The following is a 57,671-nucleotide window of genomic DNA, read 5'->3' as shown; positions in this document are numbered from 1 at the left end:
AAGTTCCGATACGTGTGACTGATTTTTTGGGAGAAGCTGTATCATTCATTCCGGATACTACTCCTGCAATTCCTGTTGGCAGTACATCTGTTTCATCAGCATCAGAGGAAAAAGTTTTCTCCCTATTTTCAGAAGCTGCATATACTTTGTTTTTTCCATTAAAATCTGCTATTCTGCCGCCTGCTGCAAACGCAATCGCCGTACAGGTACACACTGTAACCAGTATCAGACTCCGCGCCGGATTGCCGGACTGTTTTGACTCTTTTTTCTGAACTTTCATACTTATCATTCCTTGAGTTTTTTTAATTACAGGTTTTTATGGTTGTAACATTTCTGTAACTTATAAGAAAATTATATTTAATATAATTGATTTTGTCAAGCTTTTTTCATATTTTTGTAACATTTTAGCTTGCAAAAAAGAAAAAAGGAAGGCTCCATCAATGAAATCTCCCTTTAATATATGCTTCATTTTTCTCAATTATTACATTTATTTTTTTCGCCGCAGATCAGGAACATAGGGGTTGGATTATAAAACTCATCTTTCTTTGTATAAATTCTGCTGCTGATACCCAGATCAATGGAGAATCTGTTGATACCCAGTTTTCCCAGTGTCTCCAGATCCCAGGCAGGGCGTACGTAGGAACTGATAGGAAGCTGGCGTTTAATTTCCTCGCATTCCTGCATCATGGCATCGCCTACTGTAAAATGAGCATGATTGGCAGGCAGATCAGCAGTATCTGAGAAATCATCTGCACCATAATTGGCATCTGCGTTGATCAGGATTCCTCCCGTTTTCAGCACACGAATCCATTCTTTATATGCTCTTGCTGCATCCGGAAGTGTCCAGGTAAGATTTCTGGATACGATCACATCAAAGGTACCATCAGGAAAATCCGGATTTTCCGCATCCATTACTTCAAACGTACAGGAGGCATTCTCTTCTTTTGCCAGTTCCCTGGAATGAATGATCATATCCGGTGTCAGATCGATTCCTGTAACTTCATGTCCCAGTTTTGCTAAAAGAATGGAAAAGAAGCCTGCACCGCATCCCACATCCAGAATCCTTAATTTTCCATCAGGAAGAAAAGTCCCGATCTCTTTCAGCCATTTATCAGCCATATCACTGTGAAGCTCAGCTCTTCTCTGTTCCATAAAACTGTCGCTTCTTTTCGCCCAGTAATTTGTGATCTTTTCCTTGCGTTCATCCTTTCTTCTGCTGAAACTTCCATATGCGATCATCGGACCATCCTTAATAACCTGAAGACTTCCCGCCTGATATAGAATCACTCCATTTAAATCGGATAAACTTGTCTCCAGAATATTTCCCTCATAATCCTTAACACAGCCAAGATACTCTCCAACCTTAATGATATCTCCCGGTTTTTTGGCAGGATACCACAGCCCGGATACACTGGCAGACTGATAACGCACATCTTCAATTTCCATGGGATAATAATTACTGTAACTTCTCATGCCATCGTAAACACCCAGCGCACACAGAATATTACGCACATCTTTTCTTGTAGAATGAACCTCCTCCGGACTCCAGCCTCCCATCTGGCCACGTTCGATCAGAACACTGGGAATGCCACATGCGGCAGCATAATTGTAAGAACCACCGGATGCCACATTAGACTTTACCATATAGGGAACATCTGCCTGCTCTGCCATCTTCCTTGACATCTGAACCACATCTTCATCTGCACATCCGGCATAGTAAATATAAGGCGTAAGCTGCTCATAATCATCCCCGCTGTGAAGATCAATATAATAATCTGCTGCACTGTGAAGCTTCTGAACCACCTCATACGCCAGACGGTCCATCCTGGTTCCATTCGGATTTCCCGGAAATACACGATTCAGATTCTTCTCATCCTCCGGGCAGACACTGCCGCTCCTCTCCTCAAATTCCTTCCTGCACACAGTCTTGACCAAAATCACTCTTCCATGGATTTTCTCCGGTTTCAGCTTATCCGCAAGCTCAACAGCAGCCTGGATTCCCACATATTCTCCTCCATGGACCGCAGCGGTGATCAGAACTGTCTTTCCGGGATGAGAACCGCAGATTACTGTATAAGGAAGCGAAAACTCACCTCCGCCCAGTCTCAGAAATCCACTCTTTTTCATACCCGGAGCAGCACACAGCATGGCATCCTCCAAATCTCTTTTCCTGTCATATCCGCTATCAGAATCACCCATTCCATCATTCTCGGACCAGACGTTTTTCTCTTCCTTCACAGCGCTGATCATAAACATCGGCGTAGAATGATAATTCAGCTTCTCTTCCTGACTCCACACCCGCTGCCAGATTCCGGTATCCACTGCCACAGATTCAAACCCGTTCTCCTTCAGAAACTTCCTGTCCCAGGACGGTCTGTTAATAGAAGAAAGAGGCATCTGCAGTGCAATCTTCTCCATTCTGTCAATATCCGTACAGAGGTAATGATCATCCAGATGCTCACTCTCCACACTCTTTCGGTCTTCCTCATAAGACAGGCGTTTCTCCTCATCATAAAGATAACCGTACCAGTTTGCATCGAAATTAAGAAGCTTTCCGCCCGGTTTCAGTACACGACACCACTCTTCATAAGCTCTCTTAGGATCCTTCAGATTCCATGTCAGATTCCTGCTGATCACAACATCAAACACATCATCCTCAAATTCCAGATTCTGAGCATCCATCTTATAAAAAGAAATCCGCTCACAAAGATTACCGGCATTCCTCTTCGCGGTATCCAACATCTCCTGCGTATAATCAACAGCAGTCACCTTATATCCCGCCTCAGCCAGAATAACAGGAAAAAATCCAGGTCCTGTTCCGATATCCAAAATCTTAATCTCATCCTTCACTTTCTCCGGGAACTGCCCTTTCAACACCTCAAGCCATGCCCCCTTCTGCATCCCATTCAATTCCTTATGATTAACTTCAGAATACCCCTCAGCCCGGGTAGTCCAGTAACTCTCAATCTCCGATAATAAATCCTTCACCTTATGCCAACCTCCATGCATGCAATTTATAATCATATATGACCCAAATTATATCAAATCCCTCCCCTCTCCAACAAGCCCTCCCGGGGGATATATTTCACGTCTCAATTCATTTTTATATAAACAAAGTCCTTCTTATAATTCACACTCCACCTTGTATTATATCTTAACCAAAACCAGCGAAGCAGGCGTATAGTTGTACCGGATGCATTTGCAGGCATCTTAGAGATTCTTAGTCCTCGGAAATCTGCGTTATGAGACGAAAAGTCCCTTGTCTGAGCGACAGCGAGTAATTCCGGACTTTTCGTCTCATGCTTTTAGCGGATTTTCGAGGGCTTAGAATCTCTTAGATGCCGAAACCGTATCCGGTACAACTATACGCCTGCTTCGCGTCCCCTTTTTAAACCAAAAACAAAGCTGCCATACCCCCAAAAAGAGGATATGACAGCTATATATTTTTACTCAGATAGCTTCAAGAATCTTCCGGGCATTATCAATCCTTTCCTGCGTCGGAGGATTAACCCCCTCCAGTGGATAAGAAAGCCCCAGATTCTCCCATTTAAACTTACCAAGCGTATGATAAGGGAGCACCTCCACTCTCTCCACATTGGAAAGAGTATGGATAAAATCAGCTAACCGGTGCAGATATTCATCCTTATCACTTCCGCCCGGCACAAGCACATGACGGATCCATACAGGTTTTTTCATATCAGAAAGTTCCTGCGCCATCGCAAGAATATTCTTATTGGAATGACCGGTAAGCTTAATATGCTCCTGCTCGTCAATCTGCTTGATATCAAGCATTACAAGATCTGTATACTTCATAAGCTCCAGCCACCCGGAATGCCATGGTTCCTGATCAGTGAAGGGATTTCCACTGGTATCAAGAGTCGTATGCACACCCTCTGTCTTTGCCTTCTTAAAAAATTCTGTAAGAAAATCCATCTGAAGCAATGGCTCACCACCGCTTACAGTGATGCCGCCTTTGCTGCCCCAGTAGCCCTTATAACGTAAAGCTTTCTTAAGAAGCTCATCTGCCGTATAAAGCTCTCCCTGCTTCATCTTCCAGGTATCCGGATTATGACAGAACTGACATCTCATGGCACAGCCGCTTAAAAAAATCACATATCTTACTCCGGGTCCGTCAACGGACCCGAAACTTTCTAAAGAATGAACATAGCCTTTTACCTGTTTATTATCCATTATATCATCATCCATTAATTACATTCTGTCGTGGCAGGTTCTGGCAATAACGTCTAACTGCTGCTCTCTTGTAAGGTCGATGAACTTAACAGCATATCCGGATACACGGATTGTGAAGTTTGCATATTCTTCTTTTTCCGGATGTTCCATAGCGTCGATCAGTTTCTCTTTACCAAATACGTTTACATTGAGGTGATGAGCACCCTGATCAAAGTATCCGTCAAGTACATGTACCAGATTCTCTGAACGCTCGTCATCGCTGTGTCCCAGAGCATCAGGATTGATTGTCTGAGTATTTGAGATACCGTCGAGAGCATCTTCATAGTCAAGCTTGGCAACAGAGTTCAGGGAAGCAAGAAGACCGTTCTGCTCTGCACCGTAAGATGGATTTGCACCAGGTGCAAGAGGTTCACCTGCTTTTCTTCCATCTGGAAGAGATCCTGTAGCCTTACCATAAACAACGTTGGAAGTAATAGTAAGGATGGATGTGGTTGGCTTGGAATCACGGTAAGTATGGATGTGTTTCAGTTTTTCAAGGAATGTAGACAGAAGAGTCGTTGCGATTTCGTCTGCTCTGTCATCATCATTACCATAACGTGGGAAGTCACCCTCAACCTGGAAATCTGTTGTAATGCCGTCTTCATCGCGGATAGCTTTAACTTTTGCATATTTAATAGCGGACAGGGAGTCTACTACATGAGAGAATCCTGCGATACCTGTTGCGAAAGAACGCTCAACCTTTGTATCGATCAGAGCCATCTCTGCTGCTTCATAGTAGTATTTGTCATGCATGTAGTGGATCATGTTCAGTGTTCCGACATACAGATGAGCCAGCCAGTCCATCATTTTGTCATATTTTGCGATTACTTCATCATAGTCAAGATATTCAGAAGTGATCGGCTGATAGTTCGGTCCTACCTGCTGTTTTGTCTTCTCATCAACACCGCCGTTGATCGCGTAAAGAAGGCATTTTGCAAGGTTTGCACGAGCGCCGAAGAACTGCATCTCTTTACCTGTCTCTGTAGCAGATACACAGCAGCAGATGCTGTAGTCATCTCCCCATACCGGACGCATAACATCATCATTCTCATACTGAACAGAACTTGTTGTAACAGAAATATTTGCAGCATATTTCTTGAAGTTCTCAGGCAGTCTTGAAGAATAAAGTACTGTAAGGTTTGGTTCCGGAGCCGGTCCCATATCTTCCAGTGTGTGCAGGAAACGATAGTCGTTCTTTGTTACCATGGAACGTCCGTCCTGACCCATACCTGCTACTTCCAGAGTTGCCCATACCGGGTCACCGGAGAATAACTGATTGTAAGAAGGGATACGTGCAAATTTAACCATACGGAATTTCATTACCATGTGGTCAACAAGCTCCTGAGCTTCTTTCTCTGTAAGAGTTCCGTTCTGAAGATCTCTTTCAATATAAATATCAAGGAATGTGGAAATACGTCCGACACTCATTGCAGCACCGTTCTGAGTTTTGATGGCTGCAAGATATCCGAAGTACAGCCACTGGAAAGCTTCTCTTGCATCTTTGGCCGGTTTGGAGATATCATATCCATAAGATTCAGCCATAACTTTCATGCCTTTCAGAGCACGGATCTGATCAGCGATCTCTTCACGAAGCTGGAAGTCATAACGTCTCATACCCTGACGGTCGCATGCTGCGAAGTCTTTCTGTTTTCCTTCGATCAGAGCGTCAATTCCGTACAGAGCCACACGTCTGTAGTCGCCAACGATACGTCCACGTCCGTAAGTATCCGGAAGACCTGTAAGGATCTTGTTGTGACGTGCTACTTTCATCTCAGGTGTGTAGATATCAAATACACCCTGGTTGTGAGTTTTAAATTCATAGTTGTGGAAAACATCTTTGATCTTGTCACTTACTTTATATCCGTAAGTTTCACAAGCCTGCTCTGCCATTTTGATACCGCCGTATGGCATGAAAGCACGTTTCAGAGGTTTATCTGTCTGAAGACCAACAACTTTTTCAAGGTCTTTTGTTTCTTCATCAATATATCCGGGACCATATGCTGTCAGAGATGTAACTACCTCTGTCTCCATATCAAGAACTCCGCCTTTGGCACGTTCTTCTTTCTGAAGTGCCTGGAGCTTGCCCCACAGTTTGTTTGTAGCTTCTGTAGGTCCTTCCAGGAAAGAAGCATCACCGTCATATGGTGTATAGTTCATTCCAATAAAGTTACGTACATCGATTTTTTCTTTCCAACGGTTGCCCTTAAAGCCATTCCACTGTTCGAAATTTTTCATTCTTTTACCTCTTTCTCTAAAATATTTCCGCGCATCTCTCACTAGTCTGGAGTGAGATAATAAAATGTAAATTGTACTTATTTAGGACACTTTTCTGTCCACGCTGTCAGTATACGTAAACCTGAGTGTTATGTCAATTAATTTCCCTTATGATTTTAATTAAATACAATTCTGATAGCTTTTCGCCGGAGTTTGCTTCTTTATTGTACTTTATCGCGTACATTAAGACTTTTTTGTATTTTTATAAATACAAAAAGATACCGGTCAGGAAGTCCTCTGGACAATCTGACCGGTATCTGATTCTTGATATTTTATGTAAACTATATTATTCCCTGCCAAGCGGATATTAGCCTGACCTGCAGAAGCCAAAATACAGCAGGAAAAAATCGGGCGTGTCGGAACAATCTAACGGTTATTGATTGCTGTTACAAGTGCATCAATAGATGCGCGAATGATATCCGCGTCTACGCCTGCACCCCAGGCAAGGGTTCCATCCGGCTTTTTGATACCGACATAAGCAATAGCTTTGGAACTTGAACTGCGCTCCAGCGCATGCTCCTGATATGTTTCCAGGGAATATTTCAGCTCATATGCCTTCTTCAGTGCATTGCTGACTGCATCAAGACGTCCGTTACCGGATGCCTCTGTAGTGATTGTCTTTCCGCGGAAAGTAGAGGTAACTTTTGTTACAATACCACCATCTTTCTGCTGGAAATGTACTTCATTGATACTGTACGGTTCTGTGATATTCTCAAAGGTCTGTTTAAACAGATTGAAAATTTCGTCAGGATGAAGTTCTTTATGTTTGTGGTCTGAAACAGCTTTTGTGGCATATCCCATTGCCTCACGCATTTTCGGAGGAAGGTTAAGACCGAATTTGGTCTCAAGAATATATCCTACGCCGCCTTTGCCGGACTGGCTGTTGATGCGGATAACATCTGCGTCATAATTTCTTCCCACATCTGTCGGATCGATCGGAAGATACGGAACATTCCAGTGATCCGGGTCCTTGTCATCTCTCCAGTGCATACCCTTGGCAATTGCATCCTGATGAGAGCCGGAAAATGCGGCAAATACAAGTGCACCACTGTACGGACTTCTTTCGCCTACTTTCATTCCGGTACATTCTTCATATATTTCACAGATATGCGGCATATCAGAGAAGTCAAGTTTTGGATCTACACCCTGAGAATACATATTCATACCAAGTGTAACAATATCTACATTTCCGGTACGCTCACCGTTTCCAAACAGAGTACCCTCGATTCTGTCTGCACCTGCAAGTAATCCCATTTCAGAATCTGCAACACCGCATCCTCTGTCATTGTGCGGATGGAGAGATACGATTACATTCTCGCGGTATTTCAGATTTTCACACATATATTCTACCTGGCTTGCATATACATGCGGCATGGAATGCTGTACAGTTACAGGCAGATTGATGATGCATTTGTTATCTGCTGTAGGCTGCCATACATCAAGAACTGCATTGCATACTTCCAGAGCGTATTCCGGTTCTGTGCCTGTAAAGCTTTCAGGGCTGTACTCAAACTGGAAATTTCCTTCTGTTTCATCAGCCAGTTTCTTTAATAATGCGGCACCATCCACTGCAATCTTTAAGATTTCTTCTTTGGATTTCTTAAATACCTGTTCTCTCTGAGCTACAGAGGTGGAATTGTACACATGTACAATTGCCTTCGGTGCGCCTTTGACAGCTTCAAAAGTTTTGCGGATGATATGCTCTCTGGCCTGAGTCAGAACCTGAATAGTTACATCCTGTGGGATCAGATTCTGCTCGATCAGGGTACGCAGAAATTCATATTCTGTTTCAGAAGCAGCCGGGAAACCTACTTCAATTTCTTTAAAACCGATTTTTACAAGAAGTTTAAAGAATTCAATTTTCTGTTCCAGACTCATCGGAATCACCAGTGCCTGATTACCGTCACGAAGGTCTACAGAACACCAGATAGGTGCTTTGTCCACATATTCTTTTTCTGCCCATTTCATGCATTTAACAGGCGGCATAAAATACTGTCTCTGATATTTGCTTGGATTCATCATTTTTTCTTCCTCCGTTATGTAAATATTATGTTTGGACTGTGGGGATTGACTGTAAAAAGACATAAAAAAATCTTCCATCTCCACAGACTTATCTGCAAGAGACGAAAGATATTATCATCTTACGCGGTACCACTCTTATTTATGAACAATGTCATACACTCATGGGATACGGAATCTCCGGATATCCGGTATTCTTATATCCTCTCCATATAACGGTGGAAACCGTCTGCACCTACTCTTGTATAATTTCAGGCAGCTGCTCAAAGGCGAGTTCCACAATTTCCTTCCACTGCTTCTCAGCAACCAGCAGTTCTCTGTGCTCCGGTCCGGGTGTACTATTCCTTATCATTGCATTTTACTTATAACTTTATTTGGCTTTTTTGAAATGAAATGAACATACGTCTGAATCATTCATTGTAAATATACTACAAACGATTTAACCATATGTCAGTCGGGGCAACAGGATTTGAACCTGCGACCTCACGGCCCCTTAACGATTGAGCAAATGAACTTATTATTGCATTTATGAAACCTTAGAATAAAGTGTAACAAAAAATGTAACAAAATTTATAGAAAGGATTTTTGCACTTGCTTAAAACAGATATTAACACTAAAACTGATATTCTGTCAAGGTTTTTTTCGTATTTTAAAACTACATTAATACATACGTATTTAAGAAAATATTTATGTATTAGCATTGAATAACTGTCAAGGACTGACAAAATTTTGCTTTCCTTCGCCAGATGAATTAACTGATCTCTTTCTGATGGTTGGTGGTAACCCAGTGCTTGAACTCTTTTGCTGATGGGAGCTTACTACTGAGGATGAGGGCGTATAGCCCGGATTCGTTGATTATTGTCATTCCTCTTGGCGTATCAAAACTGTCGTTTTGGCAGTTTTGCTTATCTGCTGCATCTACGTGCTTTTTCAAAGCCCCAAAAGTATCTAAATACCCCAACGCAGTAGCCACATCTTTTCCTACAAACCATGGTTCCCCTGAGATTTCAACAGTTCTCAACTCACCGAATTGTGAGTGAGTGAATACTGTTGGGGCTTCTGTTGGCGTAGATGCTTCTGGGAGATGGAGGGACATTTTAGACCCTCATCTATATTTTTGTCTTGTCCCATGTTCATTTGTGACACACCCTCATTCGTCACAAAGGAAGAATGCTTATTACATTCACCCGCCGGGCGAGAGGGATAGAATCAACTTTGTAAAATACTGCTGGCTTTATTCGAGTATATCTCTCAGAAATCAATCTTTGTTTCCAGAGGAACACTTTCCCAGCCATGCCAGAAAAATAAATCCTCTGGCTGTATACTCAATCAGACCTACTATTTCGCCTGTAACATCACCTTTATACCTTTATATAGTAGGTTTTTTCTGCTTTGCTATTGTAATCATTCCTTTCTTTTTTAACGTAGATAACGGTTTCAAAAGTTCTTCGCTTCGCTCAGTCCTTTTTCAAGAAAACCATTTTTTTCTACTTGAGATATAGTAATTAAATAAAAACATATTAATTATATTATGTTCGATGGAAAACTTTTCACCAACAAAAACAATCAACGTCTGAACGCAAAATTTTTTCAGAAGCAGCTGCTTTAGGCGAGGCGCTTAACCGCCGAGTGTAGAAAGTAGCGCTGAAAAAACTTTCATGTGTTCAGACCTCAGGCTTCGCCTTTCGCTCTATTGCAACCTGATAGGTAGAAATTTTCCGTTGACAGGTTCCTAAATATATGAGAACATATCTTCATAAAATATATCTCTAGCAAGGAAACATCCCTACACTCGTTTTTGAGATGTCGTTAGTATATCCGACAATGTTAAGCATCGCAAAACTAGCAATAGCCAAGGATGTATACCTACTAGGGACAATAAACCTATCAACTGAGCCATTTTTTGAAAACAAGGCATAAGCCAAGGGGATAGTTTACTCTTTTTTATTTGTTTCGGAATCACTTGCATATTGATTTCATGATCTGCATATGCTATAATGCCAGTAGGCAAAGAAATAATAATTTGTCTGGCAAGGACAAAAATGAAGCCCCCGGTATTCCCAGTACCGAGGGCTTCTCTTATTTTTTAGAGCAGATAAGAAACTGCTAGGCTAGTGTTGCCCTACTTGTCGCCGTCTAACCATTTGATGATATAGTGGCAAGCTATACCAGCCGCGCAGGAGACAAGAAAAGAAATAATAATTTCTGACAAGGAACTCACCTCCTCCCGTTGCCGGGTATCGGTTGGACAACACTGTAAGTATATCATATCTCTTATTATTCTGGAAGCACAAACAGTTCTTAAAAGTTTATAAAATAATACTGGGTTTATTCGAGTATATCATCACAGAATCCATCATCAAATTACAGCTTAATATTTCTCAAGCACACTATTTTTGTAATTTCTTTCCTTCCAATGTTGAGATGAACGATCATTTACGATTATACGCCGGAGTTGCTGGAAGCAACGACAAGTATCAATTGTAAATGGCGTTTATCGAAACCCCTGCGGAGCTTTAATTTCAATGAGTGTCGTTATGCCAAAGGCATAATGTACCGAATTGAACATTAAAGCGGAGCAGTTCCCCTGTCCTCCCCCCTTTTTCTTTTCATATCTTACAGATTAATTGGCTATAAAAATTTGTCGGTTTATATATCTTATATACAATATAATTCTCTTTTATAAGATAATTAAACCGACAATTTTTTAAAGTTTTATCAAAGCATCTACAGCTTTCATTCTATTTGGTAAGCCAACTGTTTCTGCCAGTAAATGACCGTCTCTGTATGCTTTCGTCATATGCGGCTGTGGACGACCTATTTTCATTTGCATATGTGATAACTCCTGTTGAATATCCTGCTGCCATTTCTCATAAGATTGAGCATATCTCTTCTCTGTCGCAGAGCTTAAATATTCATAAATTCTCTTATTTTTTAATACATTCCGATACTCTGCATATTCCTTTTTAGTTATCTGACAATAAGATGCTGATACATTATCTAAATTTGGCACAACTGTAATAGATGAATACAATCTTCTCAAACTTTTACGACGCAGTAATGCTTTATATGCTTCTTCTCTTCCTTTAACTGTTTTAAGATTATAATTAAATTCTTCTGCCAGTTCTCTCATTAGCTTAGAGTATTCTTCTTCACTGTAATGACTAATCGTAAGATCAGTGCTTTCTTCATCATACGGTTGACGTGAGAGATATTCTTCAAAGGTCATAAAATATTTTTCTTTTAGTTTAATAACAGCGGATTCTCCACCTTCTTTATACAACTTCACTTCTTCTTCGATTGTAAGCGGAACCACTTTTCTACACTCTTCTTCATACTTCGTAAGTAATTCATCAAGTTCCTGTTCATTAAATCTGGAAACACCTATATATTTTACTGACACTGATGCTAAGTTGTTTTTTCCAAGATAATTCAGCGCACTTCTCAGATAAATTTTTACAGCTGCACCAGCACCGTAATAATAGAAATCATCAAGTGTCGGTTTTAGTACATCACAACTGCTTAATTCAGAAATATCTTTACGAGCACCGTAGTTTTCGTTAGCTAGCCCTACAATCTTTATCCATTTAGTTCTTGTATTTGTGCAATCTTCTAGCTGCGAACATACAGCACGCAATATATTATCTGCAATATCCTTTGTAAAGAACGAGTGATTTCCTTGTGATCTTCCGTCAATTTTTTCTTTAGGTACATCAAAAATTTCTTCTATTAAAGAAAGAGGGTACTCATATGAAGAAACTTACAAACTATCAGAGAACGGCACAGTACTTAAACAAAGTATTCAAACTTATCAATGAAGAATACTTTAACAATGAACTGGAAGTACCAACAATAACTATACAGAGTACTGTAGGTGCTTACGGTCATGTATCAGTCAACAAAGTATGGCACAATGATACAATAGCAACACACGAACTTAATCTATCTGCTGATTATCTCAACAGACCAATTGAAAATATAGTTGCTACACTGATACATGAAGGTTGTCACTTGTGCGCATTACAGAACAACATTAAAGACACTTCTAACAGGGGCATCTACCATAACAAGAGATTTAAAGCGTTAGCTGAAGAAAGAGGTTTACAGATCAGCAGGCACGAAACTTATGGCTGGACAATCACAGAGCCTACAGAAAAGACATTAGACTTCTGCATTATAAATCAGTTGGAAGATATACAGATTGTCAGGCAGACAGCTTACAGCATAGGAATCTCTGGCGGCAAAGCTGGCTCAGGTTCAACTCCTGTTGCAAGACCAAAGAAGCCCAGCAGCACAAGAAAATACATTTGCCCCTGTTGCGGAAACTCTTTCAGAGCTACAAAAACATTAAGGGTACTCTGTATGGATTGCAATGTTCAGTTTGAGGAGGTACGGTAGTATGTTTTTAACAGCAGTTATTCTTATATTATTTTTCAGTCTGTCAGATTTAGCAAAATGGATGAATCAGAACGGGGATACTTATGCCCTGAGAGAGTTTATAAATCTGGAAAAACTGTGTATGCTGATCTGCTTCGATACCGAGTCCAAAAATAAGTCGATAAAACTATATTATATTTCTATGCTTTTCTACTCTAAATTCATTTTTTCTTTTATACTCTACGTTTCCAGATTCTCGGTTCCGTCTTCAAAAAAGTTAGATGTATTAAACTTATATAAATTTCTTTATATACAGTCTTTCTACTGCGACGACAACTCAATCTATTTCTCATGTAATAGTTTTTAAAAAAATTTACTTCCCGGAAACGCAACTATATAGCTATTTCTCACGATTCGTTAAATCCTCTATTTATCAAAGAGAGGGGGCTTCAGTGAAAATGTAACGCTATCAAAATAGACCTCAGTCTCCGCAAATGCGCTCTACAAGCGCGTTTGCGAGATTTCGTTGGTTGAGTATATATGAAAGGGAGAGTATTTCAGGATAAAATGACGCTATCAAATCAAACCAATATCTCTGCAAACAAGCCTGTATAACTGCGTTTCCACGATTTATTAAATTCTGTATCTATGAAAGGGAATGTGTATTTGAGGGTGTTTGAGGGTGTTTGTGGATCGCACAAAAAAAGTTCAGTTTCCGCAAATGCTGTTGTAGAGAGCGATTCCGCGATTTATTAGATTCTGCATATTATGAAAGAGAGATAGTATCTCTCACAAAAAAATGAAAGGAAGATACAAAAATGAATGTAAACAAAAGAAACAACTATCAACTCACAGGGAGCATTCACACGCTGTCACTTGTCAGTCTGCCAGTAACAGACATAGATGAAAGTATAGCCCCCTGTTTTGACACTCTGTCCAGCAGAGAAAACTTATCCTACAGCAAAATAAACGCCAACAAGCTAGTAGGTGACTTATTCTCCTACGATGAGTTTAAAACAGCTTTTGACACGATTCTGGGCGGTGCTGGCATAGAATCATACAGTCTTAGCCGCTTCGATATGAGATTCGATTCGTTTGACCTGGAACACTACAGGGATTATGCCAAACTTAACAGATACCTCATCTCTGCCCTTGCAGTAACCTATAATGTTCAAAACTGCTACGACAGCAGGAATCTGTTCTCTCAGAAGCAAGTATCTGTAGCAATCAAGAATAAACGCTTCGAGTGCGAGAACTACGACAAGGCAGCAGAAAGCGGCGGCAGAGACCCGGCATATGCAAGGTTGGAGCTGAGAAGCAAGTGCCTGACAAGTAATGACATTGAAAAGCAGTTTCATGGTTGGTACACACGTCTGGACAAGGCACTAAAGAACCTTGATAAAGTGCATCAAAGATACAATGATGAGCTGGAAAAGATATACAAGGAAGAAAAAGACGCTTTTCCAGTGAAGTTCAGAAGTCTTACTGATTTCCTTATACAGTATCAGAACTGCATCTTCTGTAAAGCCCAGATGGTTGACCTGCTGTCAAGGTTTGATGAAGTAAAGAATCCTGAAACCAGAGCCAAGAATCATAAGAAAAGATACGGCATTGAGTATTTCAGCAAGAGGGATGTAGAGTACGCTGTTGCAGAGATTAAAAGAGCATCAGAAAAGTTCTTTAAGGGTACAGAAATGAACCTTTTTGAAAAAAGTTGAACCTCCACTTTTAATAAATATAGCTTCAAAAACTAATGATTAAGATGTCGTCCTGATGTCTTAATATGTTAGACATTATACTTACTATACTAATACTAAGAAAGGAATGATTCTTATTATGAAAAAGAATGATTTTATCTATACTGGTAGTGCATTGTACAGAATCTCTAAGATAGAGAACAACCTAGTCAAAGTAGTACCTACTTCCAGAAAGATGACCTGTTCTCTTGCTTCCAGAACCTATCATCAGTCACAGCTTGAAGATTTAGGCTACAAGATAAGAGGTGATCTGCTATGATGAAGAAGCCTACTACTAAAAAACTCCCGGAGAAGCAGGTTGCGAGAACAGTTACAGCTAAAGGCAAGCCGTTTATGAAACTCTTCTCTGATGAAAAATTCTACCAATATCCAAGATACACCAACGTCTTTGTTTCTCAATACGGAAACGTCATTTCTACTACAGGAACAGTTCCGCATCTGTTAACACCTCAGCTTGCACCCAACAACTACTTATACGTATCTCCTTGTAAAAAAGGAAAGAAGAAAAAATTTTACATTCACAGACTGGTAGCAGAGGTTTGGTGTCAGAAACCAGACTTTGAAATTCCAAACTGTCCTCTCCAAGTTCATCACAAATTAAAAGTACTCAGGAACTCAACGATAGACGTTAACTTTGCTATGAACTTAGAGTATTTGTACAGGCCGCATCACAAGGCTATAGAACACATAAAGAGTTATCAAGTGCAAAGACCAACAGGAAAATGGTTTTATCTCCCAGATGTTCACGCAATAGCAGAATACTATAATACTTCTACTTATTCCATCTATCAACTTCTCACTCGTTCCCCTAAAGAAATCAAAGACAACTATGAAATTTATGAATCAGACAATATCAAAATCAAAGTAGGAAAGGAAAAATAACTATGACAGTTTATACAATAACAGAATTACAGGAACTATTAAAACTCAATCCGAAACAGGCAAAGGCATTAATGCGTACAGATGGCTTTCCAAGCATCAAAATCGGCAGAGAATACCGAGTAGAAGAAGATATGCTACGCCAGTGGTTTGCTGATAACAAAGAGTTTCCTCTTGACTATACCAAGTGTTAAGGAGGTTTCTATGGATTATGAATTACATTTAGCAGGCTTAGAAATAGAAATCACAAGAGACTGCAATCTTAACTGCCCTCATTGTATGCGCTACGAGCCAAATGAGCCAATGGATGCCTACAGGGGTACAGTTATAGCCCCTGAGGTTATAGATGCCTTATTTGACCGCTACAGACACATAGAACTCCTATTATTGACAGGTGGCGAGCCTATGTTACATCCAGAGATGATTACTTATATAGTCGATAAGATTATAGAAAAGCAAGTCTACGTGGAACAGATACAGGTTATCACTAACGGTACAATAGCAAGCAAAGAAGCTGTTACAGCATTAAATAAAGCATACAAATATATCACTGAGAACTGTGTTGACTGGGAGTACCCGGTTCATATAGGAATCAGCACAGACTACCATGATAACCAAAGTTCAATACAGACTGTATACAACTTCTACAAACAACAATGTAAGTTTGATGTCAGATTACATCAAGTCGATTTATCTGATGCAAAGCAATTATCACTTACGTACTCTGGCAGGGCTAAAACTTTAACCAATATAAATGAACATCTTGACCCTATCAATCATAAAATCTGTACAACCGCAGACGGAAAAGTTCTGTGTATGCTAGACTTGACTCTCACTGGAAATTTTGTTCTGGCTACTCAGCATTCATTCCAAGATGCAGACAATCCAGAAAATATCCTCTGTCCTGTAGACGGAAATCTCTTACTTGCTATCATGCAATGGAACTATAAACATCCTCTGAACTGTGAAGAAGTTAAAGTAAAAGCATGGACGCAACATACTCTTGATACAGGAAATTATTTTGGCAAAAAAGCCACAGCGCACGATTATGAAATCTGCAAACAATCCCTTGAATACTACAATGACACAGAAATATACAGAAAAGAAGTCCATGAACAGTTTCCTGCACTGTACCCGGATGATATAGAAAATATCTCTAATATGTCAGAAGAACAATCTTATCTCTGCTGTCAAATTCAAGCTACACTTCTACAGAGGACACGTTCCTCTACACCTATTGATACATCTTGTTGGTGTACCTGTCCTAAGAAAGAATCACAAAATTAAAACTACACTTTTAAAACTACAGGCGAGGGCTGGCAGCAGTCCTTACCTTTTTTCTTGAGGAGAAAATTAAAATTTATGAATATTAATGCTAATGAAACCTTACAATATTTGTCTAATGCTGGTATAATAAATATTGAGCAAGTGCAAAAAGATGTTGAGATTATGAAGAAAAATGAATGTCTTAAAATGCACAAAAACCCTATATGGCAGGGGCAAGGAAAAGATACCCGCTGGAAAACCCGTCTACCTAACGGAAAAATGATTGCAAAGAAAAGGAAGGAAGATTTAGAGAAGGTAATAATTCAATACTACAGTGCTCCTCTTACTTTTGATGATTTGTACCGTCATTGGCGTAAGTTCCAAGATCAGATGGTTTCAGACAATACAACATATAAGTATGACACAGATTACAAAAGATACTATCAAGATACAGCATTCTCTAAGATGGACATTACTAAAATCACAGAGGAAAATGTCAAAGTTTTTATCAGGACTACTGTTGGAAGATTGAACTTGTGTAAGAGTGCCTGCAAGACTCTTTTTGGATATACAAACAATGTGTTCAAAAGTGCTATGATAAATCACTATATATCTGAAAATCCAATGCAGTATCTGAGTCCTAAGTTCTTTTATCAATACTGTACCGAAAAGAAAAAATCAAAGGATAAAATTCTTGTCTTAGATAAAGATATGGTTCTTTTATGTGAGCAACTTCAAGAGGACTACAAAAATCAACCTGAGTATATTCCTTCTTATGCTGTTGAGCTTGCTATCCTTACAGGTATGCGTGTAGGCGAGATTGCAGCTTTAACATGGGATTCTATTTCTAAGGACGGTATTTTGATAAATAAGTCAGAAAAGTATAATCGTAAGACAAATACTTATTTTATTGATGCTACAAAGAACAAAAAAGAGCGTCTGTTTCCAATGTGTAATGAAATTTCAAATTTACTGGATAAAGTAAAAAAAGCAGAATTACAGAACGGCTACATTTGTGAATGGGTATTTGCTAATGAAGATGGACGTGTTCATGCGCCTGTTATTTCTTCCTGCATAAAAAACAAATGCAGACAGCTAGGTATTGAAGAAAGAGGCATACATGCCCTGAGAAAGACTTTCAACTCTAAGATCAGAAATATAGGTGTAGCGCCTACAGTAGCGGCTACACTACTGGGGCATTCCGTAGAAGTCAATCAGAAGTATTACACTTTTGATGTAACCAGCAATGACGAAAAGAAAGAAATTGTTTCTTTAATCAATGAAAACCTGCCGCTGGCAAAATAAAAGTGTAACAAAAAATGTAACAAAAAGTAACTCAAAATAGGATAAAAAAAGAGCTTCCGCAAACTCGGAAACTCTTGATTTTATTGCATTTAGTCGGGGCAACAGGATTTGAACCTGCGACCTCACGGCCCCCAGCCGTGCGCGCTACCAAGCTACGCCATACCCCGTAACGCAAGTTAGTATAACAAATTATTTCTGTGATTTCAACTGTTTTTTGAAAAATTTACAAAAATTATACAAATTTAGCAGGAAGAAATTTCATGTACTTTTTTATGTTATAAAATTTCTTCCTGTTTATCCTATGTACAAGCCTTACAATCATCTGTTACAGTTACGCTGGCATGATGGCTTTTTCCAAATTGTCTACACGCATATCCAGTTCAAAAACTTTCTCTCGAGTTTCCTTATTCTCCTTTCTATAGCGAAGCTCATCCATACGTGCATCAAATAGGGCAGATATTTTTCTGTCAATTTCATTTTCCAGTTTAAGTTCTATAGTTTTTACGCTTCCCTTGAGTTGCACAATATCTGATTTCATGTTCGTGATATCTGCCTTCATGTTCGTGATATCCGTCTTCATGTTTGCAATATCTGTCCTCATATCTGCGATATCGTTCTTTACATCGGACATATCATTTTGAAAACCGGCAATGCTTCCCTGTATAGAAAAAAGGATATTTCTCAATTCCGCATCTTCCACATTCTTCCCTCCTTTCGTTATAGTACGTCTCGTTCTCTTTTGTATAGAACCAATTGTACCATTGAAGGAAGAAAAAGTCTACAGCGAAATTATTATAATATTTTTATAAGACATCTTCGGCAAATTATAACTTATGTATAAACAGCCCACTCCGAAGCTTTGGCTCAAACCAGGTGGATTTTGGAGGCATTAATTTGTTCTCGTCTGCAATCTTCATCAGGTCTTCCATAGATGTCGGGTACATGACAAAGGCTACACCGCCGGTTCTGTCCGCAATCTCTGCCAGCTCTGCTGCCTTATGGCTTCCGCCCACAAAGGAGATTCTCTGGTCTGTGCGCGGATCTTCGATTCCCATGACTGGTCTGAGGACTTTTTCTTGAAGAATGGATACATCCAACTGTCCGACCACGTCCTTCTTCTCATAGATATCCGGCCATGCTTTCAGGTGATACCACTGTCCGTCCACATACATTCCCATACAATGCTTCTCTACAGGCTTGCATGGAAATCCCGGCATCAGCATCAGTTCAAAGTTGAACTTCAGGGCGCCCAGAAATGCCTTTACAGTCAGGCCGTTCAAATCTTTTACAATCCTGTTATAAGGAAGAATGCAGAGCTGGTCATAGGGAAATACAACAGACAGGAAATAATTAAACTCTTCCTCCCCTGTATATCCCGGATTCTGTTCTCTTCTCTTTAAACCTACTTTTACAGCGGAAGCTGCGCGGTGATGTCCATCTGCGATGTACAGAGAATCAATCCCTGCAAATTCCTTATTTATTTCAGAAATGACCTCATCTTCATCAATCACCCATACTCTGTGTGTGATCTGATCCTCTTCTGTAAAATCATATGCTGCTTCATGATGATCTTTCCAGTTATTCATCAGTGTAAGCAGAGAATCCGGATATCTGCATGCCAGAAAAATAGGACCGGTATTTGCATTACAGGAATCTACATGGTGGATTCTGTCCTGTTCCTTATCTTCTCTGGTAAGCTCATGTTTCTTCACTACACTATTCATATAATCATCAATGGAACTGCATCCTACGATACCGGTCTGTGTCTTTCCTTTTCTTACAAGTTCATATATATAGTAACAGGCCTTCTGATCCTGAACAAGAATTCCCTTTTCTTCCATATTGTCAAGATTTTCTTTTGCTTTTTCATAAACCCGATCATCATACAGATCTGTCTCAGGTTCCAGATCCATTTCCGGTCTGTCAATATGAAGAAAGGACAGGGGATTCTCATCTCCGATTGATTTTGCTTCTTCCCGGTTTACCACATCATATGGAAGTGCTGCCACATCAGCAGCCTTTTCCGGTGTAGGTCGAAGTGCCCGGAATGCATGAAATACTGCCATAATATTTTCTCCTCTTCTGTATCTTTTGTATTGCTCTTTTATACCCACTTTACTGTCTATCCTGTAAAAATAAAACGAACATTACTCATTATTTTATCATATCCAAATCCTTATATCAATGTACAAATTATGAAACCTAATTTTTTTTTGAAAAACCTAAAAATTTTTGTATTTTTCTATTGCAATTTTTAAAATATATGGTATGATAGAATCACAAGTTAAGGAAACCAAATGATAATTTTTAAGGGAGGTCATTTTATGACAGAAGGATTAAAATGGACTGTAAACGAGGTTCCGAAATCAGATGATAAACACCTGGAACTGATGTCCGAAGAAAATGTAAAGAAAGCAAATGAGTTCCACAGAAGTTTCCCACAGTACAGTGTGACGCCTCTTCAGAACCTTTCATCCCTTGCGAAATATTTAGGAGTAAAAAATATTTTCTGTAAGGATGAATCCTATCGCTTTGGCTTAAATGCTTTCAAAGTACTTGGAGGTTCTTATGCAATGGGCCGCTATATCGCAAAAGAACTTGGACGTGATATCAGCGAGCTGCCATACAATGTTCTCTCTTCTGATAAATTAAGAGAAGAATTCGGACAGGCTACATTCTTTACTGCAACAGACGGTAATCATGGACGTGGAGTTGCATGGGCAGCTAACCGCCTTGGACAGAAAGCAGTTGTAAGAATGCCTAAGGGAACAACAAAGACTCGTTTCGATAACATTGCCAAAGAAGGTGCTACTGTTACGATCGAAGAAGTAAACTACGATGACTGCGTAAGAATGGCTGCAGCAGAAGCTGCCAAAACAGAACATGGTATCATCGTTCAGGATACCGCATGGGACGGATATGAAGAAATTCCATCCTGGATCATGCAGGGATACGGAACACTGGTTCTTGAGGCTGACCAGCAGTTAAAAGAAATGGGTGTTGAACGTCCGACACATGTATTTGTTCAGGCCGGTGTTGGTTCTTTAGCAGGTGCCGTAGTCGGTTATTTCGCTCATAAATATAAAGATAACCCGCCGGTTATGGCTGTCTGTGAAGCAAGTGCTGCTGACTGCCTGTACCGCTCCGCTGTTGCAAAGACAGGAAATCTGGTAAATGTTACAGGTGATCTTCAGACAATTATGGCCGGTCTTGCATGCGGTGAGGGAAATACGATCGGATGGGATATCCTGAAAAATCACGTAGATGTATTTGCATCCTGTCCTGACTGGATGAGCGCAAAGGCAACACGTATCTACGCTAATCCACTGGGAGATGATCCACACGTTGTCTCCGGTGAATCCGGTTCCGTTCCGCTTGGTTTCTGCTTCACTGCTCTTCACGATGAAGATGCAAAAGACTTAAAAGAAGCGCTGAAACTGGATGAGAATTCCGTAGTACTTCTTATTTCCACAGAAGGTGACACTGATCCTGTTCGCTACCGCGAGATCGTATGGGACGGATTATACGGAACAGACGAATCTTTAAGCAAATGATGTTTTTGGTGAACACAGACAGGTAAGTAGTATGGTTATCTCGAAAATGATATACCAGTAACTAATAATATGATATCAGATTAGGGGCAAAATACCTTTTGACCCTAACATCATAATATTTTATACATATTGGGAGGGTAAAAAAATGGATTACGCAAAAATTAACGAAGCTGCAATGGGTTATAAGGATGATATGACTAAGTTCCTTCGCGATCTGGTTCGCATTCCTGGCGAAAGCTGCGGAGAAAAAGGACATATCATGAGAATCAAAGAGGAAATGGAAAAAGTCGGATTCGACAAAGTTCAGATCGATCCGATGGGCAATATCCTCGGCTACATAGGAACAGGTAAAACTCTCATTGGTTTTGACGCTCACATTGATACAGTCGGTATCGGTAATATCAAGAACTGGGAATTTGATCCATACGAAGGTTTCGAATCTGATGAAGAAATCGGCGGACGTGGAACATCTGACCAGATGGGCGGTATTGTTTCTGCAGTATACGGTGCTAAGATCATGAAAGATCTTGGTCTTTTAAACGATAAATATCAGGTACTTGTGACAGGTACTGTACAGGAAGAAGACTGTGACGGTCTCTGCTGGCAGTACATCATCCATGAAGATGGTGTTCGTCCTGAATTCGTTGTTTCCACAGAACCAACAGACGGCGGTATCTACAGAGGACAGCGTGGACGTATGGAAATCCGCGTAGATGTAAAGGGTGTTTCCTGCCATGGTTCCGCTCCGGAACGTGGTGACAATGCAATCTACAAAATGGCTGATATTCTCCAGGATATCCGCGCATTAAACGAAAACGATGCTGCTGATACCACAGAGATCAAAGGTCTTGTAAAAATGCTTGATGAGAAATACAACCCTGAATGGGAAGAAGCACGTTTCCTTGGACGTGGCACTGTTACTACTTCCGAAATCTTCTTCACATCCCCAAGCCGCTGTGCAGTAGCTGACTCCTGCTCTGTATCTCTTGACCGTCGTATGACAGCAGGCGAAACATGGGAAAGCTGCCTGGATGAGATCCGTGCTCTTCCGGCAGTACAGAAATATGGCGACGACGTAACAGTATCCATGTATGAATACAACCGTCCGTCCTATACAGACCTTGTATATCCGATCGAGTGCTACTTCCCGACATGGGTAATCCCGAAAGATCACAAAGTAACACAGGCTCTGGAAGAAGCATATAAAGGACTGTACGGCGAAGAGCGTCTCGGAAATGCTGAGACAGAAGGCATGAGAAAAGCTCGTCCGCTTACAGACAAATGGACATTCTCTACTAACGGTGTAACAATCATGGGACGTAACAGCATTCCTTGTATCGGATTCGGACCTGGTGCAGAAGCACAGGCTCATGCTCCGAACGAAAAAACATGGAAGATCGACCTTGTAAGATGCGCTGCTGTATACGCTGCTCTTCCAACTGCATACTGCAAATAATAAATAAATTTTCAAATTTTTTAGGCGACGGATTTCCTATCATCCTAAAGGCTTAATATGTGTCCGGACAGAATCCCTGCTGTAACAGGCAGGGACACAAGATAAACAGATACAGCCGGATAACCGGTGTTCTGCCAAACGCAGAGATTCAATTATTTCATATCAGGAAAGGATAAGCTATCAAAGCATAGCAGGTATTGATTTTATGAAAACATTACAGGATTACATTGATAAATTAAACAGCTTAAACTTCAAAGAAATGTACAACAACGATTTCTTCTGGACATGGGACAAAACAGATGATGAACTGGAAGCTGTTTTCACAGTTGCTGATGCTCTCCGTTTCATGAGAGAGAACAATATCTCCACAAAAGTATTCGAGAGTGGTCTTGGAATCTCTATCTTCCGCGATAACTCCACACGTACACGTTTCTCTTTTGCTTCCGCATGTAACCTTCTTGGTCTGGAAGTACAGGATCTTGATGAAAAGAAATCTCAGATCGCTCATGGTGAAACTGTTCGTGAAACAGCAAACATGGTGTCTTTCATGGCTGATGTGATCGGTATCCGTGATGATATGTACATCGGAAAAGGACATGCTTACCAGAAAGAATTCATGGAAGCTGTTACAGAAGGAAACAAAGACGGTATCCTTGAGCAGAGACCTACTCTTGTAAACCTTCAGTGCGACGTTGACCATCCGACACAGTGTATGGCAGATATGCTGCACATCATCCATGAATTCGGCGGTGTTGAGAATCTGAAAGGCAAAAAGATTGCTATGACATGGGCTTACTCTCCATCCTATGGTAAACCACTCTCCGTTCCGCAGGGCGTTATCGGTCTGATGACACGTTTTGGCATGGACGTTGTTCTTGCTCATCCGGAAGGATATGATGTAATGCCGGAAGTTGAAGAGATTGCCAAGAAGAATGCTGAGAAAAACGGCGGATCCTTCACAAAGACAAACGATATGGCTGAAGCTTTCAAAGATGCTGATATCGTATATCCAAAGAGCTGGGCTCCATTTGCAGCTATGGAAAAACGTACAGACCTTTATGCAGAAGGCGACTTCGACGGAATCGATAAATTAGAGAAAGAACTTCTTGCACAGAATGCACAGCACAAAGACTGGGCCTGCACAGAAGAACTTATGAAAACAACAAAAGACGGAAAAGCTCTTTACCTGCACTGCCTGCCGGCTGATATTACAGGTGTAAGCTGCGAAACAGGTGAGGTTGACGCTTCTGTATTCGATCGTTACAGAATCCCGTTATACAAAGAAGCAAGCTTCAAACCATACATCATCGCTGCTATGATCATGCTTTCCAAATTTGAAAATCCACAGGATATCCTGAAGAAACTTGAAGTCAAAGCAGCTCCAAGAATCCTGAAATAATCAGGCGCAGATTAACAGTTGGATTGCAGTAATATTCCAGCTACTTTCAAACAGATATTTAATTTTGAAATCAGTTTCAGAATTTAAATATATTGAAAAATAACACTCATCATATTGTATAGCAGGCGGGGCTGTCGCAGAAAGCACACAATCTTTATTGCGGCGGCCCTCTTTGCCTTTAAAATCAGGAGGTTTTTACAAATGTTTACAAGAAAAAGAATCGTTATTGCGCTCGGTGGGAACGCTCTGGGAAATACTCTCCCGGAACAGATGGTAGCTGTAAAAACTACTGCAAAAGCATTATGCGATCTGATCGAAGAAGGTCATCAGGTTGTTGTTGTACATGGAAACGGGCCACAGGTTGGCATGATCAACAATGCCATGTCTGCTCTCTCCAGAGAAGATGAGAATCAGCCAAACACTCCTCTCTCTGTCTGTGTTGCCATGAGTCAGGCTTACATCGGATATGATCTGCAGAATGCTTTGAGAGAGGAACTTCGAATCAGAGGATTTGTCCGCACACCTGTCGTCACTGTTGTCACTCAGGTTCGTGTAGATCCCAATGATCCTGCTTTTGAAAATCCATCCAAGCCGATCGGCAAATTCCTGACAAAAGAGGAAGCAGACCATCAGGCCAAGGCATATGGACATATCATGAAAGAAGACGCAGGGCGTGGTTATCGTCGTGTAGTTGCATCTCCAAAGCCTGTTGAAATCGTTGAACAGGATGCGATCAACAGTCTTGTGGATGCAAATAAAATCGTTATCTGCTGCGGTGGCGGCGGAATTCCCGTTGTTCTTAACGGACATCATCTCAAAGGTGCATCAGCAGTTATTGATAAGGATTATGCAAGCTGTCTTCTGGCCAAAGAGCTGGATGCAGATATGCTTATCATTCTTACAGCAGTGGAGAAGGTTGCTGTAAACTTCGGCAAGGAAAACGAAGAATGGCTGGATGACATTACTGTAGATGACGCTAGGAAATATATTAATGAGGGACAGTTTGCCCCAGGTTCCATGCTCCCGAAAGTTCAGGCTGCCGTTGATTTTGCAAGCTCCAAAGAAGGAAGAACTGCCATGATCACTTTACTTCAGAAAGCCAAAGACGGTATCCAGGGAAAAACCGGAACCAAAATCCATCTTTAATCTGTTCAGCAGATATATATATCAGCTGTTTAATACTGATATATATAACTGCCACATATTCAGGATATCTGCTATATAGCGAAATAATTGCGCAAAAAAAGTTCCAGTGACCTCGCCCGGAACTTTTTTTGTGATGAGTGGACCAGAGTGTCTGGAAAATCATTCCTGCAATCTGCACGCCCCACTTTTCGGTATATTTTGACATACATCTTGCGGAAAGCATTTTTCAGACACGCTCTAGTACATCGTTTTCGAAATAACTATACCACTCACTTGTCTGCGAATCCGATTGCACAGGTCTAAAAGCCTCAGCGTAGCCCGCTACGCCTGCGTTTTTATACCAGCACACTCGAATCCGCATCCTACGCAATTGGTATAGTTATTTACGAAACGATGTACTAGTGGACTGCTATAGATTCATAATAATCAATATCTTCCAGTTCCCTGCCTTCTTCTATCTCATAAATCTGCGTATCATCCAGATGTTTCATGATCACTTTTTTACCGCCTTTATCCCCTTCCAGAGAAAGCAGCTCATTGTAATATTTCCTGTCAAAAATACATGGATTTCCCATTTTCCCCTGACAGGAAACACAGGCGATTCCTTTGGAAGTGTTTAAAAACACATGGATCAGTTCACAGATTGTCTCACTGGTAAGCCAGGGCTGATCAGACACAGTAAAAAGCACTGCATCTGCATCCAGGCTGGCATTCAGACCGATTTTTACAGAGGAAGAAATTCCATCTTCCGGATGGGGATTATACAAAACCTGTATTTCCTTTGTTTTCACTGCTTCTGCAATGGCGTCATATTGAGTGATAACAATAATATTACAGATTATTTTTGCTGTAATATTATTTCTGTACAGGTTATTTAACTGAACAATATCTGAATTATTATCATTATTATTATCCTCTGTAATATCTGAATATTCCGAATAGATATTTTCTATTTTCTTCTTTGTATCATCCAGTTGTTCCAGCACATGTCGATACATAGGTATTCCGTCTATTTCATATAACAGTTTATTTGCCCCAAAACGGCGGCTGTTTCCAGCCGCCAGCATGATCATTGCAATTTTCAAAATAATTTATTCCTCCAAAAGGCTTCCGTAAGCCGCTACTGTATTCTTCCTTTCCAGTTCCTCAACAATGTGCTCTGCAGGTTCTTTCTCTCTGAGTATATCTGACTTGTTCAGATACACTCTGTATACTCTTTCTTCCACATCCTTAAAAAGTCCGCAGATAGAAGTTGCAATCTTTACAATATCTTCTTCAGTGATCGGAGCTTCCAGACTTTTCCTGAGAAATTCTGAGGTACGTTCCATACGGTAAGCACTCTGACTGATTGGCTGTCCCAGACAGTCCAGCCCGATCACACTGATCACAATGTCCGCACATCTTGGGATTACAGGCTCCCATTTCTCCGGAACCTTTACCGGATGATGCTTTGCTCCGTCCGCTTCCACAAGCATTACATCGCACAATTCTCTCAGTTCTTCCAGTTTTTCTTCTGTCAGAGACACATATTTACCGGTGTCCTCCTCATATTCCGCAGCAATCACATATCTTTCTTTGTCCAGAAGTTCTTTTACCCTGACTGCATCTCCGCCCCTGGCAAACGGAAGTTCAGACTCTCCTGCCATATGGGTGGTCGTGGTAATGATCACTCTCTTTCCCTTATCGATCAGTTCATCTGTAAGACGGTAGATCAGGCTGGTCTTGCCGCCGCCGCCAACTACAGCAATCACAGGGTATTTTTCATAATCAATCTGCAGCAGTTCCAGAAAATCGACCTGGTGCTTCATATGGCATCACTCCTTCTGAAAGCAGGATTTCCAATACACTGCCGGCAATACAGCGGGCTTTGTCGGAAATCGTGAAACAGTTTTTCTTTTGTTCTTTACGCGGATCAATATCTGCAATTTTCATCCCCTTCGGCACTGTAAATCCATCTCTGATCATGCCACGCAAAACTCCTGTAAGAGAAGCCCTGACAGGTGTATCTCCGATCCAGGCAAGAACCTGATCCTTCTCCACGATGTCTGCAATCTTTGAGATACAATGGATTTCCCCCGCAGCAGGAGCATGGAGCACACGCTCTTTTCCGAATCCTCCAATGATACCCGGAACTCCTGTGTTTGGCATAGCAGCACCTTTTGTGATGATTCTGGCAAGATTGTGGCCTCTCATAGTCTCCACTACATAATCCACATCCTCACCTGCCACAAATCCCGGTCCAAGGCCAACGGTTAAGCCTGCCATCTCTCTGGTGGTTCCAAGATTCTTTTTTGCAAGAATTGCATCTATCAGTGCTGCAGGTCTGTATTTCTTAAGGACAGCTCCTTCTGTGTCTACCATAAGAGGAATTTCCCCTGCTTTCCAGACTGCCTCACACTCCTCTATACTGTCAACTTTTCTGCAGAGAACTCCTTCCACAGAAGACTGCCCGTCATAAACAGCCTCGCAAAAAGAAACCATACGCCTGATCGCAGTGGGCTTCTCACATTCCAGTACCAGAAGACGATAGCCGCAGCGGTATAATCTGTGAATCGTACCGCTGGCCAAATCACCGCCACCTCTTATTATTACAACATTTTCCGGTTTATTGTCAGATTTTTGGACATTTGTGTCTCTGTTTATCATCTTACTGTCTTTCCTCTTCTTGTCTCGTTTTCATCCATTACTTTTTCCACTGCATTTACAATGTTCTCATAACCTGTGCAGCGGCAGAGATTTCCTGCCATATGTTTCCGGATCGCATCTCTTGATAATTTCTCTCCATGTTCCAGTAAAACAGTGGCAGACATGATAAATCCGGGAGTGCAGAAACCGCACTGTATGGCACCTTCTTCGATAAATGCCTCCTGAATCCTGGTAAGTTCTCCGTTTTTCTCCAGACCTTCCAGTGTACGGATATTTTTACCCTCCGCCCAGACTGCCAGATAAATACAGGAGTCAATAGTCTCTCCGTCTATGATTACTGTACAGGCACCACATTCTCCTACTTCACAGCCCTTTTTTACAGAAGTCAGTCCAAGGCGGTTGCGAAGCATATCAAGCAGTGACTCCCTTACATCTACATATTCTTCAACTTCTCTTCCGTTTACGGTACATCGTACAAGCTGCATCTGCTTTTTCATATGCGGTCACCTCCTGCAAGTTCTACGGTACGTCTCAATGCCCGTGCCGCAATTTCTCCGCCGATCTGAAGACGAAATGCCCTGGATGCTCTCCAGGAATCTCTCGGATTGATTTCCTCCCGAATCAGCTGTGCTGTCTTTTCATACAGGCTTTCTTCTATCTTCATGCCCTTCAAAGCCTCTTCTGCCTTTGTGCAGCGGTACGGAACCGGAGCTGCAACTCCAAAGGTAATGCGCACATCTTCTATCACTCCTGCCTGTTGATCTACCTTGCTCACCACACTACAGCTGATCGTTGCGATATCCATGGCATTTCGCATGGAATACTTAATATAATGACCATGATACCCTTCATATTCTTTTGCAGGAATGATCACATAGGTCAGGATCTCTCCCTGCCGCAGATCCACCCTGCCGGGTCCAAGATAGAAATCTTTTACAGGTACAAGACGGCCTTCCTTTCCATCTTCCAGCCTCAGCAGTGCGTTCAGGGAAAATACGGTCGGTGCACTGTCCGCACTGACTGCTCCGTTGCAGATGTTTCCACCGATAGTACCAATATTTCGTACCTGTGGTCCTCCTACCTGATCTACAGCCTCGCCAAGAACCGGAATATATTTCCTGATAATTGCATCATTTGTTATATGTGAGAAGACAGTTCCGGCACCAATATAAATATCTCCGTTATCCGCCATTTTTACACCCTGGATTTCTTTGATCCCATGGATGCTCACCAGAGAAGTTCCGGCAAATTTTCCCTCCCGGATTTTGATCAGCACATCACTTCCTCCGGAAATGATCCTGGCATCCGGATGTTCATTCAGTAATCTCACAGCATCTTTTACACTTTCAGCCTGATAATAGTTCTCAATATCGTACATAAAATCCCCTCCCCTCTAAATAAGTCCGGCCCTTATAAAGCCATCGATCAGTCTCTGTGGTGTCAGAGGATTTTCATTAAAGGCTACACCTGTTGCATGAAGTACTGCATTACGGATTGCCGGTGCACCCGGAATTGCCGGCGGTTCACCCAGTGCTTTGTTTCCGAAAGGTCCAATCGGATCATCAAGTTCCACAAAATCCGCCTTGATATCAGGAGTATCCATCATTGTCATCAGTTTATAGTCCAGCAGGGTTCCGTTCAGTGGTCTTCCTGTTTTCTCATCCAGAATGAGTTGCTCCGACAGACCGTATCCCATTCCCATAGACATACCGCCCTGTACCTGCATTTCAGCCAGTTTCGGATTAATAAGCTTACCGCTGTCATGCACATTAATGATATGAAGGATTTTGATCTTGCCAAGCTTTATATCGACTTCCACTTCAGCAAAGCAGCATCCTGTGGCAATCGTATTTTTCTTTACCTGCTCGGAAACCTCTGCTGTAATAACAGAAGAATTGCCAAGACTGTAATAACTCTCCAATGCAAGATTTCCAAGAGATATTGCCGGATCCTTTCCTGCCATGATCCATCCATGATCAAGCCTCAGTTTCCTTGTCTCTTCAGGCAGCAGCTCTTTTGCATAAGCCAGAATTTTTTCCTTCAGAAGATTTGCGCAGTCTTTAACAACTGTTCCTGTTACAAACGACTGTCTGGATGCATAGGCACCGGTATCAAATGGTGTTACATCAGTATCCTGGACCGTCTGGATATGAATATCACTGATATCCATATTTAAAACCTCAGCCGTCATCTGGGAAAATACCGTATCAGCGCCCTGACCGATTTCAGTAGCTCCCAGCATCAGTCCAACACTTCCGTCCTGATTCAGAGTCATTCTTGCACCTGCAATTTCCAGTGAAATCGGCCATACACCTGTCTTATAGGAGAAAAGTGACATTCCGACGCCTCTGCGGATATTACCTGTCTGGTTTGTATATTCTTTTCGTTTTTCTTCCCAGTGGATATAATCTGCACCTTTTTCCAGACATTCAAAAATCCCGTTGGTGTTTGCTGCGATCGGCTTCAGGTAAGCATCCTCATAATATCCTTTGATAAGATTTTTCTTTCTGAACTCCAGAGGATCCATCCCGATCTCTTTTGCAATATCATCCATAAAGCACTCAATTGCAAAACATACCTGCGGGATCCCGTATCCACGCATCGCTCCGCCTACCGGTGTATTCGTATAGACAGTATATGCCTCTCCTTTGATATTCGGACATGCATACTGCAGCCTCCAGGCAGTCAGGCCATTGGCTGCTATGGCGTGTCCATGGGAGGCATATGCTCCCTGATTGGAAATAGCCAGCATATCCTTTGCCAGAAGATGCCCCTCACTGTCAACACCTGCCGTCAGATCATACTCAATAGAATGACGGGTTCTGGTGTTGCAGAAAGTTTCCTCTCTGGTTATATCGAGTTTGACCGGTCTGCCGCCAACCTGCGTGGTAAGAAACGCATTTAACGGTTCATACAGCACATCCTGCTTATTTCCGAATCCTCCACCTATGTATGGCTTAATGACTCTGATCTTTCCCCATGGGATTCCAAGAGCCTGCCCGATCACACGCCGGACAATATGCGGAATCTGAGTGGAAGTCACAACTATGATCCTGCCATTTTCCATGTATGCACAGGAAATCGGATTCTCAATGTGGCAGTGCTGCACGATCGGGGTTTTATAACTGCGTTTTATAACTGTTTCGGATTCCTTCAGCCCTTCTTCCACATTTCCGATAAAGTAATTGGAACGGACAAGTACATTGTCTTTCTTGTCGAGATGGATTGGCGGTTTGCTTCCATACATGGATTTACGCGGATGGATTTCTACCGGATATTCTTCATATTCAACTGCAATCAGGCGCAATGCCCTCTGGGCTGTGATTTCATCTTCTGCCACTACAGCAGCAATATCATCTCCGTAATAACGGACTCTTCCGGTAAGGATATTGCGGTCTGCAACATCCTGATGAGCCAGCTCCACAGACCAGGGATGTCCCGGCGTAGGATAACAATGATTCGGTACGTCTTTAAAAGTAACCACTTTTACTACGCCGTCCAGAGCCTCTGCTTTACTGGTATCGATTGATTTTACGATACCGTTTCCGATCTTTGCGTGATAGATTTTTGCCACCAGACAGTTGGCAGGAACCAGGTCATCAGTAAATTTTGCACGTCCTGTAACTTTGTCATAGGCATCTACTCTTGGAACACTCTTTCCAATCATGTTTTCACCTTCTCTGTATTTATTTTTGGTTATTATATAGAAGGAGCCGGACACACCCCAAGGTATCTGTCTGTTCCCCTCAGGACTTATGTCCGGCTCCGAACCATGCTACTTTCCTTCACCTTTTTTCTGACATCAGGCGAATTTACTTTTTATTTGCATAATTGTTATCTGTTTTCTGATTTGAGTATAGCATATTTGGATATGAAATTGCAATCTTTTATTCAATTTTTACGTATTATTTTCCTATTAACGAAGTTGTCTGATTGGGTTACTGTTCACTGAGAATATCCTTTGTAATGTATTACTAAGAACAAAGTGAACAGTAACCTGATTTACTTAACGTATTTCTGTCAATATTCCATGCAGGTCATGGATAACGTGTCTTGGGCATTTCACTGCGCACATACCACAGCTCAGACATATGGATTCCTCGATCACTGCACAGTTGTCTTTTACTTTTATCGCACCGGCTGTGCAGGTCTTCTCGCAGATTCCGCAGCCGATACAGCTGACGTTACATTGCTTCTTTGCTTCTGCACCTTTTTTCTTATTGGAACATTTTACCACAATGTAGTTTGCACACTCATGGACATGGATCACTTTCTGTGGGCAGACTTTTGCGCAGGCACCACAGCCAATGCATTTCTCCTCATCCACTTCCGCCACACCATACTCATTGATGGAAATGGCTCCGAATTTACATTTATCTATACAGGCTTTACATCCGATACATCCATCTGCACAGCCGGCCTCACCTTCGGCTGATCTGCATCCCCCATTACATGCAACTACAGCCGCGCGATATGGAAATTTCTTCTTTACTGCCATATTCAGCACTTCCTTTCATATGGTGTTCCGGTCAGAGGAAGACTATACTGTCTTTCACCATTCCATCTGAAATATGCATCTGCAATTGCAGGTGCAGTTGGGATAGAGGTGATCTCACCGATTCCAATGGCACCGCAGGCTACATTCAGTCCCGGTTTGTCAACAACGATGGCATCGATTTTCGGAATCTCATGAGAGCGGAACAGACCAAGCGATCCATACTTGTCAATTGGTTTACAGTTCTCATCGATTGGATAATGCTCTCTCAGTGCAAAACCTATGGACATCACTACGCCGCCCTCTATCTGACCTTCACAGGACAGTGGATTGACTGCCTTGCCCACATCATGTGCAGCAACCATTTCCTCAATCTTACCTGTTTTCTTATCCAGGATACACACCTGCGTCGCATAGCCGTAAGCTACATGGGAAACAGGATTCGGCACATTGGCGCCAAGAGGATCTGTCTTTGCAAGATATTCCCCGTAATAAATTTTACCGATCACTTCATCAATGGTCTTACCTGCATTGCGGTCCTCCATAACCTTATCGCAGGCTCTGCGGCAGGCTTCTCCTGTTACCAGAGTCTGTCTGGAACCGGAAGTTGTTCCTGAATCCGGAGCAAACCAGGTATTACTTCTCTCATATACAATATCTTCATGCTTCAGATCTGTATTGGTGACTACCATCTGTGTCAGGACTGTGCCAAGTCCCTGGCCGATACAGGAAGCACCTGAATAGATATGCAGTTTTTTATCTTCCTCAAATACAAGTTTCACGCGGCCTGTATCCGGGATACCGACACCGACACCGGCATTCTTCATGGCGCAGCCGATTCCCACCGGTTTTCCTTCTTCCAGGGCAGCATCATATTTTTCCTTCACAGCTTCCAGTGTCTCCACAAGACCTGTGGAATTATCTACGATCTGACCATTCGGAAGCGTCTCACCGGGACGGATCGCATTGCGGTAACGGATTTCCCATGGAGTGATACCTACTTTGTCTGCCATCATATTCAGCAGGGTTTCTGTTGCAAAACAGGTCTGGGTTACACCAAACCCGCGAAACGCTCCGGCAGGCGGATTGTTGGTATAATAAGCAGTTCCTTCAATCTCGAAATTCTCATAATGATAGGGACCTGCCGCATGAGTACATGCACGTTCCAGCACAGGACCGCCAAGTGAGGCAAATGCACCTGTATCTGATACTACTTTCGCTTTTACCCCCATGATATTGCCGTTCTCATCGCAGCCCATGGTCATATCCATATAAAACGGATGACGCTTCGGATGAACCAGCAGGGATTCTGCTCTGGCCAGTTTCATCTTCACCGGTTTCTTGGTAGCATAAGTGAGCAGCGCAGCCAGATGCTGTACTGTCATATCTTCCTTTCCGCCGAATCCGCCGCCTACAAGTGCATTCTGTACCTTTACTCTGTCCGTTCCAAGTAACAGGGAACACTCATGTAATGTCTGGTGTGCAGACTGATCTGTGGAATATACGAAAATATCTCCGTCCTCATCATACAAAGCCACTGCGCACTCAGGCTCAAGAAATGCATGTTCTGTCCATGGGGTTTCAAAATGATGACTGATCACATATTTGGAATTACGGATTGCTTCATCTGCATTTCCTCTGCTGATATGTTTATGTGCACAGATATTATTTTCTTCTTCATCAAATACCTTCGGTGCATCCTCTGCCGCTGCTTCCTCAATTGTACGAATATGAGGCAGCACTTCATATTTTACTTTGATCAGTTTCTTAGCTTTCTCAGCTGTTTCTCTGTCTTTTGCAGCAATAACGGCAATGGCATCTCCAAGATAATGTGTCAGACCCCCTACAGGTATCAGTGAATACTGATCATGTTTCAGATGTCCGATCTTATTCTCTCCCGGAATGTCCTCTGCTGTTAATACCGCTTCTACCCCGGAAAGTGCCTTTGCTGCTGCTGTATCGATCTCAAGTACACGTGCACGTGGATATTTACTTCTGAGTGCCACCCCATACAGCATTCCGTCAAAGTAAAAATCATCCGGATATTTGCCGGTTCCCAGTACTTTCTCCTCCACATCCACTCTGGATACTCTGTGTCCTATATTCCAGTCCGGATCCAGATCATCCGGGATCACACCCGTCTTTAAAACCTTCGCAGCCAGCCTTACTGCGTCCATAATTTTTACATAGCCCGTGCAGCGGCAATAATTATTGCGCAGTGCATATTTAATCTCATCATCTGTGGGCTCTTTGTTCACGTCCAGAAGAGCCTTTGTACACATTACCATACCCGGAATACAGAATCCACACTGAACAGCACCTGCTTTTCCATAAGCGTAGGTATAGACTTCCCTCTCCCATTCAGTCAGTCCTTCTACTGTGATCACTGTTCTGCCATCCAGTAAATCTGTGTCCGGCACACATGCCTTGCATGTTTTTCCGTCAATTATAACTGTACAGGCTCCGCAGGCTCCTTCACTGCAGCCGTCCTTCACTGAAGTCAGATGAAGTTCATCCCTCAAAAAGCGCAGCAGTTTCTGATTTCCGGTCGGTTCGACCTTTTGTCCATTGACTGTAAATACTGCCATATCGGACTCTCCTTTCTTTTTCGCACGTCTGCCAATTAGGGCAGTCAGCCAGAGTTTACCTCTTTCTGTTTTTTATCTGCCTGTGATACCGCATGAATTTATTACAAAAATAACATGCGGCCGCGATTCAGCCTGATATGCAACACTGTCCACAGCCTTTTTCTGCTGTGGACAGCGTTAAATATTTCTTTATAAGTTATCTGATATTACAAATTTAAAATTATTTTACAGCTCTAGGATCATCATTTCATGATCAGATAGCTGTAATCATCAATCACTGCACAGATCAGTCTGCGAAGACCTTCGTACAACTTATCATTTGCATCATCTGCCTTGCAGTCGGAAATCTGACCAAGGAGACGAACCTTGCACTCTTTTGTCTCCGGATTGATCACTGCAAATCCATCATTTGTGCTGTCTGCCATATCTGCCTCAGAAGCAAATAATGTGAATTTATCCTTGTACGGTGCACTTGCATATGGACAGAAGCTCTTGCAGTTACCGCATTCGTTACACATGTAATCCACATGGATCACCTGATTCATTGCCATTCCCGGAACTTTGATGGAGATGTTTGCTCTGTTTGGACATACATCTACACAATTCTCACAGACTTTATTACAGGTCAGGCAGCGCTCACTTTCGTTCGCAGCATCCTTGCTTTCTTTGAGTATTGCTTTTTTGGAGTAACAGTCTTTTTCTGTTCCCGGTACAGGCTGTCCTTTTACAATATCATGTCCAAGGATTGCTTTTGCAGCAACCTGTGCGTCGCGGATCGCTTCTACGATCGTAGCAGCTCCCCTTGCACCGTCACCGACAACGTAAACGCCTTCTGCACTTGTCTCCATTGTCTTATCATTAATGCGGGCTTTTCCACGCTCATTGACCGCAATACCATTTGCTTCATAGAACTCAGTCGGAACTTTCTCGCCAACTGCAACGATCACTGTATCAGCCGGAACTTCTTCTGTTTCGCCTGTTTCTGTTACACCTGCACGTCCGGAAGCATCCATGCTGCCAAGTTCCATCTTCTTGCAGAGCAGTTTGCCGTTTTCCAGAGATACAGGAGAAAGAAGTTCTTTGAACTCTACGCCCTCTTCCAGTACTTCCAGTAACTCATCTTCTGCTGCAGGCATATAGCGTTTGGTTCTTCTGTATACCAGGTAAACATGTTCTACACCTTCTGTACGTTTCGCAGCTCTTGCAGTATCCATGGCAGTGTTACCGCCACCGATCACAACTACGTTTTTACCCAGCGCAACCTTACCGTCAGTTGCTTTGAAATCTCTTAAGAACTTCAGAGCGTTGATGGTTTCACCCTTTTCAAGCTTCAGAGTACCCGGTTTATTTGCACCTGTTGCAACGATCACTGCGTCATAACCCTGTGCTTTTAATTCCTGTACAGATTTCACTTCTGTACCTGTTTTAATCTCCACACCCATCTTCTGGATGAAGGAAATATCTTTATCGATTGCATCATCAGAGATACGGAATCCCGGGATCACATAACGGATCACGCCGCCGGCTTTCTCTTCTTTCTCAAATACTGTTACAGAAGCGCCTGCTCTTGCAAGGAAGTATGCAGAAGCAATACCTGCAGGACCTGCACCTACAACAGCTACTTTCTTACCGTCTGCTGTGCCTGCTTTGATCTCACCAATCACTGTATCATATCCGTTCTGTGCTGCGATGAGCTTAGTGTTGCGGATATTTACAGGTTCTTCATAGAAGTTACGTGTACATTTGTACATACAGTTGTGCGCACAGAGAGTACCTGTGATAAATGGAAGTGCATTCTTCTCAAGGATAACTCTTAATGCCTGTGCATAATCGCCTTCTCCTGCCAGCTTCACATAGGTTGTGATATCCTGGTGGATCGGACATCCCTCTTCACATGGAGCAAAGAAACAGTCAAGAAGCGGAACCTCTGAATCTGTTTTTCTCTTAGGAAGTGGTTTGATGCTCTTTACATGGTGAGCGTCTTTTTTCGAATCCTCGGCCAACTGCTCAAGTGCAGCTACATCAATGCCTTTCCATTCTTTCACACCGCCAGCCATTACTTTCTCTGCCATCTGGGTAAATCTCTGATATCCGCCCGGTTTCAGAAGTGTAGTTGCCACTGTTACAGGCCATACACCACATCCGACGATACGGTCGATATTATAGTAATCAGCACCGCCTGAATAAGCGATGCGGAGTTTTCCGTCAAATTCCCGGGAAAGTCTGGCAGCAAGAGAAATAGATAACGGGAAAAGAGATTTTCCAGACATATACATTTCTTCGCTTGGAAGTTCATTTCTTGTAACATCTACAGGGAATGTATTGGTGATCTTCACACCAAACGCAAGGTTCAGCTCATCTGCAAGTGCCTGCAGTCTCTTAAACATCGGGATCGCATCTTCGTACTGTAAGTCATCTTTGAAATGGAAATCACCGAATACCATATAATCATATCCCATGTCATCCATGGTCTTTCTGGCAAATTCATATCCCAGAAGAGTCGGGTTACATTTGATAAATGTATTCAGATGTTTCTCTTTAAACAGATGATTTGCAATACTCTCAATCTCATTTGGAGGACATCCATGGAGAGTAGAGATTGTTGCGGAATTACAGATATCAGACGGAATCGCCTCAATATCCTCTTTTGTAACTTTTTCAAATTTATCTACATTGTCCAATAACCACTGTTTACATTCTTTAAAGATTTCAGTATCTTTTGCTTCCATCATACTGTCAATGAAAGTATTAACCTTTGGCTCTTTGATCCCTGCAAGATCATATCCAACGGAAATATTGAACTGGAATCCGTCCTGTGCACCCAGATCAAATTCTTTGGCGATCACATGCAGGATAAACCATGCTTTAATATATTCTCCCATTGCCTGAGGAACATAAAGCTCTGTAGACCATTCACAGTTATATCCTTCATCATCTGCAAGGATACATGGTCTGTTGATACAGGCTGCAAGCTCTGCACCGTCCATCTTCTGAACTGTTTTCAGCTCAAAGAAACGTGCGCCTGCATAGTAAGAAGCAACAATGTTCTGTGTTAACTGTGTATGCGGTCCTGCAGCAGGTCCGATCGGTGTTTCCAGATTTCTCTCAAATATATTCAGCTTCCTGTCAGTTTCCGCTGCATAAGCTCTGTGCTGTCCGAAAACTGTTCCTTTTGTTTTCTTTTCTTCTAATACCCAGTTCATTAACTGTTCAAAGGGCATACAGGTCATGACTTCACTCATAATCCGATCCTCCATTATTTCATACGGTATGGCTTCTCTCCATCCGTTCTATATTTTGTTTACATTTATTTTTGCCAGGCAGAAAACTTATCTTCTTTACAATTCTTTACAGATTAACCATTAATATCATCTGCAAGTTCTTTTGCAGCCTGACGGCAGTCTGCCATAACTTTTGCTTCGTCACATACGAGGACTTCGCGGTCTTTCATCAGGACTTTACCGTTACATACAGTAGTCTGAACCATGCTTCCGTTTACACCGAACATCAGATGTCCGTTAATGTTGCTCTCATTCATTGGTGTCAGCGGATCATAATCGATTACGATCACATCTGCTGCCGCACCCTCTTTCAGGACACCAAGCTGTTTCTTAAAGTATCTGTTTGCAATCTTTGCATTTCCTTCAAAAAGCATCTGCGGAACTTCTCCCCAGGCTGCGTTCGGGTCGCAGAGGCTGTGTTTGTGTAAAACATTTGCAACCTTCCAGGATTCCATCATATCGTGGGTATATCCGTCTGTACCAAGACCTGTGAGGATTCCCTTCTGTACCATTCTCATGGTTGGAGGACATCCGCAGGCATTACCCATGTTAGATTCCGGGTTATGTACAACCATGGTATCTGTATCTTTGATCAGATCCATTTCATGTTCATTCACATAGATACAATGACCGAGTAAAGTCTTTGGTCCAAGGATGTTCCAGTCATGAAGGCGGTCAACAATACGTTTGCCATGCTCTTTCAGACACTGATGGAGATCATAAATGCCTTCTGCTACATGGATGTGATATCCAACACCTTCCGGTTTCAGTTCATTGCAGAGAGCCATTGTCTCATCAGAGATTGTAAAGGATGCATGCATACCCATCATTCCGGCGATCATATCACTGTCGTCTGCAAGTGCATGCTTGATAAAATTCACGTTCTCCATTACAGATTCTCTGGATTTCTCCATTCCGTCACGGTCAGAAATCTCATAGCAGAGGCAGGTACGCACACCTAAATCCTTCGCAGCTTCCTCGATCGCATTGAGGGAACCTGTAATATGGCCAAAGCTTGCATGGTGGTCAAACACTGTGGTTACACCATTCTTGATAGAATCAATGTATGTAGCATATGCAGAAAGCTTTGTCTGCTCCAGTGTCAGATGACGGTCAACTGTCCACCATAAGCCATCCAGAATATCCAGAAATCCCTGAGGATTGTATCCGTTAATGCTTAAGCCTCTTGCGAAGGAACTGTAGATATGCTCATGGGCATTAATAAATGCCGGCATGATAACCCCACCCTTCGCATCAACAAATTCAGCATCCGGATAAACTTTCTTTACCTCTTCAGTTACCCCCACCATTACTATGGTGTTACCATCCATTGCTACAGCACCATTCTCCAGGAATGGGTTGGATGCGTCCTGTGTGATCATTCTTCCATTACCAATTACCAGCATATAGTTCCTCCTTTTACTTGTTAAAAACTACCAATTCGCTACTGCTTTTTACCTTTTGTTTAGGAATTATGTACTAATACTGTAACATACTTCTCCGGATAATGCAAGTAGAATTTACAAAAACTTTTTGGTTTTTCAAATTTTTTTTAGGCTTTATACTATCTCCGGTGAACAGATAAAAAAAGAACGGGGCAGTCATTGATGACAATGAACAACCTCGTTCTTTTTTTGATTTTCCTGTTTTCTGATGAAGCTGATTTTATGACAAATTTTCAGGTTTGTCAACAATTTTTGTAAGATAGGAGAGTTATCCTTCCATAATCGCAGAATTAACCCTGAGCTGTTTTCGTCCATTCTTCCAGAGATTCTCATCCAGCTCCACCTCATAGCCGCCGCCATTTCTCACATGCCACTCATAAAATGGTTTCTGTATATCTGCATACTCTTCCATGATATTCATGATCGTACCGCCATGGATGACAAGTGCCGCCTCTGCCACATGGCTGCGGATACATCCGGACACAACCCTGTCAAATCCTCTCAGGTTTCTGCTTTTAAACCCTTCCCTGCTTTCTCCTCCCGGAAAAGGCAGAGTACCGTTGCTGTCAATCCATTCCTGATAGTGCGGATTACCTTCCAGCTCTTTATAGTTCTTATTTTCAAATTCTCCGAAATCGCATTCTGCCAGTTCTTCAATAATATGTACCGGCTCTCCCGGAAAAAGAATCTCTGCTGTCTGCACGCATCGTTTCAGAGGACTTACATAAACCGCCTGAACCTTTGGATAATCCATCTTATGCAGAAACTCTGTTCCCTCCTGACATAACGGCTCATCCGTTGTGCCGATATATCTGGAAAGTTTATTCCCTTCTGTTTTTCCATGTCTGATCAGCCATAATTTAATCATCTTTGATCACCGTTCCAATCCCGCAGATCACGCGCGTCACCTTATGACTGTATGCTGCCAGCTTCGTACATACACGCCCTACAGCCTCTCTGTATTTTCTGTCAAAAGCATCCACAGGTACAACCCCGTACCCTACTTCCTGAGAGACAAGGACAATATCCGGATTCTTACAGATGATTTTTTCCGCAAGATCTGACACATCCTTTCCATTCTCCAGTTCACTGCGGATATACTGCTGAAAACCAATCACACCCTGAGCATTCATCAGTTCCTCCTCTGTGACAGAACCGCCGTCACTCCACCTTAACTGTGGATACTGTTTCCTGGCATATTCAGTCTTTCCCTGATATGCACCGCCAATTATCATTTCCATACTCTTCTCCTCAAAAATTAGAAAACACCGCCAGGATCAATGCCATCCCAACTTCACAGATACAAAGAAAGAATCCCGAAATATCCCCGGTTGTCCCGCCAAAGTACTTCATCGCAATATGATGATAATACCAGAAAATCAGCAAAGCTCCCACAAAAGCCAGACTTCCCCATACAGGCCGGATCAAGATCATTCCCGCAGCCAGAAGCACCAGATAGACGATCAGCACATTTCTCGAAAGCACATCTGAAGAATTTCTGGAAAACTCAGCAACTGTACCGTCTGCTTTTGCTTTCGGAAAGGTAATAACTCCGATCCCTGACAGACATCTGGAAACCATAAAGCCAAGGCTCAGAATTCCGATCGCCCTCATATTCTCTGCACTGTTAAACAACTGGCTGTAAGCGCCGTACCAGGCAATGAAATATACCGCCGCAGTAATAACGGCAAAAGCACCTGCATGGGAATCCTTAAGAATCTCCAGCCTTCTGCTTCTCTCCTGCCAGGAACTCAGGGCATCCGAAGTATCCAAAAGACCATCCACATGGATCCCGCCTGTCACAAATACAGGTACCAGCACCAGCACTGCTGTCACGAATCCCGGCTGATACCCAAACCGAAGTCCCAGATACGCCACCAGCATAGTCAGCCCGCCGATCACAGTTCCGATAAACGGAAAAAAACAGAACATATACTTCATATTTTCCTTTGTCCAGTCAGCGCGGGGCATGGGAATCTTAGAAAACATGGCAAATGCCACCTTAAAATTATTCCATAAAGATTTCATTGATCAATTCCTCTTTTTCATAGTATGTCAATCCTGTCAAATGTATTATTTGCAAAGATTGCTGCAGGTATCTGTGGATTTGTGAAAGACTGGTATCCCATATACAACTTCCACCACTTCATCAGCTCTCTGTGCAGCAGTCTGATTGATTTTTCCCAGATATTCCAGATAAGAATCCATATCTCCGTCAAACACAACCGCATCTGAAAAAATCTCATTTGTCACGATCACCACATGAGCAGCCTGTTCCAGCAGATTCTCAATCCCTTTTGTAACTTCCGAAACTGTCCGGTCATGGGCTCCCTGCTCTTCAAACATTTCATTTGCCACCAGATTCGACATACATTCCAGAAGCACCACACATCCGGCAGGCAGTTTCACATTTTTGAGCCCTGTATAGCACTCAACTGTCTCGAAACCTTTTCCTGCACGCATCTTTTGGTGTCTCTCGATCCTTTTATGGCTCTCTTCATCAAAAGGGTGCATGGTCGCTATATAAATCCTCTGTGCATCCCCGAAAGAAAGCACCCTGTCTTCCGCAAAAGCGGATTTTCCGCTCCCGCTTCCCCCTGTCACAAGCGTCAGCATTATTTCAGCTCCTCATACTGTTCCACGTGGATATCGTTAAAAGTACTCATAGAATGATAAACCGCTGCTGCCAGATCAAGGATTGGGAATAAAGCTACTGCTCCGGTTCCCTCGCCCAGACACATATCCGCATGAATGATTGCCTCTTTCCCCATATTCTCAAGGATCAGATGGGCAGCAGGCTCTTTTGATACATGGGATGCAAGAATATAATCCCTCGCAGCCGGGCAGATACGCATGGCGATCAGCGCAGAAACACAGGAAATAAATCCGTCCATGACTACAGGAATACCATAAACCGCACCTCCCAGAAAGACACCTGCCATTCCAGCGATATCAAGACCGCCTACCTTTGCCAGAACATCAATGGCATCCTCAGGATCCGGTTCATTTAATGCAATGGCTTTTTTGATCGCATTAATCTTGCGCACAAGTCCCTCGCTGGTCAGACCTGCGCCGCGCCCTGTCATCTCTTCCACCGGTTGTTTCAGCAACACAGAAGCAACTGCACTGCTGGTGGTTGTATTTCCGATTCCCATTTCCCCTGTTGCCAGAATCCGGTAGCCCTTATCATTCAGTTCCCTTACCATGTCAATGCCTGCTTCAAGCCCCTTTACAGCCTGTTCTCTTGTCATGGCAGGACCCTTGGTCATATTCTGTGTACCATAGGCAATTTTATGGTCTGTGCGGACTTTTGTGTCCGTCACCATCCCCATATCCACCGGAAAAATCTCCGCATGGTTCTGCTTACACATCACACCGACAGATGTGTCATATTTCAGAAAATTCTCGGCAACGATGGCAGTAACTTCCTGTCCGGTCTGTGTCACACCCTCTTCTACCACGCCATTATCCGCGCACATGACGATCAGACCTCTCCTGGAAAGATTCACCTCTGCGTTTCCTGTAATTCCCGCGATCTGGATCAAAAGAGTCTCCAGTTTTCCAAGAGAATGCAGTGGTTTCGCAATACTGTCCCATCTTTTCTGTGCAATCTCCATGGCATTGTGATCTAATGGCTTAATCTTTGCAATAGCTTCTTCCAGAGTCATGAGTTTTCCCTCTCTTTTCCTTCATTATTTTGATTTCCCTGTTGTAAACACAAAAAATTTACTGAATACATAATTCAGTATCAACACAATAAACTGTGTCAGGAATTTCCCGATCATATCATTAAGCCCCATCACTGACACAAGCAGCCATACACCGCCAACCTCGATCACCATAGTGACCAGTCTGGCACTGACAAATTTGCAGAATGGCTGAACATGATCCTTCAATGTCTCGCATTTATCCTGAAAAACATACTTCGAATTTACCACATAGGCAAACAGGATCGCCAGGATGATTGAAATAATATTGGCGATATTCAGCTCCACCTTCAGCTTTCTGAGAATGAAAAAGCTGACCAGATTTACCATAGTGGTACATCCGCCAAAGAAAATATAGCGGATAACGGAACTTTCATACATTTTTCTGATCCATTGCTTCATAAAATATATCCTCTCAGTCCTGTATATTTCCATTCTTAATTACTTTTGAAATAATATATCTCGGTCTGCGCTTTACTTCTTCATAAATCTTGGAAATATAATATCCAATGATCCCAAGACTGATCATCATGGCACTTCCCACCAGAAGCAGCACCATCAGCAGGGTGGTATAACCTTCCACTGCAGAACCTGTAAAATACTGCACAAGCGAATAGACCATAAGTACCAGCGAACAGATAAAACATATCGCTCCTGTGATCGTAACAAACTGCAGCGGAAAAGTAGTAAATGCCACTATATTTGTGAACGCATATTTCACCAAAGACCACGGAGACCACTTGGAAACGCCGGCCTCTCTCTCCTGCACCTCAAATTCCACACTGGTAGTCTTATATCCCACCCAGGAAGAGGTAGCCCGAAAGAACATATTCCTCTCAGGCATAGACAGAATACTGTCCACAGCCTTCCTGTCCATCATCTTAAAATCCGAGGCATCCTTCATATTTACCTTAGTTGCCTTAGACATGATATCATAGAAAAATCCGGCACATTCTTTATGTAAAAAGCCCTCTTTTCCTCTGTCTGCCTTCACACCCTCGATCACTTCATAGCCTTCCTGCCACAGCCTGTACATCTCAATAAGCGTCTGCGGCGGATGCTGCAGGTCACAGTCCATGACAGCCACCACATCTCCACAGGCCTGCGCCAGTCCTGCAAAAATCGCTGCTTCCTTTCCGAAATTTCTGGAAAAAAGAACGCCTGTCACATTCGCATCCCTCTCTCCTGCCTTCTGAATTTCTTCCCATGTCCGGTCGACGGAACCATCGTTTACAACCACCAGCTCATAGGGAATCTTCGCTTCTGTAAGAACTTCCGCCAGCACCCGACAGGTTTTCCCAACCATCAGCTCCTCATTATATGCCGGAAGTACCACTGATAATTTACTCATGATGTCATTCCTCATTTTGTTTCATTCATTTACAACAGACCAATTTCTCATTCACTGTCTGTTATTCCTATAAATATTTTCTATAATGTCAGGGGCAAAAGGTATTTTGCTCCTAAGCACTTTACAGCTCCTGCAATTCTTATTTCTACTTTATTATACACAAATTTACAGAAATGTCCATTCCAACAATCTGCATACTCCAGTGTGTCAAACACTTCACAGGATAGTAGCACGTATATTACTGTTCTCTTCGTTCTCAGTAACGAGACTCAAATTCATTCCAGACTTTCCTGAAGCAATGGAATTTGGATTACTTTTTCTTCTTAAACACTAGCATTACATATATAACCAGCCCCAGAACAGAAAGAAGCATTCCCGCTTTCAGATAAGGTGTGCAATATGTAAGGCGTATCTCATGTGAACCAGGTTCCAGTTCCAGAGCCATAAACATGGTATTCGCCTTCTGAAGCTTCGTTTCTTTCCCGTCCACATAAGCCGTAAATCCCTTACTGTACGGAACAGACAACACAAGAGCTTTCTTTTCGGAAACACTGATATCCCCTGTAATCTCATTCGTTCCCATTTTTACATTCTCGAGAGCTTCTTCACCCAGCTTCACAGTTTTTTCCTCAATCCCCTGCACCGGCTGACTCACAACCCTTAATTTATCATAGGTATAAACACCCGTATTGGCAAAGGTGATTGTCATAGTACGAACTCCTGATCTGGAATATCCCATATTGCAGAGAAAATCATGCCGTCCACTGTAGGCATTATACTTATCCGTAAAAATCTTTATGGTCTTGGTCACATCATTGGAGCTGACTGTCATAGCCGCTTCCTTTGATTCCTTCCAGTATCGCCACCGGCTGTCCTCATCAAGAACCTTATTTTGGTCATACTCAGACATCTTCTTCCACTGACTGTTACCAATCAGTTCTCTCGGTGAAAGACTGTCATAATCCAGATTATCTGCGATCAGGTAATTCTCACTGTCCGTAAGACCATGGAACACAAGCTTCAGCTGCGCCCCTTCCTTCGTCACCCTGATTGCTCCCTTAGACAGAGCACAACCATCCCCTGTCTCCATACGATACTGGATATTCTCATTATCAGCATCAACAGATGCCTCAGGCAGTGTACTCTCCTCAAGCACCACACCGTCCATCAAAGCCTGCTGCTTTTTTACCACATCCATTTTCTCATATTCCGATTCAGGAATATAACTGTCATAAGTATAACCCAGAGGCAGTGCATTCTCATTCTCATAAGCCCTGCACTCACTTTTTCCCTTTCCTGCAGAGCCCTTCTCTTTATTATATCCATAGGAAAGATAGCGGAAATTATCACCACTTATCACAAAATATTTCACAGAAGCCAGCCTGTCCAGAATCGTCCTTCCGTCCAGGTTCTCATAATGCTGCTCCCATGGCGTATTCAGATACATTTCACTGAAAAAATCACTGATACTGCTGTTTGCAAGACTGAAATAATAAGCAGTACTGTTCGTACCCATATACATAGAAGTATTATCATAGGGCAATGCCCCATACTGGTCATAACGATAGACACTTGAATCCCCGGCAGCAAGAACCGCCTTATCCGTATTCGACTCCAGCTTATCCAGCGACTCCTCTTCGGCTGCAAACTCTGACAGATAATCCTTCTCATAAGAATACTGATAAGAAACATTCAACATAATGCTCACCACAAGCAAAGCACTGAGAAGCCCGCACATATACTTCCCCTGCAGAAAAATATTTCTAAAAGAAGTAACCGTAAACACAGCCAATACCAGAACCAGCACACCTGCCATATTTCTCTGCGTTCTGGCAGCTTTCGCAAACAGAGCCAGCACACAATACGCCACCGTCATGACAAAAATCTTCTTCTTTTCCCTCACAGTCAGAGTAAACAGCTCAGGATATGCCTTCACGAAAATATACGCGATCATCATCCCATAAGCCCAGATCCACCTGTTGGACACATAAGAGAAACCATTGAGCACATGCCCTGCAAAAGGCACCAGCAAAAACAGATTCAACAGCCCAAATCCTAATTTCAGATCCAGATACTTCTTCTTCCTGGAGAAAAGCACAAACACACCCGCCATAGCAACAGCAGAATACCCGGCAACCCCCCACTGGATCATATTCTCCCCGATCAGATCACCCAGATACTTCTCATAATAAATTTTATCATATAAAAGCGGCACATAATTCTCAGCCTGAAACCTGTCCGTACCAAAAATCGTCATGATCACCGGAAGAAAAATAACCGCCGCGATCATCAAAGCCACCGCATAATAGCCGATAAACTTCACCAGCCATCCCAGAACATCCTTCACACTTCTCTCACTGAAAATCGCAAAATACCGGAAAGCCGCATAAATAAACATAAAAATACAGATCATATAAAAGAAATAGAAATTCGACATAGCCGAAACCGCAGTCGCCCAGATAAACAGCCATGGCTTCTCCCTCTTATAAATCTTATCAATCCCCATCAGAACCAGCGGCAGATAAATCATAGGATTGGAAAAATACGGATGCTTCATAGCCGCATAAATCGTCCATCCCGCAAAAATATAGATCAACGTCCCCATAAACGTCGCCTGCTTCGGATTCTTATGATAAAAACAAAAAATACTAAACGAAATCCCCGCCAGATAAATCCTCAGAAAAATCAGAACCTCATACAAAACCTCCGTCTTATCCGCCGGCACAAACACAGACAACAAAGTCAGCGGATCCCCGATCACATAATAATGCAGAGTCGTAAGAATATCCGAACCATACCCAATATTCATATCCCACATAGGCAATTCCAGCTTATGCTCTACAAAAATCGTATGCAGAACCTCCCTCAGATATCGCCCATAATACGCCAGAGAATTCAAATGCTGCGGAATCCCATCGTGACTCCACACCAAAGACTTCCCATTCCCCGCAAACTGATAATAAATAAACCCCGCAATAACCCCAAAAACCAGCGTATATAATATATAGAAATCCCTCTTACTATCCTTACTCACAAATCTCCTCATAACCGCTCCTTTATATTCTATCATTCTAAACCGAGTTATAAAGTTCTCACTGATTATAGACAAATATCCAATACTTGTCAAATTTATGGTCAACATTATTTTATTGTTTAAAAACAACGAAAGTATTTAAATCAGCCAGCATCCAGTCAGGAAATGAAATAACTTCTGGGGCGAATTTTGAGGGTTCATTGAATTTCTTAGTATTTGGAAAGCCGCGTTATTCAGAAATCGCTCACTGTCTGAGCCGCAGGCGAGTTTGAGCTATTTCTGAATGCTTTTAGTGGCTTTTCAAATGCTTAGAAATTCAATGGTTCCGAGACTGAGCCCCAGAAGTTATTTCATTTTCTGACGTCCCTTATAAAAAGGACCGCGATACAAAAAGTACCGCGGCCCATATATCGTCTGGACACTATAAATAGCTCTATCTATTTATTTTATATTATTGTTTATCAATCGTTCAAAAACCGAAAAGATTATTCAGCACTATGAAGAGCGATCAGCTTCTGCAGATATTCAAATCTAGCCTTAGCCTCAGCCTCATTCTTAGCAAACAGTCTTGCAGCCTTCTCAGGATTCTGACGTTTCAGAGAGTTGTAACGAACCTCACCGTCAAGGAATGCCTGATAATCTTCCATGCTCGGAGCCTTGGAATCAAGAGAGAACTTGTTTCCTTCAGCTGCAGGATTGAATCTGAAGTTATGCCAGTATCCAACCTTAACTGCTAATTCTTCCTCTGTCTGAGCTTTTGCCATACCTTTCTTAATACCATGGTTGATACATGGAGCATAAGCGATGATCAGAGATGGTCCCGGATAAGCCTCAGCCTCTGCAATAGCTTTTACAGTCTGGTTGAAGTCAGCACCCATGGAAATCTGAGCAACGTATACATAGCCATAGCTCATAGCGATGGAAGCCATATCTTTCTTCTTAGTCTCTTTACCGCCTGCAGCGAACTGAGCGATAGCACCTGTAGGTGTAGACTTGGAAGACTGTCCACCTGTGTTAGAATAAACCTCTGTATCGAATACCATAACGTTGATGTCACGTCCACTAGCGAGAACATGGTCAACACCACCGAATCCGATATCGTAAGCCCATCCGTCACCACCGAAGATCCACTGGGATTTCTTAGCCAGGAAATCTTTCTGAGCAAGGATTTCTTTTGCTTTGTCACATCCGCAAGCTTCAAGAGCAGCAACAAGTTTGTCTGTAGCAGCGCCGTTTGTAGCACCTACAGCAAATGTATCCAGCCATTCCTGACCAGCTGCCTTAACGTCTTCGTTTGTTCCGTTAGCAACAACGTCTTCAACTTTTGCTTTTAAGCCATCGCGGATAGCTCTCTGAGCAAGAAGCATACCATAACCAAACTCAGCGTTATCTTCGAACAGAGAGTTGGACCATGCAGGACCCTGTCCCTTAGCGTTTACTGTGTATGGTGTAGATGGTGAGGAGTTACCCCAGATAGAAGAACATCCTGTTGCGTTTGCGATGTACATTCTGTCACCGAACAGCTGAGTGATCAGTTTAGCGTATGGTGTTTCACCACATCCTGCACAAGCTCCAGAGAACTCAAGCAGAGGCTGTTTGAACTGGCTGCCTTTAACAGTTGCTTCTTTAAATTTAGCGATAACATCTTCTTTAACCGGCAGTTTAACTGTGTAGTCAAAGTATTTCTGCTCGTCTGCGCTTGCTTCAAGGTTTTCCATAGCAAGTGCTTTCGCACCCTTCTTACCTGGGCAAACGTTTACACAAGAACCACATCCTGTACAGTCAAGTGCGGATACGGACATTGTGAATTTATATTCTTTCATACCTGTAAGGTCTAATGTCTTCATGCCTTCAGGAGCATTAGCTGCTTCTTCAGCTGTCAGAGCTACAGGACGGATAACTGCGTGCGGGCAGACATAAGCACATCTGTTACACTGGATACAGTTTTCCGGATTCCATACAGGAACGTTAACTGCGATACCACGTTTCTCATATGCAGCTGCACCTGATGGTGTAGTACCGTCTACATAATCCTTGAATGCAGATACAGGTAAGGAGTTACCTTCCTGAGCATTAACTTTAGCCTGGATATTGTTAACGAAATCAACAACGTCCTGACGTCCTTCTGTTGCATGAGTCATATGAAGACCTTCGTCCTCAGCATCTTTCCAGCTTTCCGGAACCTGGATCTCAACAACCTGTTTAGCACCGGCATCGATAGCTGCCCAGTTCTTCTGTACTACATCATCACCCTTACGTCCGTATGTTGCCTTAGCAGCAGCTTTCATAAGGTCGATTGCCTGCTCTTCCGGAATGATTCCTGTAAGTTTGAAGAATGCAGACTGAAGGATTGTGTTGATACGTGTTGGTCCCATGCCAGTTTCAATACCAATCTTAACACCGTCGATTGTGTAGAATTTGATATTGTGGTTAGCGATGAAAGCTTTTACCTGTCCTGGTAAATGTTTCTCAAGACCTTCCATATCCCATGCACAGTTAAGGAGGAATGTACCACCGTCAACAAGTTCCTGAACCATATTGTATTTGTTTACGTAGGATGGATTATGGCATGCTACGAAGTTTGCTTTGTGGATCAGGTATGTGGATTTGATCGGTTTTTTACCGAAACGTAAGTGGGACATTGTAACACCACCGGACTTCTTGGAGTCATAATCAAAGTAAGCCTGTGCGTACATGTCTGTGTTGTCACCGATGATCTTGATGGAGTTCTTGTTGGCACCTACTGTACCATCAGCTCCCAGACCCCAGAATTTACAGTTTGTTGTTCCTTCAGGAGTTGTTACGATCGGAGCACCTGTCTCAAGGGAAAGGTTAGTAACATCATCAACGATACCGATTGTGAATTTCTCTTTAGCAGTGTTCTCATAAACAGCTACGATCTGTGCAGGTGTAGTATCTTTGGAACCTAAACCATAACGTCCGGAGAATACTTTTACGCCGCCAAATTTGCTGTCTTTTAATGCTGCTACAACGTCAAGGTACAGTGGCTCGCCAAGTGCACCCGGCTCTTTAGTTCTGTCAAGAACTGTGATCTGTTTTACAGAATCCGGAATTGCATCGATGAGTGCCTGTGCACAGAATGGTCTGTAAAGACGAACTTTAACAACACCGACTTTCTTTCCTGCTGCTGCAAGATAATCGATTGTTTCTTCGATTGTATCGTTTACAGATCCCATAGCAACGATTACATGTTCTGCATCAGCAGCTCCGTAGTAGTTGAATAATTTGTAATCTGTACCGATCTTAGCGTTAACTTTATCCATGTATTCCTGTACTACTGCCGGAAGAGCATCGTAATATGGGTTACATGCTTCTCTTGCCTGGAAGAAGATATCAGGGTTCTGAGCAGAACCTCTCTGACATGGGTGATTCGGATTAAGAGCATGGTTACGGAATGCAGCGATTGCATCCATATCTGCCATATCCTTCAGATCTTCATAATCCCATGTTTCAATCTTCTGAATCTCGTGAGATGTACGGAATCCATCGAAGAAATTGATGAACGGAACTTTACCTTTGATTGCTGCAAGGTGAGCAACAGGTGTTAAGTCCATAACTTCCTGTACAGAAGATTCGCAGAGCATTGCGCATCCGGTCTGACGACAGGCCATAACGTCGGAGTGATCACCGAAGATTGAAAGTGCGTGGGAAGCAAGTGCACGTGCAGATACGTTGAATACTGCAGGTAACTGCTCACCAGCAATTTTGTAAAGGTTCGGGATCATAAGTAACAGACCCTGAGATGCTGTATATGTTGTTGTTAAAGCACCTGCTGCCAGAGATCCGTGTACAGCACCTGCTGCACCAGCCTCAGACTGCATTTCAGTTACCTGAACTTCCTGTCCGAAAATGTTCTTTCTTCCCTGGGTTGCCCATTCATCTGTTGCTTCCGCCATAACAGATGAAGGAGTGATCGGGTAAATAGCGGCTACATCTGAGTATGCATATGAAGCATGAGCAGCTGCATGGTTACCATCCATGGTTTTCATCTTTCTTGCCATAGTTTGTTTTTCCTCCTTAAAGGTTGATGAAAATTAATTATTTATTTCAAGGCATAAGTAAAATATACCTCAAATTTCATTGTAGATTATAACATAATCTTCTGCCTGTGTCCAATTTGTTTTGACATATTTTGTATCTTATAAGGTACAAAGCAGGGATTTTCTGTTATTTCAGTAGCAAATATGTGCATTTTTCAAGTTGCTTATAACTAACATTATGCAGATATGCTAAATTTCGGACAAATCAGGCAGATAGAATCATCCGCTTCGCTGCGCAGCTCTGCACCGGACAACTGCTCTGCAGTTTATTCAGTATATCAGTAAAAAAAGGAGGCGCTACGCCTCCTCCATGATCTGCTGTATTGTTTTTCTCTTAAGGAGACTTATCAGTTCATCCTGTACAGATAACAATTCTCTATGTACCAGACATGGCAATCCATCCTGTCCGTCTCTGACACAGTTATATTTCGGATCCAGACATTCGATGATAAACATATCCGGATCAATCGCCGAATAAACCTCATATAAAGTCAACTCATCCAGTCCCCTGTTCAGAGAATAACCACCATGTACGCCTCTGTATCCCTTCACGATCTCTGCCTTCTGAAGTTTCTTCAGGATCTTATAGGCAAAAGGAGCTGTGATCGCTTCTTTCTCACAGATATCGGATACGCTCAGTCTGCTCTCTCCCCAAAGCGCACGTACCACTCGAACTGCATAATCGCACTCTCTTGTAATAAACATAGTCTTTGCAACCTCTCTAAAATTAATTATCCTTTACTGTCCACATCGCTGTTCTGCATAAAACAATGGAAACAGTAATCGTTATTTCTGTCATATCAATGCCTCATATTTCTGTCCGTCAAGAGGCTATATTTATTCTATATTATAACAGTGCTTCTTTTTTTTGTAAATAAAAGAACCCAAAAAAGCAAAAAACAGTTGCAAATTTCCCAATTTACGGTACAATGATAAACGGTTGTAACTTATATAATAGGAAATAATGTAACTGTTTCCTGCGAAAGATACGTTTTCCATAAACAATCTGCCGGACAGTTACTGCAAAACAATAATTTCACGAAAAAGAGGTATGATATGATTTCAGCAAACAATATTACATTGCGCGTAGGTAAAAAGGCCCTCTTCGAAGATGTAAATATCAAATTTACTGAGGGCAACTGCTACGGTCTCATCGGTGCAAACGGTGCCGGTAAGTCCACATTCCTTAAAATCCTTTCCGGACAGTTAGAGCCTACCAACGGTGACGTTGTTATCACTCCTGGCCAGCGTCTTTCTTTCCTGCAGCAGGATCACTTCAAATATGATGCATATACAGTTCTGGATACTGTTATCATGGGTAACAAGAGACTGTATGAAATCATGAAAGAAAAAGATGCTATCTATGCAAAAGCGGACTTCACTGATGAAGACGGTATCCGTGCCAGCGAACTGGAAGGTGAATTTGCAGAGATGAACGGATGGGAAGCAGAATCTGATGCTGCTACTCTTCTGAATGGTCTTGGAATTGAAACCGATCTCCACTATTCCCAGATGGCTGACCTTACAGGAAGTCAGAAGGTCAAAGTTCTTCTTGCACAGGCACTGTTTGGTAATCCGGACATCCTTCTTCTGGATGAGCCTACCAACCACCTTGACCTGCCGGCTATTGAATGGCTCGAAGAATTCCTGATCAACTTTGACAACACTGTCATCGTTGTATCCCATGACCGTTACTTCTTAAATAAAGTATGTACTCATACAGCAGACATCGACTACGGCAAGATTCAGCTCTATGCCGGAAACTACGACTTCTGGTTTGAGTCCAGCCAGCTCCTCATCAAACAGATGAAGGAAGCCAACAAGAAAAAAGAAGAGAAGATCAAAGAACTTCAGGAATTTATTTCCCGATTCAGCGCCAACGCTTCCAAGTCCAAACAGGCGACTTCCCGTAAGCGTGCCCTGGAAAAGATCCAGCTTGACGATATGCGTCCGTCCAGCCGTAAATACCCATATATCGACTTCCGTCCAAACCGCGAGATCGGTAATGAGGTCCTTATGGTAGAGAACCTTTCCAAGACCATCGACGGTGTAAAAGTTCTGGATAACATTTCTTTCACACTCGGACATGATGACAAGGTAGCTTTCGTCGGTGCCAACGAACAGGCAATCACTACTCTGTTTAAGATCCTGGTCGGTGAAATGGAACCGGATGAAGGAAATTATAAATGGGGTGTTACCACTTCCCAGGCATATTTCCCTAAGGACAACACTGCAGAGTTCGATAATGACCTTACTATTACAGACTGGCTGACACAGTATTCTGAGATCAAGGATGCTACTTATGTTCGTGGATTCCTCGGACGTATGCTCTTCCCCGGTGAAGACGGCATCAAACGTGTACGCGTTCTTTCCGGTGGTGAGAAAGTCCGCTGTCTTCTTTCCAAGATGATGATCTCCGGTGCAAACATTCTCATCCTTGATGAGCCAACCAACCACCTCGACATGGAGAGCATCACAGCACTGAACAACGGTCTGATCAAATTCCCGGGTGTTATCCTTTTCACTTCACATGACCATCAGTTCGTACAGACAACAGCCAACCGTATCATGGAAATCCTTCCAAACGGAACCATGATCGACAAGATCACTACTTACGATGAATATCTGGCAAGTGATGAGATGGCTAAGAAACGTCACGTATTCGAGATCAACGAAGAGGACGCTTCCGATAACTAAAGAATAAAATACAGGGTACGGCTTAGCCGTACCCTGTTATTTTATTCTGTCTTCATGATAATATCCGCCAGCTTTCCGCCTGTCACCTTAAGCAGATCAGCAAGAGGAACCTTCAGTGTCAGTCCGATACGGCCGCCACTCACATAAATCTCTTCAAATTCTCCTGCAGATGCATCAAACACAACAGGATAAGGTTTCTTCATTCCCAGCGGACTGCAGCCGCCTCTCACATATCCGGTAATCTTTGTGATATCCTTCACATGGATCATGTCCACTGTCTTCTCACCGACAGCCTTTGCAGCCGCCTTACGGTCAACTTCCTTTTCAATCGGAACTACAAAAACGAAATAACCGCCGCTCTTTCCTTCCATTACCAAAGTCTTAAAAGACTGGTCATAGGGTGCACCGATCTTATCCGCACTGTGGATCCCGTCAATAAATTCATCACATTCATAGGAGAACGCTTCATATTTAACCTTCTGTCTGTCCAGCATTCTCATTGCATTTGTCTTAGCTTCTTTTGCCATCTTCTCTCGCCTGTCCTTTCTGTCCTGTGGCATACATTTCTTCCTGATTTGCGGTATATTTTGCTCTAATTCGACCACCGCAGTCCGCCAATGTTCATGTGAGGTTACTTTCTCGTTTTTCTGTTTATTCTTCCTGAAAGTTGCTCCCTGTCTCTGTCCTGAGACTGCTCAAAACTCTGGTCTTGTCTCAGTTCCTGATTTCGCCTGTAAATCTGCTCAGTGTTTTCTTCATCAACCGGTTCTTCATTCTCTTCATCAGAAACCGGTTTGTTGATGGCAAACTGGATCAGCATACCCAGAACCGCAAACCCTACACTCATTCCCAGACCATAGGGGATATCTGCCAGATTTCCAAGCTGCGCAAGGGAAACCCCTGCCATAATACCACCGATCAGACTTGTAGCCACGATCAGCACTTCCCTGCAGTATTTCACTGCCATGGAACCAAGAGCTACGCCGATCAGAATACATGCAAAAAATACTGCAGAGCTGGTAGGATGCAGGAAATAAATACTGGCCGCCCAGCCGATACCTGCTGCCAGGATAAACACACCTGCCTTATAGATCAGAAATGCGATCACTGCGAACACAACTCCCGCCGCCAGTGCTGCGATCAGCATTGTTGATTTCTCCTGTATTCCCATTGTATGTACAACCACCAGCGCAAGACCGCCGCCTACCAGAAAACCTCCCAGCATCATCCAGAAACGCAGAAGCCTGTATCCCAGAATACAGTTCAGCACTCCAAACACAAGGATCACTGCAAATATTACCATCATAAAACGATTCACCAGATCTGAATCCATAAAACTCCCGGCAATACTCAGCGCATTTCCAAATATATCTGTCATATTAACCATAATTTTCAGTCACTCCTTTTAGTTATATATTTATAGCGTTCCTTATCATCAACTGACACATTTCTCTTAGAACCGCTGCACATCCTCGCGGGGCATTTATTTCAGTCGGAAATCAGACTACCACTGAGATAAGTTTATAATCAACTCACTGATAGAAGCGGGAGTCTTCTCAACTGAACTAACCCCGTCAGAACATGAAGTATAAGGTCTTCATATTGTCGATCACGCCGTAATGATAGGAAATCTGTGACAGCCCATGGACTTCCATATAATATTTTGCGATATCCTGGATATGATTACTGTCGATCAGATCCATATATGCCTCATCATAAGCCCCCTGGCTGCCAAACTTAAAGCGTACCACCGCAGCATCACTGTCAATGCGCAGTCTGCACAGGTCATATACACTGCTCCAGTCATAGGTATCAAAACAGGCGCCGTTTCTCACATAGAAATTCATGTCAGTCGCTGTACACACAGGAACAGGAAACTCATCAGAGGCCGTATAATTCTCCTCGTACTCCTGTGGGAACGGACACAGATAATCATAAATCGTTGTCTTATGCTCTGCCAGCAGCGTGGCATCACCCTCCAGAAAGTCCGGCTGGTCCCCATTGGTGGCATCCACATAATAATACTGTCCGTTCAGCTCTACAATATTCCAGGCATGTCCCTGGGTACTGTTTGTAGCATCACCCTCCACATAAATACAGGGGATATCCAGACGCTCCAGCAGATACTGCACTGCTCCCGCATAGCCCGCACATACCGCCTGTTTCTTCCAGAAAGCTCCTGCTATACTCTGGTCATCATCAGAGATCACATATTCTGTATTGTCTATGACATAAGTATAAACAGTCATTACCTTCGTGTAATCATCAGCACCATCCGGAATCTGCGATAACACCTCCTGATACGCATTCTCCATAGCCTGCGTGATCTCCTGTCTCTGCTCCTCTGTATAAGTATATCCCGGAGAAAACTGACAGTAATCTCTGCCCGAATAAGTCGTCTTATAAACTTTCTCCCGGTTATGTACCCAGAACAACTCCGGATGATCCTTCAGCACTGCATGATACACTCTGTCTATCTCATTATCTCCTGAGAGAGACAGATAAAATTTATCCTCAAAGCTTCTGATCCCTTCCAGGATCTCGCGGTAGCCTCTCTGTTCATCCTCATTAAGAAGGCCGAAATAATACTCCTGATGTCCTTCATCCGTCTGCGCTACCTCCTGCTTCTTAAGAGTCCTTACTTCCCCCGGTTCCTGCAAAGCTCTTCCGCCGATGATCAGTCCACCGGACAGAAGCACCACCA

The 57,671-nt window shown here is 42.6% G+C and carries 44 protein-coding genes, 1 tRNA gene and 1 other annotated feature (2 of these 46 cut by a window edge); of the genes, 11 read left to right on the top strand and 34 right to left on the bottom strand.

Annotation, left to right across the window (positions count from 1 at the left end):
* The 7 genes from I4V44_RS06875 to I4V44_RS06845 all read right to left on the bottom strand — a co-directional run.
* A protein-coding gene (locus I4V44_RS06875) for a cell wall hydrolase (protein WP_020993931.1) crosses the window boundary here: on the bottom strand, positions 1 to 280 show its beginning. It extends 557 nt beyond the left edge of the window; only the first 280 of its 837 coding nucleotides appear in the window; the start codon lies at positions 278 to 280; the stop codon falls past the left edge of the window.
* Positions 281 to 474: 194 nt separating this feature from the next.
* Positions 475 to 2,988: a methyltransferase domain-containing protein gene (locus I4V44_RS06870; protein ID WP_196002525.1), complete on the bottom strand. Its 2,514-nt coding sequence runs from the start codon at positions 2,986 to 2,988 to the stop codon at positions 475 to 477.
* Between the two features lie 462 nt (positions 2,989 to 3,450).
* On the bottom strand, positions 3,451 to 4,191 hold the full coding sequence (gene pflA / locus I4V44_RS06865; protein WP_196002524.1) for a pyruvate formate-lyase-activating protein: 741 nt from the start codon (positions 4,189 to 4,191) through the stop codon (positions 3,451 to 3,453).
* A gap of 18 nt (positions 4,192 to 4,209) precedes the next feature.
* Positions 4,210 to 6,465 (bottom strand): formate C-acetyltransferase, encoded by a 2,256-nt coding sequence (gene pflB / locus I4V44_RS06860; protein ID WP_020993932.1) that lies wholly within the window; start codon positions 6,463 to 6,465, stop codon positions 4,210 to 4,212.
* A 405-nt stretch (positions 6,466 to 6,870) separates the two neighbouring features.
* Positions 6,871 to 8,526, bottom strand: a complete 1,656-nt coding sequence (locus I4V44_RS06855) for a 2-isopropylmalate synthase (protein WP_173682692.1) — start codon at positions 8,524 to 8,526, stop codon at positions 6,871 to 6,873.
* A 94-nt stretch (positions 8,527 to 8,620) separates the two neighbouring features.
* Positions 8,621 to 8,884 (bottom strand) — a binding site (T-box leader).
* 390 nt (positions 8,885 to 9,274) lie between these two features.
* On the bottom strand, positions 9,275 to 9,619 hold the full coding sequence (locus I4V44_RS06850) for a BRO-N domain-containing protein (RefSeq protein WP_118586603.1): 345 nt from the start codon (positions 9,617 to 9,619) through the stop codon (positions 9,275 to 9,277).
* 1,611 nt (positions 9,620 to 11,230) lie between these two features.
* On the bottom strand, positions 11,231 to 12,160 hold the full coding sequence (locus I4V44_RS06845) for a hypothetical protein (protein ID WP_118586605.1): 930 nt from the start codon (positions 12,158 to 12,160) through the stop codon (positions 11,231 to 11,233).
* A gap of 113 nt (positions 12,161 to 12,273) precedes the next feature.
* Here I4V44_RS06845 and I4V44_RS06840 point away from each other — a divergent pair, with 113 nt between their 5' ends.
* The 6 genes from I4V44_RS06840 to I4V44_RS06815 all read left to right on the top strand — a co-directional run bounded on the left by I4V44_RS06840 (position 12,274) and on the right by I4V44_RS06815 (position 18,107).
* Positions 12,274 to 12,921 carry a SprT-like domain-containing protein gene (locus I4V44_RS06840; protein WP_118586608.1) on the top strand — a complete coding sequence of 216 codons (648 nt, stop codon included), beginning with the start codon at positions 12,274 to 12,276 and terminating at the stop codon, positions 12,919 to 12,921.
* A gap of 797 nt (positions 12,922 to 13,718) precedes the next feature.
* Complete coding sequence (locus I4V44_RS06835; protein ID WP_196002523.1) at positions 13,719 to 14,618, top strand: hypothetical protein; 900 nt, start codon at positions 13,719 to 13,721, stop codon at positions 14,616 to 14,618.
* 294 nt (positions 14,619 to 14,912) lie between these two features.
* The gene (locus I4V44_RS06830) at positions 14,913 to 15,539 is read left to right on the top strand and encodes a hypothetical protein (RefSeq protein ID WP_196002522.1); all 627 of its coding nucleotides are present in this window, start codon (positions 14,913 to 14,915) and stop codon (positions 15,537 to 15,539) included.
* 2 nt (positions 15,540 to 15,541) lie between these two features.
* Positions 15,542 to 15,730 carry a helix-turn-helix domain-containing protein gene (locus I4V44_RS06825; protein WP_118586623.1) on the top strand — a complete coding sequence of 63 codons (189 nt, stop codon included), beginning with the start codon at positions 15,542 to 15,544 and terminating at the stop codon, positions 15,728 to 15,730.
* 10 nt (positions 15,731 to 15,740) lie between these two features.
* Positions 15,741 to 16,823 (top strand): radical SAM protein, encoded by a 1,083-nt coding sequence (locus I4V44_RS06820; RefSeq protein ID WP_196002521.1) that lies wholly within the window; start codon positions 15,741 to 15,743, stop codon positions 16,821 to 16,823.
* Between the two features lie 75 nt (positions 16,824 to 16,898).
* Positions 16,899 to 18,107, top strand: coding sequence for a tyrosine-type recombinase/integrase (locus I4V44_RS06815; RefSeq protein ID WP_196002520.1), 1,209 nt, complete (start codon positions 16,899 to 16,901; stop codon positions 18,105 to 18,107).
* Between the two features lie 93 nt (positions 18,108 to 18,200).
* On the opposite strand, the gene I4V44_RS06810 is transcribed toward I4V44_RS06815, so the two are convergent.
* From I4V44_RS06810 to I4V44_RS06800, 3 genes are all read right to left on the bottom strand, one after another.
* A tRNA-Pro gene (locus tag I4V44_RS06810) sits at positions 18,201 to 18,274 on the bottom strand.
* Positions 18,275 to 18,438: 164 nt separating this feature from the next.
* Positions 18,439 to 18,807, bottom strand: coding sequence for a hypothetical protein (locus tag I4V44_RS06805; RefSeq protein ID WP_118586632.1), 369 nt, complete (start codon positions 18,805 to 18,807; stop codon positions 18,439 to 18,441).
* A gap of 124 nt (positions 18,808 to 18,931) precedes the next feature.
* Positions 18,932 to 20,173, bottom strand: coding sequence for a DUF1015 domain-containing protein (locus tag I4V44_RS06800; protein WP_118586635.1), 1,242 nt, complete (start codon positions 20,171 to 20,173; stop codon positions 18,932 to 18,934).
* Positions 20,174 to 20,431: 258 nt separating this feature from the next.
* Between I4V44_RS06800 and dpaL the strand changes: the two genes are divergently transcribed.
* The 4 genes from dpaL to arcC all read left to right on the top strand — a co-directional run bounded on the left by dpaL (position 20,432) and on the right by arcC (position 25,662).
* Positions 20,432 to 21,661, top strand: a complete 1,230-nt coding sequence (gene dpaL / locus I4V44_RS06795; RefSeq protein WP_118586637.1) for a diaminopropionate ammonia-lyase — start codon at positions 20,432 to 20,434, stop codon at positions 21,659 to 21,661.
* A gap of 145 nt (positions 21,662 to 21,806) precedes the next feature.
* The gene (locus tag I4V44_RS06790) at positions 21,807 to 23,117 is read left to right on the top strand and encodes a YgeY family selenium metabolism-linked hydrolase (RefSeq protein ID WP_118586640.1); all 1,311 of its coding nucleotides are present in this window, start codon (positions 21,807 to 21,809) and stop codon (positions 23,115 to 23,117) included.
* A gap of 205 nt (positions 23,118 to 23,322) precedes the next feature.
* Positions 23,323 to 24,516 carry a knotted carbamoyltransferase YgeW gene (gene ygeW, locus I4V44_RS06785; protein WP_008703264.1) on the top strand — a complete coding sequence of 398 codons (1,194 nt, stop codon included), beginning with the start codon at positions 23,323 to 23,325 and terminating at the stop codon, positions 24,514 to 24,516.
* 201 nt (positions 24,517 to 24,717) lie between these two features.
* Complete coding sequence (gene arcC, locus I4V44_RS06780) at positions 24,718 to 25,662, top strand: carbamate kinase (protein ID WP_118586643.1); 945 nt, start codon at positions 24,718 to 24,720, stop codon at positions 25,660 to 25,662.
* Here arcC and I4V44_RS18495 read toward each other — a convergent pair.
* From I4V44_RS18495 to I4V44_RS06680, 21 genes are all read right to left on the bottom strand, one after another.
* Positions 25,598 to 25,867, bottom strand: coding sequence for a DUF6783 domain-containing protein (locus I4V44_RS18495; RefSeq protein WP_420314886.1), 270 nt, complete (start codon positions 25,865 to 25,867; stop codon positions 25,598 to 25,600). The two genes, arcC and I4V44_RS18495, sit on opposite strands and share 65 nt — an antisense overlap.
* Before the next feature lie 193 nt (positions 25,868 to 26,060).
* Positions 26,061 to 26,747 (bottom strand): nucleotidyltransferase family protein, encoded by a 687-nt coding sequence (locus I4V44_RS06775; RefSeq protein ID WP_118586646.1) that lies wholly within the window; start codon positions 26,745 to 26,747, stop codon positions 26,061 to 26,063.
* A gap of 6 nt (positions 26,748 to 26,753) precedes the next feature.
* Positions 26,754 to 27,470 carry a selenium cofactor biosynthesis protein YqeC gene (gene yqeC, locus I4V44_RS06770; protein WP_118341896.1) on the bottom strand — a complete coding sequence of 239 codons (717 nt, stop codon included), beginning with the start codon at positions 27,468 to 27,470 and terminating at the stop codon, positions 26,754 to 26,756.
* Positions 27,430 to 28,308, bottom strand: a complete 879-nt coding sequence (yqeB, locus tag I4V44_RS06765; protein ID WP_118586649.1) for a selenium-dependent molybdenum cofactor biosynthesis protein YqeB — start codon at positions 28,306 to 28,308, stop codon at positions 27,430 to 27,432. The genes yqeC and yqeB overlap by 41 nt, the downstream gene beginning before the upstream one ends.
* A complete protein-coding gene (gene xdhC / locus I4V44_RS06760) occupies positions 28,305 to 28,805 on the bottom strand; it encodes a xanthine dehydrogenase subunit XdhC (protein ID WP_022381429.1) in 501 nt (166 codons plus the stop codon). The genes yqeB and xdhC overlap by 4 nt, the downstream gene beginning before the upstream one ends.
* Positions 28,802 to 29,686, bottom strand: coding sequence for a xanthine dehydrogenase subunit XdhB (xdhB, locus tag I4V44_RS06755; protein WP_118330386.1), 885 nt, complete (start codon positions 29,684 to 29,686; stop codon positions 28,802 to 28,804). Before xdhB ends, xdhC begins: the two co-directional genes overlap by 4 nt.
* Positions 29,687 to 29,701: 15 nt before the next feature.
* Positions 29,702 to 31,975 carry a xanthine dehydrogenase subunit XdhA gene (xdhA, locus tag I4V44_RS06750; RefSeq protein WP_118586655.1) on the bottom strand — a complete coding sequence of 758 codons (2,274 nt, stop codon included), beginning with the start codon at positions 31,973 to 31,975 and terminating at the stop codon, positions 29,702 to 29,704.
* A gap of 339 nt (positions 31,976 to 32,314) precedes the next feature.
* Positions 32,315 to 32,806: a 4Fe-4S binding protein gene (locus I4V44_RS06745; protein ID WP_022380733.1), complete on the bottom strand. Its 492-nt coding sequence runs from the start codon at positions 32,804 to 32,806 to the stop codon at positions 32,315 to 32,317.
* A 2-nt stretch (positions 32,807 to 32,808) separates the two neighbouring features.
* Positions 32,809 to 35,391 carry a selenium-dependent xanthine dehydrogenase gene (gene xdh / locus I4V44_RS06740; protein ID WP_118586658.1) on the bottom strand — a complete coding sequence of 861 codons (2,583 nt, stop codon included), beginning with the start codon at positions 35,389 to 35,391 and terminating at the stop codon, positions 32,809 to 32,811.
* Positions 35,392 to 35,633: 242 nt separating this feature from the next.
* Positions 35,634 to 38,633 carry a putative selenate reductase subunit YgfK gene (ygfK, locus tag I4V44_RS06735; protein ID WP_118586661.1) on the bottom strand — a complete coding sequence of 1,000 codons (3,000 nt, stop codon included), beginning with the start codon at positions 38,631 to 38,633 and terminating at the stop codon, positions 35,634 to 35,636.
* Between the two features lie 113 nt (positions 38,634 to 38,746).
* Complete coding sequence (ssnA, locus tag I4V44_RS06730; protein WP_008703281.1) at positions 38,747 to 40,078, bottom strand: putative aminohydrolase SsnA; 1,332 nt, start codon at positions 40,076 to 40,078, stop codon at positions 38,747 to 38,749.
* A 307-nt stretch (positions 40,079 to 40,385) separates the two neighbouring features.
* Positions 40,386 to 40,985, bottom strand: coding sequence for a histidine phosphatase family protein (locus I4V44_RS06725; RefSeq protein ID WP_022381051.1), 600 nt, complete (start codon positions 40,983 to 40,985; stop codon positions 40,386 to 40,388).
* Positions 40,978 to 41,358, bottom strand: coding sequence for a bifunctional adenosylcobinamide kinase/adenosylcobinamide-phosphate guanylyltransferase (locus I4V44_RS06720; protein WP_025578679.1), 381 nt, complete (start codon positions 41,356 to 41,358; stop codon positions 40,978 to 40,980). The genes I4V44_RS06725 and I4V44_RS06720 overlap by 8 nt, the downstream gene beginning before the upstream one ends.
* 10 nt (positions 41,359 to 41,368) lie before the next feature.
* Positions 41,369 to 42,145: an adenosylcobinamide-GDP ribazoletransferase gene (locus tag I4V44_RS06715; protein ID WP_118574851.1), complete on the bottom strand. Its 777-nt coding sequence runs from the start codon at positions 42,143 to 42,145 to the stop codon at positions 41,369 to 41,371.
* A 45-nt stretch (positions 42,146 to 42,190) separates the two neighbouring features.
* Positions 42,191 to 42,733, bottom strand: a complete 543-nt coding sequence (locus I4V44_RS06710) for a bifunctional adenosylcobinamide kinase/adenosylcobinamide-phosphate guanylyltransferase (protein ID WP_118341912.1) — start codon at positions 42,731 to 42,733, stop codon at positions 42,191 to 42,193.
* Positions 42,733 to 43,785, bottom strand: a complete 1,053-nt coding sequence (gene cobT, locus I4V44_RS06705; protein WP_196002519.1) for a nicotinate-nucleotide--dimethylbenzimidazole phosphoribosyltransferase — start codon at positions 43,783 to 43,785, stop codon at positions 42,733 to 42,735. Before cobT ends, I4V44_RS06710 begins: the two co-directional genes overlap by 1 nt.
* 24 nt (positions 43,786 to 43,809) lie before the next feature.
* The gene (locus I4V44_RS06700) at positions 43,810 to 44,226 is read right to left on the bottom strand and encodes a GtrA family protein (RefSeq protein ID WP_008703288.1); all 417 of its coding nucleotides are present in this window, start codon (positions 44,224 to 44,226) and stop codon (positions 43,810 to 43,812) included.
* A gap of 13 nt (positions 44,227 to 44,239) precedes the next feature.
* Positions 44,240 to 45,175, bottom strand: coding sequence for a glycosyltransferase family 2 protein (locus tag I4V44_RS06695; RefSeq protein WP_120062084.1), 936 nt, complete (start codon positions 45,173 to 45,175; stop codon positions 44,240 to 44,242).
* 310 nt (positions 45,176 to 45,485) lie between these two features.
* The gene (locus I4V44_RS06690; RefSeq protein ID WP_271724889.1) at positions 45,486 to 48,209 is read right to left on the bottom strand and encodes a YfhO family protein; all 2,724 of its coding nucleotides are present in this window, start codon (positions 48,207 to 48,209) and stop codon (positions 45,486 to 45,488) included.
* A gap of 485 nt (positions 48,210 to 48,694) precedes the next feature.
* Complete coding sequence (nifJ, locus tag I4V44_RS06685; protein ID WP_196002517.1) at positions 48,695 to 52,231, bottom strand: pyruvate:ferredoxin (flavodoxin) oxidoreductase; 3,537 nt, start codon at positions 52,229 to 52,231, stop codon at positions 48,695 to 48,697.
* Positions 52,232 to 52,567: 336 nt separating this feature from the next.
* A complete protein-coding gene (locus I4V44_RS06680; RefSeq protein ID WP_008703296.1) occupies positions 52,568 to 52,975 on the bottom strand; it encodes an RrF2 family transcriptional regulator in 408 nt (135 codons plus the stop codon).
* 351 nt (positions 52,976 to 53,326) lie between these two features.
* Between I4V44_RS06680 and I4V44_RS06675 the strand changes: the two genes are divergently transcribed.
* Complete coding sequence (locus I4V44_RS06675; protein ID WP_008703297.1) at positions 53,327 to 54,967, top strand: ABC-F family ATP-binding cassette domain-containing protein; 1,641 nt, start codon at positions 53,327 to 53,329, stop codon at positions 54,965 to 54,967.
* 41 nt (positions 54,968 to 55,008) lie between these two features.
* Here I4V44_RS06675 and ybaK read toward each other — a convergent pair whose 3' ends face one another.
* From ybaK to I4V44_RS06660, 3 genes are all read right to left on the bottom strand, one after another.
* On the bottom strand, positions 55,009 to 55,494 hold the full coding sequence (gene ybaK / locus I4V44_RS06670) for a Cys-tRNA(Pro) deacylase (RefSeq protein WP_008703300.1): 486 nt from the start codon (positions 55,492 to 55,494) through the stop codon (positions 55,009 to 55,011).
* Between the two features lie 104 nt (positions 55,495 to 55,598).
* A complete protein-coding gene (locus I4V44_RS06665) occupies positions 55,599 to 56,354 on the bottom strand; it encodes a TM7S3/TM198-like domain-containing protein (protein ID WP_118586681.1) in 756 nt (251 codons plus the stop codon).
* A 187-nt stretch (positions 56,355 to 56,541) separates the two neighbouring features.
* Positions 56,542 to 57,671 carry the 3' portion of a transglutaminase domain-containing protein gene (locus tag I4V44_RS06660; RefSeq protein ID WP_118586684.1) on the bottom strand. Its footprint extends 49 nt past the window's final position, so the window shows 1,130 of its 1,179 coding nt (coding positions 50-1,179); its start codon lies beyond the right edge, outside the window — the gene reads right to left on this strand; its stop codon occupies positions 56,542 to 56,544.

It is taken from the genome of Blautia sp. 1001283B150304_161114_C9 (assembly GCF_015668165.1).
In the GTDB taxonomy this organism is placed as follows: Bacteria; Bacillota; Clostridia; order Lachnospirales; family Lachnospiraceae; genus Blautia_A; species Blautia_A wexlerae.
The sequence above is the reverse complement of the archived record's forward strand: the minus strand, read 5'-3'. Positions and strand labels throughout refer to the sequence as shown.

Coding starts and splice junctions, on each gene's coding strand:
- pflA (WP_196002524.1), bottom strand. CDS start 4,191: ATGGATAATAAACAGGTAAAAGGCTATGTTCATTCTTTAGAAAGTTTC.
- pflB (WP_020993932.1), bottom strand. CDS start 6,465: ATGAAAAATTTCGAACAGTGGAATGGCTTTAAGGGCAACCGTTGGAAA.
- I4V44_RS06855 (WP_173682692.1), bottom strand. CDS start 8,526: ATGATGAATCCAAGCAAATATCAGAGACAGTATTTTATGCCGCCTGTT.
- I4V44_RS06850 (WP_118586603.1), bottom strand. CDS start 9,619: ATGTCCCTCCATCTCCCAGAAGCATCTACGCCAACAGAAGCCCCAACA.
- I4V44_RS06840 (WP_118586608.1), top strand. CDS start 12,274: ATGAAGAAACTTACAAACTATCAGAGAACGGCACAGTACTTAAACAAA.
- I4V44_RS06835 (WP_196002523.1), top strand. CDS start 13,719: ATGAATGTAAACAAAAGAAACAACTATCAACTCACAGGGAGCATTCAC.
- I4V44_RS06830 (WP_196002522.1), top strand. CDS start 14,913: ATGATGAAGAAGCCTACTACTAAAAAACTCCCGGAGAAGCAGGTTGCG.
- I4V44_RS06825 (WP_118586623.1), top strand. CDS start 15,542: ATGACAGTTTATACAATAACAGAATTACAGGAACTATTAAAACTCAAT.
- I4V44_RS06820 (WP_196002521.1), top strand. CDS start 15,741: ATGGATTATGAATTACATTTAGCAGGCTTAGAAATAGAAATCACAAGA.
- I4V44_RS06815 (WP_196002520.1), top strand. CDS start 16,899: ATGAATATTAATGCTAATGAAACCTTACAATATTTGTCTAATGCTGGT.
- I4V44_RS06800 (WP_118586635.1), bottom strand. CDS start 20,173: ATGGCAGTATTTCATGCATTCCGGGCACTTCGACCTACACCGGAAAAG.
- dpaL (WP_118586637.1), top strand. CDS start 20,432: ATGACAGAAGGATTAAAATGGACTGTAAACGAGGTTCCGAAATCAGAT.
- I4V44_RS06790 (WP_118586640.1), top strand. CDS start 21,807: ATGGATTACGCAAAAATTAACGAAGCTGCAATGGGTTATAAGGATGAT.
- ygeW (WP_008703264.1), top strand. CDS start 23,323: ATGAAAACATTACAGGATTACATTGATAAATTAAACAGCTTAAACTTC.
- arcC (WP_118586643.1), top strand. CDS start 24,718: ATGTTTACAAGAAAAAGAATCGTTATTGCGCTCGGTGGGAACGCTCTG.
- I4V44_RS18495 (WP_420314886.1), bottom strand. CDS start 25,867: ATGTCAAAATATACCGAAAAGTGGGGCGTGCAGATTGCAGGAATGATT.
- yqeC (WP_118341896.1), bottom strand. CDS start 27,470: ATGAAGCACCAGGTCGATTTTCTGGAACTGCTGCAGATTGATTATGAA.
- yqeB (WP_118586649.1), bottom strand. CDS start 28,308: ATGATAAACAGAGACACAAATGTCCAAAAATCTGACAATAAACCGGAA.
- xdhC (WP_022381429.1), bottom strand. CDS start 28,805: ATGAAAAAGCAGATGCAGCTTGTACGATGTACCGTAAACGGAAGAGAA.
- xdhB (WP_118330386.1), bottom strand. CDS start 29,686: ATGTACGATATTGAGAACTATTATCAGGCTGAAAGTGTAAAAGATGCT.
- xdhA (WP_118586655.1), bottom strand. CDS start 31,975: ATGATTGGAAAGAGTGTTCCAAGAGTAGATGCCTATGACAAAGTTACA.
- I4V44_RS06745 (WP_022380733.1), bottom strand. CDS start 32,806: ATGGCAGTAAAGAAGAAATTTCCATATCGCGCGGCTGTAGTTGCATGT.
- xdh (WP_118586658.1), bottom strand. CDS start 35,391: ATGGCAGTATTTACAGTCAATGGACAAAAGGTCGAACCGACCGGAAAT.
- ygfK (WP_118586661.1), bottom strand. CDS start 38,633: ATGAGTGAAGTCATGACCTGTATGCCCTTTGAACAGTTAATGAACTGG.
- ssnA (WP_008703281.1), bottom strand. CDS start 40,078: ATGCTGGTAATTGGTAATGGAAGAATGATCACACAGGACGCATCCAAC.
- I4V44_RS06725 (WP_022381051.1), bottom strand. CDS start 40,985: ATGATTAAATTATGGCTGATCAGACATGGAAAAACAGAAGGGAATAAA.
- I4V44_RS06720 (WP_025578679.1), bottom strand. CDS start 41,358: ATGGAAATGATAATTGGCGGTGCATATCAGGGAAAGACTGAATATGCC.
- I4V44_RS06715 (WP_118574851.1), bottom strand. CDS start 42,145: ATGAAATCTTTATGGAATAATTTTAAGGTGGCATTTGCCATGTTTTCT.
- I4V44_RS06710 (WP_118341912.1), bottom strand. CDS start 42,733: ATGCTGACGCTTGTGACAGGGGGAAGCGGGAGCGGAAAATCCGCTTTT.
- cobT (WP_196002519.1), bottom strand. CDS start 43,785: ATGACTCTGGAAGAAGCTATTGCAAAGATTAAGCCATTAGATCACAAT.
- I4V44_RS06700 (WP_008703288.1), bottom strand. CDS start 44,226: ATGAAGCAATGGATCAGAAAAATGTATGAAAGTTCCGTTATCCGCTAT.
- I4V44_RS06695 (WP_120062084.1), bottom strand. CDS start 45,175: ATGAGTAAATTATCAGTGGTACTTCCGGCATATAATGAGGAGCTGATG.
- nifJ (WP_196002517.1), bottom strand. CDS start 52,231: ATGGCAAGAAAGATGAAAACCATGGATGGTAACCATGCAGCTGCTCAT.
- I4V44_RS06680 (WP_008703296.1), bottom strand. CDS start 52,975: ATGTTTATTACAAGAGAGTGCGATTATGCAGTTCGAGTGGTACGTGCG.
- I4V44_RS06675 (WP_008703297.1), top strand. CDS start 53,327: ATGATTTCAGCAAACAATATTACATTGCGCGTAGGTAAAAAGGCCCTC.
- ybaK (WP_008703300.1), bottom strand. CDS start 55,494: ATGGCAAAAGAAGCTAAGACAAATGCAATGAGAATGCTGGACAGACAG.
- I4V44_RS06665 (WP_118586681.1), bottom strand. CDS start 56,354: ATGGTTAATATGACAGATATATTTGGAAATGCGCTGAGTATTGCCGGG.